Consider the following 56,861-nt stretch of genomic DNA (forward strand, 5'->3'; position numbering starts at 1 on the left):
CCAGCCAACGTTGATCGAACGGCTTTGCCTGCCACTCGATGAGAATAGCCTCCATACCGTTGACCTGGTTCGTCGACAGGTGCGAGTCAAACAGCGAGATGCGCACCGCCGCGAAGAATTTCGCGTGATTCATGGTGATGTTCCTGATTGTCGGGAGAAGAGTTGCCGGTCAGCCGGCGCTTGGTGCAGGAGCAGCCTGCATTTGCTTGATGGTGTTTTCCAGCTGCTGGATCGTGGCGTTAGCTGCGCCGAGCTGATCCCTCGCAGCGTAAAGCTGACCCTTGAGGGCGCTGTCATTTACGATGGCAGCTTGCTGCGCATCCGTCAGCTCCGTGCGAAGTTGCGTCACATCGGCGGTGACGGCCGCGAGATCGGCGTTTGCTTTCGTCAACTCGGCCGTCACGATATCGAGCTGGCCGCTCAGCGTGGCGATCTGTGCCGCCTGCGACGTGACCTTGGCAAGGGCATCACGCGTCGTGTCCGTCATGATGGCACCGGTCGGGAAGCCCGCAAGGTCAACCGGTTGCGGTGGCTGGACATCATCCTTGATGATCTCGCCATCGAGTGTGACACGACGCAAATACTGAACATGAGCGCCTGTCGGTGCGGCGTCAGGGCCAAAGCGGACCAGTAGCTCATAGGGAATGATGACATCCTGAATGTCAGCCATGATAAATATCCTTTCATTGATGGCTAGGAGACAATTGCACCGTCCGGAAAACGCCAACTGGTGCCGTCCGAAATCGCAAATCGCTTGCTGGAAGTGCCGTTCGAAACGTAGACAATGCATTGCGTGTTCGCGGCGGCTGATGGCAGCGTTGAGACCGTGAAGGACGGAAGACGCGGACCGCTACCAAAGGAAACTATGCCGGACGCACGAGTAATGCTGAGCGGGCTGTCCATGAACGCTCCTGCATCACTAAACCGGTTAATCTGGAAATCACCGCCAGCGTTGGAGCCAGTTTCAGGTGACTCGTTTGGAAGTCGAATTTCCCAACGGTTTAGACCGCCGCGCTGACCAATAACCTGGCCGCCGACTCCCCCTGGCACGTCAACCCAAAGCCCTCCCCACGACCCCGGAGATATAATCTGCGTTGTGCCCCATGTGTTGAGCGTGCTCAGCAGCGGAACGTTCGCCCCGCTCGTGCCGACGCTCTTCACTGCAGCCGTGCCAAGTCCCAAACCAGTTCGGGCTGATGCCGGGGTGTTGCCGCCCGTTCCGCCGTATGTCGTAGAGAGTGCGGTGGTTAACGCGAGAGTCGTGATCGCCGTGATGCCGGTGGCACGGTAGATTGCAAATGGCGACCCGAGCCAGTTGCCTGCGTCATCGTAGCGATGCAGCTCGAAATTCGCGCCGGAGTTGGTGTTGTCCTCAGCGACAGGATTACAAAGGTACAAGAGCCATCGCGGTGACCCATTTTTTTGACCCATGAGCGCCGAACCATTCGCCCCCGCTGCTGCATTTAGAACAAGCTGAGCATAGCCACCGGTCGATATTGCCTGCTGCTGTCCCCAGATATTGGCTCCGTCGAGCCTTGCGACTGCCGCGCCGCTTGTGCCGGTATTCATCACCGCCGCGCTTCCAAGCCCCAAGGCAGTACGGCCCGCAGCCTGATCCGCAGCGCCAACCAGTGACCGCCCGAAGCCAGTGAAATCCGCCAGAGCCGCCGTACCCTGGCCGGTGAAATAGGCAATCTTGTTAGCAGCCGTCTGTAACCCGGCAATAGCATAGAGAACGCCATTCGTCAGCGCATCGAGCACGGCGCGCGTCGAGGCAAGAACGCGGGTCGCATCAGGGGTGAACTGAATGCGATAGCTTGCCGTATTGCGAGCCACACCCGGCCAAGGATCGGCAAGCGTGAGCGAGGTGTTGCTGTTCACGGCTGCGATCGGCACGGTCAGGCCGGCCGCCATGAACAGATCCCCGGCCTGAATGCCCGAAGTCGACCAGGTCGTGTTCTGCCCGGTCACCGCTACGTCATTGGCTGCAATCGTGGCCGTGCCGGCGTTAAAGGTGGTGGGAAGCGCCATTATGCGATCTCCTGCGCGTTAGGATCAGCAGGGCTCGCCTTGAGGCTTTGCAGCTCGTTTGTGAGGGCTGCATTCTGCTCCTGAAGATCGAATATTGCCTGCGCCTGAATGAGGCTTCGATTGCGGTAGTATTCGGCGAGCGCCGCCTGTTCCTGCAGGGCAACAAGATCATTGATCGGGACCGTGCTCGGCATGATTTCTCCTATCTTCCGTAGAGGGAAAGAATACGAATGGTGCGATTGTTCGCGGTGACGTTGCTCCCCGACACGACGCGGACATCGAAACGAAAGGTCGTCGATGTGATCCAGCTCGGCGGGGTGAAGTTGAACTCGTGGGCGAAATGGCTGCGCCCCATAAAGTTGTGCTCAATGACCGCCGTGTAGGCGTTATTGATGTTGTCCCAGATCGAGATAACGACCTGAACCGGCTGCTGGACGTTGTTGACGTAGACGCCGTCACCGGCAAGGCTGAAGGCGCTGTGCACGATGCAGGCGCCGACGTTTTCACCGTGGGGAGCGGTCAAGCCGGTAATCGGCGTGTTGGTAGTGCCAATGCCTGCGACACCGAGAGCATTGTAGTCGACGCGCGAAATCGACCCGCTCCGGATGTTGCTGCGCCCGACCTGCAGCGTGCCGATATCTGCGTATTGAATATTGGCGTTGACCAGGTAGGTGACGCCGCCCGAGACCGCGAAAGGCACGGCTCCATTATCGATCAAGCCGAACTGGCTGGCTTGCACATAGAAGCCTGCCGGCGCGTTCGGATCGGCGGGAACCCGCGCATACCAGCCGACTGCCTTATAACCGGAACCGCTATCATAGCGGGCCTGCGCACCGATCTGCGTATAGCCGGCCGGCCCTGCAACCACTTCCATCTTGAACTTTGCATCGGCGGTCGCGCCGTTGGCGGTCGCCGTGACCTGCGTCAAGGCACTGGCCGCCGACTGAATATCGACGCCCTGCTGATTGACCGTCGTCTGCAGGCTCTGCAGGGCCGATGCATCGGCCTTGCCGGTGATCGAGTTCTGCAGGCTGGTAATGGCCTGCCCCTGTGACGAGAGGGTATTCCCCTGCTGCGATACCGTCTGCGACAGGGAATTGAGCGCGCTGGCTTCGGCTTTTCCCGGCAATGCCGCCTGTATCGACGTAATCGCCTGCGATTGCGAGGTGATCGAGTCCTCGGCAGCCGTCACACGGCTGGTAAGCGCGGTTAAGGCGGCCGAAGTCGCTAGCCCCGGCAATGTCGCCTGCACCTGCGTCACGGCCTGAGATAGAATGTCGAGGCTCGTTTGCGTCAGCGTGATCTGCGATGTCAGGGTCTGCGCGACAAGGGAAACGGCCGCCTGCCCATTCATCTTGTCAAGGAAGTTGGCAAAGTCCTGATCGACGCCTTGCATCGACTGCGGAAGCAGGCTGTTGCGGATCGCCGCGACCGACTGGCCGATGCTCGTTATGCCGACGCCACCGCCCAATGCCTCGACATCGTTGGCGAGCTGATTGACGCTCTCGATGCTGGCTTTGCCGTCGACGGTCTGCGACAGGGACGTGAGCGACTGCCCCTGCGCCGACACCGTGTTGCCAAGCGCGGTCACCGTACCGCTCAAGCTGCCGATCGCGGTCGAGTTGGCCTGTACCGTCCCGTTTGTGGTCGCAAGCTGTGCCTGCAGGGAGGTTATTGCCTGCGCATTGGCACTGTCGCCGGAAGCGCGCGCCTGTTGTTCGGCCGCCAGCTCGGCACGCGAAGCGCCTGGCGACGGCGAGCCGATGGCGATCCAGTCGAACTCGAAATAGTCCGTCGCCGTTTGTGCCGACGAGAGATCGATGCGGATCTGGTCGATCGTTCCCGACCAGGCCATGTTGAAGGTGACCAGCGCCACGCCGTCGAGATTGAAATCAGGTGCACTCAGCACCAGCTGGCGCGCGATATCCCATCCCGCATCGGAAGCTGCCTTCCACCAGGCGATACCCTCCCAAACCGGTGCGCCTGTTCGGCGGATGCGGGCGCGGATCTGCCGCGAAGCATTACCCACGACGCCAAGGCCAGTCGGAGATAGCACATAAGGATCAGTCGCATGGTCCGCTGGACGCAGGAAGCCGTTCGCGACCGTGGGATTACCGTTGCCTGTCCAGCCGAGCACGGTCGTGTCGAAGGTCCAGAGCGCATTTGCGGCCGGATCGAACTGATTATCCGTGCCGGCCGATTGCAGCGACATGCGGTCGGACAGAGCCTGATAGTCATCGGCTCGCGCCCGATCAACCTGCGTGATCTGCGCCTGCAGGCTGCCCGTTCCGGCCTCGATCGTCGTGACGCGAAGCGCCAGCGCGGCATTGGCCGAGACCGCGACCGTGATCTGATCGGTGAAGTTGGCGACGACATCGCCGATGCGCGCGGTCAGCGACTGGCGAAGCTGTTCCTTCTGCGTATAGGATGCATTGGCGAGATCGGCGGCATAGTCGCGGATCGATGCGATTTCCCTGACCAGATCCCGATAGCGGCTCGACGCTTCCAAGGCGCCGGCCACCCGCTGCGATTCCTCGGAGGCAATCGCATCAACGCGCGCCTGCACCTCGTCGAGGATCGCCTGCGCGTTTTCGAGGATCTGATCCGGAAGCTCGTCGTTGATCCAGTCCTGCAGCTTGGCAAATGCCGCGATGATGTCTGCCGTCAGTTCCGAGATCGACAGCCGCGTGTCATCCGTAGTGACATCAATCCAATCGGAAAACAGGGTCGGGCGGTTCGTATAGGGTATGAGCTTGCCGCGCACCTGGTAGGCAGTCGACGGCAGGCACCAGTCACCCGACACCAGCCAGCTGAACGGCTCGGCATAGGGATAGGAGGTGCTGTCAAAGACGATGTTGCCGCTTGCCTTCAGCTGGACCGTAACCTGAACCTGCAAAACGTCGTCGAGATCCGGCGTACAGCTAACGCGGATCGCTGGCCGGCGCGGCACGCCGTTCGCGTCCCGTATAATTTCCTTCTGCACTGACCAGCCCTGCATGGGCTGTGGCGGCGCCGATATAGAGCCGGTCCAGCCGATCGTCGTCGGCAGCTCGAAATTCTTGCTCCAATCATGATCTGACGGGTCGACCTCTTTCAGCGTGACAAGCTGATTTGTGTCCGGATGACCGTCGATCTGAACGACGATGAACTTCTTGTTGTTATAGCCCTGGCTTGTCGACGACCACGCGACGACATCGTTTGCCTCCAGCGCATAGGCTTCTGGCGGCAGGTAGAACTGGTGGGTGCGGAAGCGCCGATAGTCCAGAATCATTGCACGCATCAGGCGCTGGACCTGCGTTGCAAAGGGCGTCGACGGAAATTTCAGGCCAACTGGCAAGCGACGGTTGCCGTCTTCAGCTTCAAGATCCGCGTTATAAAGGGCGGGCGCATCCTTCATCGCCCATTTTTCGGCAGGCTCCGGATAGGTTGCCTCGACGGCATTATAGGTTGCGCTCAGCGTCGGGAACGGATCGTAGCTCTGCCCTTTGGTGACAAGGATCTCATTGTCGGTGAAGCTATAGACCGGTGAGCCGACACCGCCGACGAGCATCTTGAAGATGCCGCCATTTTCCGCGAGACGGCCTGAACATCCGCCGCGCAAGGTATCGACGACATCGAGCGGCTGATCATCGCCGGTCACCTCATATCCGGCCCTGAATTGGTTTTCCGTGCCGCCAGCCGCAAGATCAATCTGACGATCGCACTCATTCGCCGCGGCGATCCAGTTCGACGCCGGCAGGCGATGCGGCGCGAGGTTCTGGCCGCCGAACATCCACTCGTCATTATAATAAATGCCGCGAATGATGTTGTAGGCTACCACCGCGTTGTTGGTGGACGGCTCGTAAGTGGAGACATCGCCCCAACGATGCGAGCCGTAGCCGCCATTGGTCGAATCCTTCCTTACGTCGTAAAGCGGCAATGGATGCGGCTCAAATACGCCGGCAGGCACGCCAGAGAAGAAATCGGAATTATAGCGTGCGGTCACGATAACAAGCTGGCAACCGCGACCGATCATCGACGGCAGCCACGGCCGCTCCGGATCTGCGCCGAACTTGGCAAACAGGTAGGGATCGAGGCCCTGTGTGCCGTCGAGGTATTTTATCCAGAGATAATCATTGCCCTTTCGGTCCCGGTACTCGACGACAGGATAGCCGCGACCGTCCGGGTGCGGCTGATCCCACCGGACGCCGCATTTCTGGTCATCAAACCAGACGCTGGTCAGTCCCAACGGACCGGCGAAGCTCGGCATGCAGCCGATCTCCAGCACATCGACCAGGTAGGCATTCGGCGTCTTGCCGTCGTCGCCCCAGGTGTTGATATATTTCCGCTTGCCGGCCGTCGCGTATTTGCCCAACAGGAACGACATGGGCAGATCGTCGCCCATGCGGACCTCGATCTTGACGCCGGTTTCCTGCTCCGGCTTTTTCTGCATCGCCTTTTGCAGCAATGACACGCCGAGCGTCAGGACCGTACTAACCAGCGTCTTGATGAGAAACGCGCCGATGCCACCCTTTGCGATGGCGGTCGCGATCATGGTGATGATCGGATCGGCATGCGCCGGGTCCGCCATCAGCCAGAAGCCGATGACGTTCAGGACGAGAATGAAGAGCTTCATGATTTATCCGACCTTGAAGGCCCGAGCGGCGGTCAGCAGATCGACCGTGCCGAAGCCGGTCTCCGAAAGCACGAAAATGCGCTCGCCATCGACGATGCCGAGCGCATGCCTGAAGCGGGTCGGGACCTCTATGGCCGCGATATCGCCCATGGAGGCACGCGAGATATGCTCATGTTCCGGCAGGAAGCTGCCGACGAGGTCGGCAAGGTCGTCAAAGCCAAGATCCTGCATAAGGCGATAGGCGCTGTCGGCGTCGGTATATTGGCCGGCGTGCTGTGCGAACAGGTCAACGCCGGTCATGGCGGTCACCAGCGGAGCAGCAAGACCTGAGACGCAATCGCAGTCGCGCCAGCCGAAGGAGCGATGCTTGACGATGTCGATCGCCGCAGCCATGCGGGAGCGCCAGTCGGGACGGCGGGATAGAGCTTCGATCATTTCTTTTTGCCCCATGGAATATCCCAGGTGGCGACGGTGCTGGCATATTTGCCGATCTCGTCGCCGCCGCGCCGCTTCTGCCCCTCATAGGATGACTTCAGCGGATTCTTGATTTCGAGCATCGAAATGGCGTCGGACACGCAACGGATATCAATGCCGCCGTCTTCGCCGACAGCTGGCGTATCGATGGGCGAGCCGTCGATCTCGCCCATGAATTCCAGTTCCGGCATGGAAACGGGGCGCCGGCTCTTCGGATGCAGGGCAACCCGGTGAATTTCGACCTTCCCGAGCCTGATATCGTAGCCGCGCACCAGCTGCTGCGTGACATCAGGGATCTGGCTGAGGGTGACCGTGATGGTCTGAATGCTCAGATCGGAAACGCGCGGGATCGGATCGATATCGGTCACCAGCCCATTGCCGTAATAGTTTCTGGTCACCACCAGGCCGGTCACGCCAGAGACAACGGAAATCGAGATATCCTCGTCGCCGGTCCAAAGGCCCAGCTCAACCGGCGTTCCGTCAAACTTCTTGACGGAAAAATAGACGAGGCTGCGCGTCGACAAGCCTTCATCGCGCGCAGCTTGAAGGGCTGCGGTGAAATTCGGAACTAGATTTTTCATGATTACTTCTTCTGAATAACCTTGAAGCCCGCGCCTTCGGTATGCATCTTTGCCGCCGTGCCGGGGTTATGGCTGCCGGGAACGACGACACACCGGCACGCTGGCTTCACCAGCGTAACCTGCAGATTGGCAGCAATGCCGGCAGAGACATGCGGAAAGACGCCAAAGACCGGCGTTGTACCCTGTCCATCCGCAACAACGTTTTCCGACACCTCAAGGAAGGCATAGCGGGTCGGGTTGGCGCTGTAGGCAATCTGCATCTTGTCGCCGACCGTGAGCCGATAGCCTGGCGGCAGGTTCCGCAGGCTCAGGCCGTCGAGATCCGCCGCAACAGCCCCGATCGTCACGACCCGCGTTCCGATGATGCTGCCATCGGGATCGAACTGCGGATACTTCGACAGGGGATCGTAGATAAACATCGCCTCCTGCGCGCCGTGCAGCTTGCGGATCATGGCGGCGATCTGCTTGGCGGCGTCGTTCTCCATCTTGATCAGGCTGACCGTGCCGATCCACAGCGGTGTCGCAAGCTCTGCCTGCCAAACGCGGCCATCTCCCGTTCCCGAAAACTGGTCGTTGCGCTGCACATCCCAGATCACGCTTGAGATCCGGAGGATGTCGGCGAAGTAGGCCAGGGAATATGGATAGGAAACGGTCATCCGATCTTCCTCGGGGAGCGATTGATCTCCTGCAGGCGCAACGGCATCCGGTTGCGGCTAAAGTCTGTAACCGCAGCGGTGCTTGCTGCTTCCGCCTCGCGGCGCGATACGCTCTTCACGTAGGCCTTGAGGTTGCCTTCTTCGTCGACCGACACACCCACGCCGACATCGACAGCGGATGCAGACCGTTCCATCCGTTGCTGGTGACGCTCTGTTGCATCGCCGATCGTCGAGCGCCGCGGCGGTGCGCCGACAATACCGCCATCCGCATAGCCGTAGCGCGGCATGCCGCTATAGGCAGGGCGACCCATGCGCATGCGGTCGACATTCTCGACACCGCCCCAACGCGCAATGTCATCCTGACTCCAGACGATTTCGCCGCGATGGACCGTGCCGGCTTCCTCAAACTTGCCACCGGGGCCGGTGTAGCCGCCACCTGCAAAACCGGCGCCAGCGTAGGCGGCAAAGGGATCGAAGCCGGTAACAGGTGTCGCACCCGAACCGATATCGAAGCCGCCGCTACTGCCGCCAAAGCCGAAGAGCTTGCCGACCCATCCGAACAGTCCGCCGCCACCGCCGCCGCCAGATCCAGAGGAAATACTAGAGGAAAGCTGCTGACCGAACTGATTGAGGCCGCCGCCGAAGTTCGTCAGGCCATCGGCAGCAGAACCGGTCGCCGAGGAAAGGCCGCCGACGCTTCCGGTCGCTGATGTGACGGTGGAATCGAGCCTGCCAAGCGAGGTGTTGAACTTGTCGACATAAGACGAACCTGTCGTGCCAAAGATGTCGCTGGCTCCGGCACCCTGCGCCAAGGGGCGGCCGGTAAACCAGACACTGGCGGCATCCTGCGGGTTGCCGAACTTCGAAAGCGACTGCCCAAAGTATTTATTAAAGACAGCGTCCTGCGCGCTCTGGCTGGCGAGGAACTGCGAAGGCGACAGGGAAGAGCCAAGCGCGCCCTTGGTCCATGACGGGATATTGGCGCCCATGACCTGATAGGCACCATAGGCCCGATCACCGGAAGACAGAACAGGACCAAGGGCCGAATAGTTGCCGCCGCTCTCGATGCCGCGAATGGCAGCACCATAAGCATTCATGTTGCCGGGTAAGTTCTGGTTTGCGGCTGCAGGGATGCCGAGAACCGCGCTCAGCGTCGTGTCAGCTACAACCTTATTGTCATTTGCTGCTGGCTGAGACGAGCCGATGCCAAGCAAGCCGAGAAGGCCGCCGCCACCCGGTTTGCCGCTCCCAAGGATCGCATTGGTCAGATCGGTAAATAGCGAATCCGTGATCTTCGTCGCAACGTTGGTCAAGGCCTTCAGGATCGCATTGCCGAGGGACTGCCCGAGGCTATCGCCCTGCAGCAAGCCATCACGGAAATCGCTGAAGAAGCCCTTCACGCCATCGCGCAGCTCCTGAATTTTCATGTTATCGCGAATGGCGTTCGCTTCGGCAGAGTTCAGGTCGACAGGCAAGCCGGACGAACGGAGGCGCGAGGCAATCTGCTGGTCGCCATCCGAGCGGAAAAGCTGGTCGCGCTCAAAGGACAGATCGTTGCGCAGGCTGGCCTTGGCGTAAAGTTCAGCCAGGCGGCCAAGCTCGCGCGCCTTCTGCTGGATCATCTCGATCTCTTTTTCGTCGACCTGCGTGCCGTTCTTCGCCGCTTCCATGCGCAGCTGTGAAATCAGCTCGTAGGCCGTCCGGAGCGCCGTCGCTTCGCCGATGGTCTTGCCGATCAGCGAGACTTCCTGCTGTTGCGCCGCGACGGACTGATTGAGCGATAGCAGCCGTTCGCGCTGCGCATCGGCAAGCTGGCGCGCTTCCTGTGCGCGAGCGAGGCTTTCAGCCTGATCAGCCTTCTGCCGCTTCTCCGGCTCCGTGTCGTTGTCGCCCGCTTGTGCTTCGGCCGTCTTTCGGGCTGCAGCGATCCGCTCGGCAGAGGTGCGCGCACCGATCGTTGCGATCTGCGCTTCATACGAGGCGCGCTGCCTATCCATCTCCCGCTGTCGCTGCGCCGTATCGAGGTCAGCAATCTGCTTTGCCTGTGGCGAAAGGAAGTCAATCGGCAGGCCCGCAGAGCGCTGCTGTTCGGCGATCGTCCGCTGCTGCGGCGAGCGACCAAGCTGATCTTGCTGGAACTGGACGTTGTCGGATAGCTGAGTGCGGGCGCGGGACTCGGCCAACTTGCCATATTCAATTGATGCCGACCTGATCAGGTCGATTTGCTTGGCAAAGATCCGCTGAAATTCCTGCTCTTCCGTTACGCCATTGCGATTGGCGATTGAACGGAGCTGCGCCATCGACTCGTATTGAGCGCGGACCTGCTCCGCTGCGGCGCCACTCTTGCCGATCAGTGATATCTGCAATTGCTGGTCATCGTTGGCCTTCTGAAGCGAACGCTCGAAATCGTCGAGCGCCTCCTTTTGCTGTGTGTAGGCCGCCATGTAAGCCGATTGACCGGCCATGTTGACGCGCTGGTTCTTGGCCTGCACGCCTTCGCCCGGCACCACTTCCAGACGCGCCTGCGCCATTGCTGCGGTGCGCCGCTCTTGTGGCGAGCGCGCATTGAGACTCAGCGTCTCAGCCAAAAAGCTGCGCTGAGACTGACGCATGGTCTGCTGCTGCTCAGACAGCCATCGGCTATAATTGTCATTGTCGGCGCGACTGGTCGGTCCCTGAGAGGTGATCCGACCACCAGGGCCAACATCGCTAAACAGCCTGTCCTGCTCGATCTTGACCTGCTGCATGACCTGATAGTAGTCGCTCAGGTCTTTGCCCATAACGATGATCTGGTCCGCCACCCTTGTCAGGCCCGTCGCCTTGCCGATGGCCTCGATCTCCTCGGCGAACTTGGCGAAATCTGCGCGGTTGTCGGCAATGCCGATTTTCAGGCGTACAATGGCGTCCTGAAAGGGCTTCACGGATTGAGCTGCTTCCTTGCCGTCAGCCCCAAGCACTTTGATGGTCGAGTCGACAGAAAGGGCGTTCTGCACCAAACTTTCGGCCGCATCGGCGGCGCTCTTCCACTGTTCAGCCGCAACATCAGGCTGCTGCCGCACGGTGGATTGATATATGCTGTCGATCGACTGATGCAGGCCATTTGGATCGGATGATCCACCAGCTCGAATCCTGTTCAAATATTCGTTGACCGGACCCTGATAGACTTTCTGGTAGCCCTGCAGGTTCTGAAGTCCCGAAATAGGCGTACCGGCGCCCGTCAAGGGCGAGAAAAATCCGCCAGTGCCACTCAATTGCGCGATGTACTTGTTGGACTCCTGTCGGGCAACGGCTTGTGCGACCGCATCATTGTAACGCAGGCTGGCGTTAGCTCGGCTATTACCTCCTAGATTAGGGGAAATATTGCTGGCATCAGCAACCTGATGATAGGTTTCCTTCAGGATCTTGAGACTATCGTTCTGCGCCTTCAGAGCGTCTTCGAGTGTCTTGGCGCTGGATGATGCAGTGCTGAAGTAGTGAATGGCAGCTGCGGCCGCGCCGGCAAAGCCGATGGCGGCAAGCGAAGACAGGCTCAAGACTTCGCCGAGAGCGGCGCCAAGAGATTTGACTGCCTGTCCGGCACTCTGCCCTGAAAATGCGGAGGCAAGCTGCGGACCCTGCTGCAGCGCTACTGTCTGCCACGGCATGAATGCGCCCGTGGTCGCGATATCCTGTAGCTGAAAGCCGATGTTTGAAACGTTGGCACGCTGAGCCCCGTCAGAAATCCCCTTGCCAGGTTGATTGGAGTTTGCCGTAACTTTCGCGCGGGCCATGCTTTGCGCTTTCGCCAGCTCTTCGGTGCTTATAAGCCCCTTCGCAGCCAGAGAATTGTAAAGCTCCAACTCGTCGTTCAGTCTGCGCTGTGCGGCCCAAAGGGGGTCCAGCTCGCCACGAAGGTCGATTGCAGCCTTGGCGTAGCGATCAGCCTCCTGCTCAGCCAACTGCATCGCGGCCGCATTGGCGCGCGCCTGCTGGTCCATCTGGTCGAGCTGATCGCTGAAGACTGATGCGGATTGGCGCGCTGTGCCGCTAAATTCCTGCGGATCGCGGACGCTCAGGACACGGTTGAACTGACCCTGCACCTGATCGGCAGCTTGTGCCTGACGTGCGGCTCTGGCGAGAGCGGCGTATTCTTCCGCCTGGCGGCGGATCGCGGCCGAGCCGGCATCGAATTTGTTGATCAGCTGATCGAGCGCCGATTCATACCCGCCAGCAATCTGAACGCCGAGACGTTCGGCTTCCGCCAAATCATTCAGCTCGGTGCTAAGGCGTGCGGCTGCACCGGCAGCAGGGTCGAACTTCTGCTGCAGCTCAGCGATGCGTGTCGCGGCGGCCGCGGCCTGCTGCTGCTCGCGCAGGCTCGCATTGACCGTATCGATCGCGGCAGCAAGGCCAGTGAAGCCGCGTGCGGCGAGATCGGTCGCATTCGCCGTAAGGCCGAAGCGCTGCGATACGCCGGTGTAGATCCGCTGCAGCTGCTCGGCGGATACCGTGCCCGTATCGGACGCCTTGGCAAGCCGCAGCAACTCAGAATTGAACTTCTGCGCAGCACCATAGCCGTCGACATACTGACGGCTCAAACGCTCCAGGGCGCTGACCGTCGACGAAACCTTGATGTTGACGGCATCATTGGAGGTTGAGACGCGCACCGCCGCTGCAGCCGCTTCGTTGCTCGACGCCACCATGCTCTTGTCAGCCGCGACCTTCTGTTGCGCGCCGCGAACATAGGCGGCGGCATCGAAATCGGCAGAGATGCGGAGACTGCGAAGCTCTACGGCCATGGGATGATCCAGATTTCAGGGAGGGCGCTGCGGAAGCGCTCAGCGGCTTGGCTGCCGCTGCTTTTGACGTTCCGCAGCAATGGAGAGGTATTCGGCGTCTATCGCCGACATAAAGGTCACGAAGATCTCGTGATCATTGTCCGCGATATTGTGATCGCGAGCATATTGGCTGACCGCCGAATATGAGATCGGGCTTTCGCCACCAAAGGCACCATAGAAGCGATCGTAGCGAAGGCGATCCCAGGCACGAAAGTAGAGGTCGAACCATAGCTCGTATTCGACCTCATCCGTTGTGTCTTCTAGGGCCGTCTCGGTCCATGCCTCTTCGGGATAAGCTGCGGCAATCTCGGCGATCCAGGTATCTGTTTCGGCCGTCCCTTGGCGCAGCTCTCTGGCGCGAAACGCCTTAATCAGTTTCCCAACGCACCCTCGACGAACTCGATGTCGATTTCCGCGACACGGGCTGCGGCGCTTTCAATATCAGCCAAAACCGTGCGATAGCCTGGGTCAGTCAGCACCGTCAGGCCAATCTCTGGCGTGTAAGCGACATCAAGGCCTTTCCAGTCATGCAGGATATGCAGGTGGAAGAGCTTGCCGAGTTCGACCCTCAAGACTTCCTGCGGAATGGGTTTTCTGCGGTAGACCTTGTTCAGACGCTGATACATGAGATCGCGAGCGTTTGTGAAAGCCGTCTTGTTGAGCGAAGACACGTTGTAGGAAACGCCGGGCAGCGTATCGGATTCGATCCAATCGCCCTTTTCCTCGCGCACCTGGTCTCGCTTCAGCGATGCGAGTGAAACGACCTTGATGGAGCTTTCGAGGTCTGCTGTCTTAGTTGCCATGATGGAAATCCTTTGTCGGAAGGGGTGGCCCGGCACCCGACAATGCCGGGCCGTTCAGTGCACTGAAGATTGACCGCGTCGGGTGCGGATCTTTGTTCGCCGTTAGGCGACGTTGCGCTCGATCTTCATGCTGGCGCCGATGGTCGGGCCGTATTTCGCGGTAAACGGCATTGTCAGCGTCACGGCTCGATTGTTACCGGACACCTGCGGATTGCCGTTCATGCCCTTGATCTTTTCGAGCGTCAGCGTGTAGCGGCTGTTCGCCACGGCGCCGAGCGTCAGCGCCAGCGACAGATCCACGTGATCGATGATCGCCTTGTACTGGTCGATGCTCTCGAACAATGCGGTAACACTGCCAGAGCAATCGAAGCGGCCAAGGCCATGGCTATAGGGCGCATACGAGCCGATGATATCGTTGGCGTAAATGTTGTTATTGATGGTGATGCTGGCCGACTGAAGTTTCGGAGACGCGGCGATCCCGCCGAGAACCAGCGAGCCGATATTCAGGGCCGCGTTGAGAACGGGCGTCGTCGTCGCCGGCAGATAGGCAGCGCCGACAACGATCGCGGCGGCCGGATCGGCCACGTCGAGACCCATCACATTCCAGTTGGCAGTCACCGACTGTTTTGCCTGAAAGCTGAGATCGAGCGAATTCATGCGCACGCCAAGATAACGGTCGTATGCCTTGCTGGCGCCGAGATCGAAGGTCTTTTCAAAGGCAAAGGTTTTTGCCATGCGACCATTGATCAAAACATCATCGTTCCAATCATTGCAGAAAAGACCGGCCAGAAGATCGTCAAACGTGCCGTAGCTCAGCAACGTATTGATGCCACCGGTCACCGAGCGGCCGACATCGACGATGTCAGTCACGTCACGGCCGCCCGTAATCTCGTCGGGAATGTCGGTCTGCTTGTTCAGCGCAAGCGTCTCGCTGACGTAGCGAAGCGTCTGCCACTCCGGTGTAGCGGGGATGATGCCCGGCGAGGTTTCAAGCACATAGGCAAGCCGGGTCTGTGAGCCGTCAGCAACGGTCATGATCTGTCTCCTGATGAAGGCCCTACAGGGCAGTTTTAAGGGTTGAACTGCGAAGTGATGTCGCGTCGGTCGCCCGAGATCGACACCGTCATTGCGTAGTAATTGCCGAAGGTGCGGCCCGGCTCGCCTGCGCCAATCGAGATCGAGCGAAACCACATGGCGCCAAGCGGCTGCTCGCGGAACAATGATGCAAGGCGGCCGCCAATCTGGCGCGCCCGCTGACTGCCGGCTCCGTTCGGCGTCATGACGTGAAGATAGATGCCGAAGCCCTCAAGCCATTCGTTGGCACCAGGATCGCCGAAGGTATCCTGCGAGCTGCCGTCGCTGACGAACTCGACATAGACAAACTCTGTCGGCACGTCCGGAAGCTCGTAATTCTCATTCTCGAAAACGAGATCCGTTTCCGCCCATGAGGCAGTCAGATGGTCGTGAAACTCGTCGAAGGCGGAAGGCATCAAAACACCATGTTCATGACAACGGCGGGATAGGTGATGGGCTGGCCGGCTTCGCGATCCTTGCGGCGGCCATAGGCCTTTGCGCCGGCTCCGAGCCGCTGGCGGCCCTTCAGGATATAAGGAATATCCGGGTGGACACCTCCCGAGATGGAAAGCCACTTCGTTTCGAAGGTGAACGCGGCCTGCGTGTTACGGCCCTCATTGCCGAAACGGCGCGCGAGAGCGCGCTTGGTGCCATCAAACACCTGGTAGCGCTTGCCCTTGGCATTGCCCAAGCCGCCCTCGATCTTGCGGATATAGGGCTGGAAATTCGTAATGATCACTTCAGCGCGCGCCGGGATGCCATCGTAATCCGAGACAATGCGCTGCTGCGCAATGACGATGAACGAACTGCGGAACCGTCCGGATTTTGACGGCGAGCGGCTGCGCAGCTCGTCGAGTGCGAAGGTTACGACTGGTTCCCACAGCGCAAACTCATAGACAATCGGACCAGGCGCCTGCACCTCGGTTTCCGACTGTGCCGGCCGACCGTTGACATAGAGGTCATAGACCGGGCTTGCGCCCGCCGAGATCGCATCGGCCAGCTGCTGGCGCGCGAAGGCGGCAAGGGCGGCGCTGATGTCTTTCGCCTCGAGTCCTGCCGTAGCTAGCCTGATCTCGCGATCGAAGGCGTCGAAACCGGCCATCAGCCGATGACCACCAGATTGATGCGGACCAGCGTCGTCTGCATGTGGATCGGCTTAACCAGCTCGATATTGCGCTCGCGGCCGTCGATCAGGAGCTTGTCGCCCTTTTTGAGCGGCACGAGATCGGCCAGCAACGTCGGGCTAAGGACGATGTTCAAGCCGGTTTGATCGATATTGCCGACCAACTGGTCAGCGCTGACGGCGCGCACGAAGGCGGGTACGTCGGTCACCTGATTTTTCGGCGCATCTTTGCCGACCGCGCCGATGTATCGATAAACGCTGATGCGGGCGCCGTTGGCCTTCAGGCTGGCATCGAGCGAGGCAATGGCTTCGGCCGGCGTCATGCGTAGTGCCTCATCCCGCCCAGCAGCCTTTCCGCCGCATCGTGAATGATCTTCGCCGCCGTTTCCGACACGACATATTGTCTGCGGCCGACGCCATCAACCTCGTCGACCTGCAAAAACAGATCGTCCTTTCCGATCGCCTGTAGATACTGGCAAGTCAGCTTGACGGCCTTGCGGATCTGCGCCGGGATAGGGCCTGTTCCCCCGTCAGCAACCGGACGATTGTCGTAGCCGGCACGATAGCGAATGCGAACCGCCTCCGGATAGCAGCCAAGCGAAGGCATATGCCAGACCGGCTTGAACCATAAATAATCGCCCGTTTTGGCGTAGTTGACGGAATCAACGGTGTGCTCGACGCCCTTCGTGTCGGTGCATGAAACACTGACGATCTCGATTACAGGCGCGCATGGCAGCAGCAAATTACGGCCCTGCCATTCAGCAAAGGACCATTCAAGAGTTTGAGCGCCAATCGCGCGACCCAGCCAGCCGTCAGGCCCGTCGATTTCGCCGACGACAGCATCAATCGTTTCTTGATCCACGTTGTCTATATCGGCTGGCGTCAGAAACGGATGCGGTGGCTCGATCACGCGAATAGTCATGGTTGGCTCACTTCGTCAGCTTTTTCAGGGCGGCCTGCGCCGCCTTGGCGGCTGCCTTTGCTTCGTCGAGCGCCGTTTTGGCGACGGGCTTAGCATCTTCAGCGGCCGCGTCAAAAGTGGCCTGAGCGTCGGTTACCGCTTGGTCAGCGTCCTGCGCTGTCTTCAGCGCCTGCTGAAGTTCAGTATCCTGACGATCATCTTCGTCGTCTTCGGCATCTACGGCCAGCCTGTAAGCGCCCTGTGGAAGGCATCCGGCGATGATCAGGCGCTTCGCCTGCTCAACGCCGGGAATCGGGTCGAAGGTTTCGCCACGCTGAAAGCGTCGGCCGTTTCGCTTGTCGACACACTCGGCAAGCACAATCAGATCTTTGCTCATGGGACTATCCTCGGTTCACCGCCAAGGGCGGTATGCTTTCGGGAGGGAAGTGCGAGCCTGTCACTCGTAACGGGAAGCCGACAGAATCGCGATGGCAGCAATGAAGGCGCTGCCCGTGTTGCCTGCTGGCGTGATCGTCAGGCGAAGGTAACGCTTCGGGCCGACATAGCCGATCTTCCGCGTCTGATCGTCGGCGCTGAAGTTGAAGCCGGCTGCAGCTTCGGTGCCCGTCAGCTGCGTGTCGGGAACGGGCGCAGCATCAGCAAGAGCCGGATCATTGCCGTGGTCGACCTGCACCGTAAAGGTGGCGTCGGTATCGGCCAGCTGGCCGGTCAGGATGGCAAACATGAACTTGTCGTATCCGGAGCGATCAACGATCGCGGAAACGAGCGGGGTATTGTCGGTGATCGCGGCGGCCGGGCTGATGGCGCGCTTGACGGCGAGATGAGTTGCGAGATCGCGCATTGCGGTATCCTCTTTGATGGGGTGATGGGAGGTAGGGAGCTTGGCGCTGAATGCGCCAAGCCTGACGCGAGCGGTTAGCCCGGAACGTCGAGCGCGACGAAGGGAGAGACCTCGTAACCGTTCTCTTCCTTGAACGGCGCATTCATCCAGGGCGCGCCATCGACATTCCAGAAGATCTTGATCACGGTCTTGTTCTGCGTGAACTTGACGTGCTCGGAAGCCGCGACATAGGGGCCGGAACCGTCCTTGATGAGATAGTTCGACCAATCGGCAAGGAGAATATCGCCTTTCAGGCCGAGACCAGGCGCGCGGTTGTTCCAGCGGAGTGGATAGCCGAGCAGTGTGCCAGCGAAGCCGCCGACCGCATTCGCCTGCCAGATGTAACGTCCCTGCGGATCTTTCAGGGTGGCGAACTGCGGGAGAGCCGATTGCGGCGCCGACCAAACCGGCGAGCCACCACGCATCAGCAGAACGGCCACCATGGCAACCAGATCCTCATAAGAGACCTGATTTGCGGCCGCGCGGTGAATGAACTTCGTCACAGGGGCGTTGAGGACGCCGAGCGGCTTGGCGACGCCGTCACCGCGATAAAATGCGAAGTCTTCGGCCGCCGCCACGCCACCACGCATGAGGTTTGTCAGGAACGTGCTGGACGCTGCCCAGTTGCGCAGCAGCTTGTCGGTGACCGTGACGAAGCCGGCGATTTCCTTCGGAACCAGGCTGACGGAGCCAAGGCTTGCATCCGTTTCGGGCTTGTCGCCGCCCTCTTCGATCCAGTCGAAGGTCATGCCGCCGAAGACATTACCAGGTGCCGCACCCGACTGATCGAGTGTCGGCATGGTGATGCCGGCATCCGGAGGAGAACCGGCCGGAATGACGTTTGCGCGCGGACGAACAAGCGCATCCTGCGGCTCGACACTCATGATGGTCTGGCTGAACTGCTGCGGGACCATGAAGCCGCCCTGAGCGTCATTGTCCATACGCTGTTCAGCACGACGATCATCACCCTCGCCAGCCGCGCCGACACCTTCGACGAAGTTCAGGCGCTGGTCGTTCGGATTGAAGCGAACAGCATTCAAGAACTGGCCCATATTCTCAAATTCGCGACTGGCCTCTGCGCCGCCGGCACGTTCGATCGGGCTGCGGCGAGAATGAGCGTCGACACGCTGATTGAGAGCATTTTCGACAGTTTCGACGCCCTCAAGACGGCTGATTCGCTTTTCGAGAGCGGAGCTTTCGGCCTGCATATCGTCGAAGCTCTGCTGCTCTTCGGCAGTCAGGTCGCGATCTTCGGCCTCTGCGGTTTCAATGATGCCGCGCATCTGAGCTACAAGCTTTGCGCGCTTCTCACGAAGTTGTTTCAGCATGGGAACCTCTCTTTGCTGAGTACCGGGACATGACTAGAGATCGCCCAGGCCCGGCTTGCCCCTGGAGCGCGATGGAAACCGACAATGTCGGGATGATCAGAGCATCAGGGCGCGCTTTTCGCGCTCAGACGCGAAGGCGCGTCGTCTGCCTTGGGGCACCGCTCCATATTGCGAAGCGCCGAAGCGCTGCAGCGTGTCTTCCAATGTGCCGATCCGGTCGGCCATGCCTTCGGCAACCGCGGGCTCCGCGTCGACCATATCGCCACGGCCAAAGCCCTCGCGAACAGCCGCAAGCGAGACGTTGCGGTTGCGGGCGACGGCACGAACGAATTGATCGTAACTGGCATCAACCTTCGCCTGTTTGCGGGCGCGGGCATCGTCGGAAAGCGGTTCGAAGGGGTTGCCTTCGGTCTTGAACTCGCCAGCCTTGATGATGGTCTTTTTGACGCCAGCCTTTTCAAGAGCGACGCTCAGATCATCATGAACGCCGACAACACCGATCGAACCGACCGCGCCGCTCGGCGTCACGACGATTTCGTCAGCTGCGCTTGCGATCCAGTAAGCTGCGCTGGCTGCGTTGGAGTTGACATGAGCGATGATCGGCTTTGTGCCGCGCGCCTGGTAGATCATGGATGACAGTTCCGGCGTGCCGCTGACAACGCCGCCCGGCGAATCGACATCGAGAATGATGGCTTTCACGCCGTCGTCACGCACCGCGCCTTGAAAGTTGCGGCCGAAGCCTTCCGAACTGGTGCCGCCCGAGATATCGCCAAACATCGACATGCGATTGGCAATGACGCCGCGCAAAGGAAGAATGGCGACGTTACCTTCCTGACGGGCGACGGCCTGTTCCTGCCCTTTGCCAATCTTGGCCTCGATCTCTTCAGCGCTGTATTTCAAGCCCGACGACTGATCGGCCATGAAATCGAGAATGGCCTGCAGCTTGTCCGGATGGATGGCCCAACGTTCTTCTGCCAGCGCCATGATGATATGAGCGTACCTCATTCCTCTTCCTCGCCAAATGCGGTCGCATTGTTCGGACCTGTGGGAGATTGCGCCGTGCCAGGCGCATAGTCTGGATCTGTCGCACGCTCCAACGTGACATAATTGGAGGGCACGAAATAATGGTCACCAGCGGGGCCGATATCGTCCATATCCTCAAGGGCGAGAATATTGTTCGGCGACAGGCCAGCGACCCCGAAGAGCTTCTGATAGAAGTCAGCCCGAGCCGCCATGTCCCCGCGCAAAAGCGCGTTCATGTTGAACTTGACGTAATAACCGTTGGCACGCTCTGAGTCGGTGAAGAGCTTGTAATTCAGCTCCTCCTCCCATGCATTGATCCATGGATCGATGGTCTGACGAACGAAACCGATCATCAGCTGCTCGATCCCGGCGCCGAAGCTGGTTTGCTTCTCCTGGCTCTGCAACAGGATCAGGGGCACATCGTAGATGCGGGCAATTTCCGCGATCTGAAACTCGCGAGTACCGAGGAATTGCGCGTCCTCCGGAGGAATGGTCGTCTGAATGAACTTCATGCCCTCTTCGAGCACCTTGACGCGGTGCGCATTGTCGAGGCCGCCCTGATCTTCCAAGCTCTTCGCAGGACTGGCAGCGTTCGCGTTGCCGTCGCCCCTGCTCTTGATGTTTTGCCGGGCGTTGGCGCTCAACTTGCCGGGGTGCATCAGGAAACCGCCCGATTTCATGTCGTTAGCGAAGAATTTTCCGCCGAACTCCTCCAGTGCCAGCCCCATGCCCACTGCATTGCGGGCCATATGGATCTGCGACAGGCCGACATATCCATCCTGGCTTTGATCCATGATGTGAATCACATCGTCGCTCGCAAGCTCGATCGACTGACCGTTGATTGAACTGCGGAAGAAGTGGTTACCATTCTCGCGAACTGGCGCCGTAACCTCTGGACGAAGCGGAAAGAGGCCGACCGATTGGCCCCGTCGGTTACGCTCGATCTCCAGATAGCCGTTGCCCCACAAAAGCGCATGGCCCTGACCGGTCTTGCGCAGCGTGCGTGAACTCATGAACTCGTTTGGCCGCAGCCCGATCGCCGTTGCAAAAGGGTGATCCTTGTCGGTCACAACTCGCTTCTTCCGGTCATCGATTGTCTGATACATGCGCAACGGAAAGCGCGCGATCGGATTGCTGATACGGTTGACGCACGCATAAACTACCGGCAGGTGGCGAGCAGTATACTCGCTCACATAGACGCCGGATTTTGACTTCGGCGCGATGTGACGCATGAGCCAGCCACTCGGCGACGACAAAGGGCCACCGTCTTGATAGCCGCCCGCAGCCGCAGTCGGAGTCAGATATCCAGCAATTGCGCTGCCCATTCCGCGAAGTCGTGCTGCGATGCTCATAGGTAATCAACCTCAACTTCAAGGATGCCGCGATCCTCATATACGGAGACGCCGGCCGCTTCGGGATTGAGCGCCATCAGCATGAAGGCGTTAAAGAACGCCATCAGCGGATCAATTTTCGACGAGGGTGATTTCTTGTCGATCATCACCAGCGTCGGCCGCTGTTCCAATTTGGCGTTCCCCACGCACCAATTCATCAAGCGGGAGCGGGAATGCTTCAAGGTTCCGTCCTTGAGCTTTCGCTCCGCTCCGAAAATTGCCGGGGTCAGTTTTCCGCCCTGCGGGACCGCGCGAACCTGTGGCTCGACAATGTCGTGCAGGGACAATTCTTCGACGAGAGCCGCAACGCCCCACGCATCGACACCGACGCCGTCTTCTTCCGGCAACAGGCCACTGTCGCGTATCTGGGCAATCAAGGCGGCAGCCTCTTCCGCATCCTGTGTCGGATGCGTACAGATGACCAGGTCTCCATCGTTGGCAAAGTCCCTGAGCTTCTCGGCAATCTCGGGGCGGGCACGAAAGGCATCTTCGTGGCACCATGCCTTGATCCACGCCATCCATTGCCGCGTAACCCTGTGCCTGCCGATCGCCGCGATGCCCCAGAGATCGTCGAGACCGCCAACATCACCGCCGACTGTGATCGCATCCGAGTTTTCCAGCAGATATTCGAGCGTGATCCGCTCATCTTCTGCCGCTTCCCAATAGTCGGCGCCGGTCCAGCGATCGGCGTGCAGGGCAAGCCCTATCTCGACATTCAGATGCTGGGACGCCCATCGGCGGCGCTCTTCCTCACCTTTCTGCGATGCCTCTGTCCACTCTTCGACCAGACGATCGATGGTTATTGAGAGTCCGAGATTGGGAAGGACCATCGGCCAATTGCGAGGGTTCTGCCAAAACTCCTTGTTGAGCTGCATTGCTTCCGAGAACTCATAGAGGATCGGAAGCGTGCGCGCGCCGGTTATGGTTCCATCCCTGACTCCGCGCGCATACTGCAGTTCCGTCTTGAAAGGACCTGACGGCGGTTCATCGCTCTGCGTGGTGATAATGATCAGGAACGATTCCGGGTTCGGAATGAGACCGCCACTGATCTGACCCATGACGCGAGATGCGTAAGAATAGGCAGACATGACGTGCAGCTCATCCAACAGGACGCCAACCGGCTTAACGCCGGTCATCACCTTCATGTCGAAGGTCTTAATCTTCAGCTTCGCCTTGTTGAGGCGATCCTTGATGGTCTTCTGGTGCTCAATGCACTGAAAGCGCTTATCCAGATACTCATCAGCTTGGATCATGCCCATCGCCTGCTGAAAGGCTGTATCGGCAATATCCTGTGTTGGACCGATCAACAGGAATTCGGCGCGTGGGCGCCGGTTCATCAGCAGAGCCGTGACCATAATTCCGGCGCCGCCTGTCGTCTTCGAATTCTTCTTTGGCACAAGGCCAAAGACCTTGCGAACGTGCCGCTCTCCATTCTCATCAAGGGAGCCGAAGACAGCACGGACAATATCGCGGAACCAATCCCCAGCGCCGACTTCCATTGTCGGCTGGTTCGGCACGTCGGGCAGACGCAGCTTGTTGAAAATCTTTACCGCCCGCTCGCCCTCGTCAGCATCAATCGGGAGGTCCGGAACAAGAGAGCGGCCGGATTTCAGGCGTTCGATCCAGTCAGGACAGGAGAACTGCCACTCTGCCTTTATTGAAGAAGCGTACCCCATTCAGTCCCTTCATGAGCGGTTTGCGCTTCGCGGTTGGCCGTTTCCTTTTTGCCGAGACGTTCTTCCTTCTCCGGCTTTGGCTGAAGTGGAACCGCTGGCTTGCCCTGCTTTTCGATCACATCAAAGATGCGAGAGATCGCAACCGAATTGCCGAGCTTCATTTTCTTGAAAGTGACTTCCAGAGCCATGCCCTCGATCATGTCGAGACCGTGTTCAAGCTCTCGGGAAAAATTCTTGCGTAATGTCTTCTCATCGCATCCGATGTACTTCGCAATTCGCGCCTGCGTCCAACCGGCCGCGCGCAACAGAGATACAAGCTCTTGATTTTCCTTCGACTTTGCGAACGAAGGACGGCCGCGTCGATCCTTGATCGGCAATACCGGGTCGCCAAACAGGTCGACTTGCTGCGTCAGGGGTAAAATTTCGTCAGGCACGGGAAAAAAATCTCCGAATGTGACCCATGCGGTCTACGGCCCTAGGGGTTCCGAACTTTTGAGCCCCCCCCTACCGGCAACGCTACCAGGCGCGGAAGCCGCTGCGCTCTTCGCGCTGTTTCAGGCTGTCGTGGCAGTGCTTGCACAAGGTCTGAAGGTTGCCTTCATCCCAAAACAGTTCGTGATCACCTTGGTGCCGGATCTTGTGGTCAGCAACGAGCTGCGATGTATCGACAACGAAGCGCCCGCAGCTTTCCATCCGGCACGTGAACATGTCACGCACGAGAACGGAAAGGCGAAGCTCCTGCCATGCTGCGGTCTTGTACCACTTGCGCCAAGGCTGCTCTTCATCCCGACGTGCGGATGGCGCTAAGGCGGCAGCCTTAGCGCCGATGCGCGGTGTCATCGGTCTAACTTTTGGTTTGATCGATGACAGCTTGCCCATAACCATTATACGAAAAAAGGCGACCAATCGGCCGCCTGTCTGTAAGTCATAGCTTGCGCACTGGCCTTGAATCGATGTCTCCGCTGAGACGTTCAAGGCGGGGTCTGCCCGGTTACCAACCTGAGAGTTTCCTCTCTTTGCCTCGCGTCCTGCCGAGGCATTCAGGGCCGAAGCCCAAGGGTACACTGAGATCGCAGATCATCCCGTTGAGGCGATTTGTACTCACAGTTTCTGGAGATTCGCAAGTGGCGTGTTGAGCTGCCCTGTTTGGCCCATCAGCCTGTATTCGACCTTGCAGCGCTTCTCGCGACCCTTCAGCTTCTTGAGCACTTTCGCCTCAATTCCAGAGAACGGGCCAAGGGTAATCCTGACTTTGTCGCCCGGCGCTATCGTCGCATTCTTGAACTCCTGCGCCAACCGTTGGCGCACTCGCTCTTCCTCTTTCTCCTGCATGACCGCATTGAATTGGCTGATCGATTCATCCGACACTCGGTATGGTCGCGCCCATCCGCCGACGATCTCGGTCACATGCTGAATGCCAAGCAGGCCGCGAAAAGCCTCGTTGGAAGGGACGCAGCGAACCAACGCGAAACCGGGTAGCCAGAGCCTACCGGGAAACCTCCACAGACGGCCTCGCCGCATGACGGTCTGCTCCGGCTCTCGCAACAGAAGGCATTCCACCTTGTCATCAGTCAGCGCCTTTTCCACAGATGTTTCCCTGCCGGTCAAGACATGGAGGCAGTACCAGCCAGCCAAATCCGGATTCTCGTCAGCCACGCGCTTGCTCGCTGCCACGATCTCACGGATGCGGATACGATGGAGGCTGATCGCGGTATCCTGCTTGTCGGATGCAAACTGGCGGATATCGAGAGGTGCCCCGGAAATGCTATCCCGCTTATGCTGCATCGTCATTGCCCGCCTCGCTGATCGTTGAGATGAAGGTTGCCAGGGCATTTTCGACGGCCTCGTGCAGATCTTCGGCCCGGTCGTCGACTGCGGGAAACCAGACGTAGTCGTGGGGATGCTCGATGAACGGCCACCCATGGCGCTCGTGTAGATCAGCCCACGCAGCAAACAATGCGCTGTCGCTCTTCACCTGACGAAATTCTGCCACCGATGGGAGCAGCGCCAGCGACGTGATGAACGGCTCCTTGCGCCGCGCCAGATCGCGCATGGCGGTCACCAGCGGCCAGCCGTGCTCAAGGCGCTTACTGTGCGTCAGCGCCTCCCTGCTGGCTCTCCCTGCGGCGATCTCGCGTTCATCAAAGGCCGTGAAGATGACGCGGCCCGATGGCTCCTTCGACAGCGCTGCCAAGCGCGTTCCCATCCACAGCTTGCCGCAGACCTTGGCAATGCCTCGTGTCGGCGCAGCCGTCAGCTCGTCCGGCATGTCGCGCCATCCCCTGTTTTTCAGGAAGACGGATGCAGCCGGGATCTCGTCGGCCTTAGCCCATCGCAGATAGAGCGGGGTTCGCTCGATGCATTCGGCGCGCTCCTCGTCGCTCATGGCGAACCAGGCGTTTCGGGCGTAACCGACTTCACCTTTTTTCCAGGTGGCGTACCAGAGCGTGAAATCTCGCTCGATCTTCTTTCGATCAGACCGCTTCAAACCCTCTTCCGCGCCAGCGCTCGCTTGGTAGGAGTCAGTATTTGGTAGATCTAAGTTATTACTAGGTGCCGATTTTACCGGCGACGGCGAAACCGGCGACGGTTCTGCCGTCGCCGGTAAATCCGTCTGCGGTAGAAATGCAACACTCTCCGGCTGCGCTGACTGATCAGATGGAATGCCGGCGCTTGGCTCATCAAAGATCACAAGAACGGACGATCCGAATTTGCCATCCTCGCGCACCTGCTCGCGCTCCGCATAGCCGAACTCGACCAGCTCGGCGATCATCTTGCGGGCCTTGTCGCGTCCGCAACCGCCCTTCTTGATGATGTCGCCGATCACGACGATCCAGTTATCCGGCTTGGACAGCAGATAGCCAAGCAGCCACCGAGCTTCCATGGAAAGGCGGCTGTCCTCGAATATGCGATTGGGCACCGCAACATAGTTGGCGTTGCGCGCGCCGCGCCTGATTGTCGCTTCGCTGCTCATGCCGCCAACCTCTCGACGCGGCAATGATCTGCGTTGGCAGCAGCCAGCGCAGCAGCGACGACGGGCGAAACCGAGTTGCCGACGCAGCTGACCTGCACGGACTTCGGAAACGCGCGCCAGACCGCTTCACCGCCCGTTTCGGGCGCGATCCAGACGCCGTCAATGATGTACTGTTGCGGAAATCCCTGAGCGTTATACAGCTCGCGCGGCGTCAGCATTCGCATGCCGATATCGACGATGACGAAGGTTTCGCCGTCTATGACGATCGTCACGAACTCGCGTTCGTCCCAAAAGCCATACGACCGAAGGAAGTCGGCAACCTGACGTGCTCGAGTCGCCTGCGCTTCCGTGAAGGGTGGCGCACTGATCGACGCCTCGACGTGGCCGTGACGGTCCTTGGTGGTGATCGTGCGGCAAGGACGATCTTCCTCGCCGCCGTCGCCGGTTCCATAGTAGGCCTGCAGGTATGGCGCAACGAGCAACGATTTGCCGCCGCCATCTGCTGTCGTCGTCGCCAACGGCTTTTCTGCATCGTGTCCGGTCGACGTTCCGAACTGACGCGAGATGAAGGCGGTCATCACACCTTGTTGCGCACCGGTTGACGTTACTGTCGAGAGCGGCGCTTCTGCTGGACGCCCCGGATTTCCTAAGCCGCTATGGCCGTCAATATTATGCTGGGCCAGGAAGGCCGTAGCAACGCAGTTCTGATCTTTCTTGCTGGCCGTGATGGTATGATGAGGCTGCTCGACGCTCCGAACGGAGCCGCCTTGCTGAGCGGCAGTCAAGACGGGTGCAACAAGCGTCAGACCGGCGCCGCCTGCCGTGATGGTATGCGTCGGCTCGTCAGCGCCATTGAATGGCTTGCCGGAATTGCGCATCGTCATCAGATGCGGCGCGACGATCGCGTGCCCAATACCTCCGGACGTCACGACGCCGAAGGGATCTGAAAGAGGATATTCTCGCCTACCGCCGCTATCGCCGTGTGCGATCGAGATGAGCGACGGCGACACGACAGCCTTTTCGCCGCGATGTGCCCCGGTGATGGTATTGAACGGCTGCGCCAGATCCTCGCAGCGCGCGCCGTGCGTCAGGTTGACGATAAAGGGCCTCTCTGCGTCGAGAACATAGCGCTTCATTCCCCGCGCCACGCGAGCCATGGTGTTATCCGCGAGGGGTCGAACCGCCTTCACGCCATGGCTGACCTTGATTTCTTCGACCGTTGCGAAGATCGAAGGGCACGGCAATGACCAGTCGATGATCTCAGCAGCAGTGCGCCATGGCAGCTTGCGCCCCGCGATCACCTCTGGGTCATCAGGCGCGGCATGGGTTGGCTTCGGCCAGACGACGGGGTGACCATCGAAACGGATAATGACGAACAGGCGCTTACGGATCGTCGGCGCACCATAGTCGCAGGCGCGCAACTCGCGATGCTCGATCTTGCCGCCAAGCTTGCGGATCGACTTGCACCACTTCCTGAAGGTTTCGCCTTTCCGCTCCGGATCGGGCATGAGGCCGCGATCCGTCTGCACGAGCGGGCCGTAGTCCTTGAACTCCTCGACATTCTCCATGATGATCACGTCGACCTTGCCGCCGCTCTTCTGGATGCGCTCCACCCACGCCGGAATGATCCAGCAGAGATCGCGAATGTTGCGCTCGACGGGCTTGCCGCCCTTCGCCTTGCTGAAGTGCTTGCAATCGGGGCTGAACCACGCAAGCCCGATATGGCGCCCGCTGAGATAGTCCAGCGGATCGACCTTGTAGACGTTCTCCGACAGGTGGAGCGTGTCGGGATGGTTCGCAGCATGCAGCGCCAGCGCATCCGCATTGTGGTTGATGGCAATATCAGGCGACCGCCCTAAAGCCATTTCGATGCCGGTTGATGCGCCGCCGCCGCCAGCAAAGCTATCTATGATCATCGGCGGCAATCGCCCGCCGTCACCCTGCATGGTGGCGAATATCTGAGATGTCGTCGCTTCCCCGAAAAGTGTCCCCGCGTACATTCATGCCCCCAGGTTGCGCGGCGGCAGGCCGCTTGCGATTCTGTCCATGCGACCGCGCGCACTCTCGATCCCGATCAGGTCGATGGGACCGCCGTCGTCGCGGCGCGAATTGCGAAGAAAGGAAAGTTCGGCGTCGAGGTAGGTGACGCCTGCTTGGAAGTGAGCGAGCCGCAGGCAACGGCGGATCTCGATTTCATCGCGCAGCAGCTGCGCGAGCGGCGTGCGGATCAGCCAGCGAGCACGCTGCTGATCAGCCTCGGCGTCTTCAAGGCTTTCGACATCAGGAAGGAAGTCCGTCATGCGGCCTCGCCTTCCGGCGTTCCCGCCTGATTACCCCAAAACTCCCATTTGCCGTTGAGCCGGATATCGCCCGGTTGCAGGCTCTCCTTGCGCTGGAAAAGCTCCAGCTTGCGCATGTCGGGATAAAGCCGCTCGATCTCTTCCGCGAACCAGACCGGCTTGCGGCTATGCTCGGTCTTGACCTCGCTGTAGAGGCTTTCCGGTTTGGCCGTGTAGAGGTCGATGCCGGGGAAGTTGCCGCGCTTGCAGATGATCAGGTGCTCGGTGCGGTCGCGCACCCATCGGCCCATGCCGATATTCACCTTGTCCCATGTGATCATGCTGACGTAGGTGAAGCCCCATGCGCCGATGATCCGCAGCGCATCGGCAAGCCGGTTCGTTGTGGTCCAGAAGTACAGGATCGCGTCCTGCGTGAACGGGCTGCGCTCGCCAGCGCAGAGCGCCATCAACTCGTCGACCGTCATCGCAGGATAAGGCAACCCCTTGTCCTGTCCGGTTTCGTCGCTCCATGCCTCCTGCTGCCACGGCACGTCGCAGTATCCAACGGCATAGGCGGCGCGTGGCATCTCGCCCGCTACCCGCTCACCTTTTTCGGCGATGTGATTGATAAGGGCCGTACGGATCATGCGGGAATGCTGCTGCCGCTCGGTGCGGATGGCTTTCGCCTTGGCGATCACCTCCTTTTTTTCGGCCCGCAAAACCTCTTCCTGCGCCTGTCGCTCAAGGTAGCTCAGCGATTCACCGGCATTCACCGATATCCTGCCGGTCTCGATGGCTGCGAGCAGCGCGGGGGCGCCCTGCTCCCGCACGCGCTTCGCGGCGATTACGGCCCGCTCCGAAATCGACAGTCGGCGCGCCGCCTCTCGGGTCGGCAAATTTGCTGACCCGGCCGTCGACTGGTTCATGCCGCGTTCCCAATCGACGATCTTCGCCGCCACCATGGCGCGCTGACTTTCGCTCAGATGGCGACGGCGCAGGTTGAGCGACAGGACGAAACCGAGCGGATCGTCACCCTCGTAATCCTTGGTCCATGGATCGATCCCGATCCGGTGGCAGGCCTCGTCGCGGTTTCGTCCGTCAATGATCTTGCCATCGAGAATCCAGACCGGCTGCTCCTGTCCGCGTGCGCGTATGTCTTCCGCCAGTTCATCGAGTTCCGCCTCCGAGAACATCGGGAAAAGACCGGCCAAGGCATGATGTGGAATGCGGTCTGGATAGCGAGGGAGATCATACCTGCTTCCGTAGCTCTCGACGGTCCGCAATGGTGCCGGTTTCCTCGCCTCATGCGGTTCCAGCTGCGCGGCAATGTGCTCGTGCGCCTTGTCGGTCGGATACCATCTGCTGCCATCCTTTTTATCGCGAGACAGCAGGCGGCGGCCATTGAGCTGCGTCGCCGATTTCCGGTCGCGTTCGTCAATTGCAACAAAGACGCCCTCTGCCACCGCGATTTGCAGGATGCGACTTGCCCGCTCGCCCGGTTTCATCTTGTCGGTCATCGCGCGGCCCTCCGCTCGAAACGGAGAATTCCGCGCAGAATCGTTTCCACGTTGCGGCCCTGCGCAATGCGGGCTGCTGCGGTCTCCTTGGGGTCATAGACAAATGCCGCCCCGGCGATGGCTTGCCGGAGCGGCTTTGGCAGAGAATCGAATGCCCGCATGGCTTCGATCAGTGACGACCTGGTGCGCTTCATCATTCGCACCTCATCAAACGATCGAGAAATTCTCGTCCCTTGCCGAGCATCCAGATGCATTCCGGATCACGGACATCGCGGCGCACATAACCGCAGACCAGCGCGCGGCCGACCGCCTCACGGTCTGCGTTCAGCTCCATCCGGTATGGCTTTCGCGCGTGAGCAACCCGGCGTAGAAAGGCGATGCCGCGCGGCCCCATGGCTGCGCCATTAGCTACCGTCTGGTAGTTCGGCTCGGGCATCTTGCCGGCGTAGGGAATGCGACGGGCGCTCATAACGGCGCTCCCTTCAATCCCTTGATGAGATCCTGCAGCTGCACGAGCAACGCCTCGGCAACAGGCAGGATCTCCCGCCGCTCGCGATGGTCGTAGCCATCGGGCGCGTATCGGATCAGCATGGAAAGCAGCTTGCCCTGCGTATCGGAGAAGGCGCCGACATCTTCCATGTCCGGCTCATCTGCCGTCGCCGCATCGGTCGTCAGGCGGAAGCCCTGCAACTGAGCCAAGTGCTCAGTAATGATCGGATAGCCAAGAACACGCTCAAGATCAGCGACGACATCAATCGGCATGAACTGCTTTTCATGGGCTGGATTGCCATACTCAGAAAGCTTGCTTTCGACGACGCGCGTATCGTTGGCGAAGTTGGAGCCGCCGACATTGCGGATCGCCCGCTGCGTCAGCATCTTCAGGTCCCGCCGCTCCTCGGGAGTGGTCGGACGGATATTTTCAGGTTTTTGAGCGCGCAAAGACACCTCCCCGGTCAAGGGAATTTTTTCCAAAAAGATTCCGGTGAAAGACGCGGGAGAGTTCTCTAGCGTCGTAGAGTCCAAGCGATCACGGAGGGCCGCATGCCCAAGGCACACAGAAATCAAAGGAGCTGCCAGAGCGAAGGGAAACGCTCTGGCAGCAGCGCGCACCGAGACACAGGAAACGGCGCCGAGGGAACTGACCGCGCCAGCCAGGCGAAACCGGCGCGGTTGATCGGCGACCAGAGATGCGGCCAAGGTCGCCAGATAGGAGGAGGCTCATCATTCGGCAGCCTCGCGCACCGAGTGCTCAATCTCAGCCTGAATACGATTGTATGTATCGATGCTGATCGATTTGCCGCTGCGTAGCCTCGAAAGAAGCTTGCCGTCGTTCACGACTTTCTTGCCAAACGTACTCTCTGCCATGCCCGTCTGATGGCAGTAGCGCTCAATACCTTCGATGATGGATTGGGTCGTGATCATTGCGCAAAAATGATGGGCAATAACCCATTTGTCAATGGGCAATAACCCAAGTGACTTTTTCAATAGATTGGGCAATCTCCCACCATGTCGGACATCTGGAAAGAGCGCCTCAAGAAGGCGTTGGAAGATAAAGGTTTGAACATGAAGACCGCCTCCCTGGCAGCAGGGAAAGGCGAGACGTTCATTCGCGACCTCTTTGATCGTGATCGCACGCCATCGATAGACAACTTCCTAGCGATTGCGCGCGTGGTTGGGCGCCCCGCGTCTTACCTCCTAGGGGAGGATTCGGCGGCGCCTTCAGGCTTGCGCGGCGTGGAAGTCGGCGCGCCGATACAAGCCGGAGCGTGGTCTGAGACTTGGGAATGGGATTATGACGAGCGATATACAGTAATGGTGCCAGACTATCCGGAGTATTCGTCGTTTCGCCTCTACGCCGCTGAGGCTCGCGGCACCTCGATGAACAGGCGATATCAGGAAGGCACCGTACTGGTCTTCGTCGATGTAAACGAGACAGGCGAATCACCGCTGCCCGGCAAACGCTACATCGTCGAGAGAAAACGAGCATCTGGCGAAGCTGAGCACACGGTAAAACTGCTGCACGCTGACCAGGACGGGAAGTTGTGGCTTATGCCAGAGTCGGATGACCCTCGCTTTCAGGCCGCAATTGCCATTGACGACGGCACGGAAGATGGAGATGTGGTAGCGATAATCGGTCGGGTGGTAGCTGCGGTGACAAAAGAATAGACGCCGCAGGACCTACTGATCTAAGCAAGCTTTACAGCCGTTCCGCTCGCTGCAACAAAGAGAATGCCTCCGGTAACGCCTGAGCTGGTGGTTGCTTCATTGTAGTCGATATCTATCGCAATTACCGCGTCTGCTCCCAACTCAAACGCTTCCTTTTTCAGCTGCGCTAGGCAACTCTGCCGCGCCTCTTTGAGCGTGTTTTGAACATTTCCGCTTCTGCCGCCAACAATGTCGCGAAAGCTGTTGGCAAAGTCCTTCAGGACGCTTTGCGCAATCGCCACCTCAGTCGCGACAATTCCGACCACCTCGATGATTTCTCTTCTTGGGATATCAATGGAGGTGGTCAAAACAATCGACTTGAGCCGCTGGCTTTCCTCTTTCGCGCGACACTCGTCACACACACCGTCTGGGGGCAGAAGAAAGTAACTGCCGTTGCAGCGCGTGCAGCGCAGCCCCTGTTTGGCCGGCTCGCCCCCCTTGGGTGCGGTCAGCCCGTTGCTCTTCTTCAGTTCGCATCCAAGGCAGATGCCATCCGTAAGAAGGGAAGAATGTAGGTTCTGCTGGCATATCGAGCAGGCAGGCATAGTTGCAATCTCCCCAGGCGCCCGGCGACGTAACCATCCTTGCTCGCAACAGTAAAGCATTATCAAACTGCAACTGCGTCTCTCACCAGTGTTGCTGAGAGTAGGGCAACCGATAATGGGTTATTGCCCATTGACAGAATGGGAAATTGCCCATTATGTTTTGATCCGTCCGGTGATCTCCTCCTCCCATCCCGGATACCAAAGGCCGCCGTCGCTTATCCTCCTCCCGAGCGACGGCGGCATGGTTCCCGGAGGCTTCTTGAGAGGAAACAGACCATGCAGACAGCAGCATACAACCCCGTACGTGCCCGCAATATTGCGCGGGAAATGGCCGAAGCCGCCCGCGAGCGCGGCGAGAGCCTGACCAAAGGCGAATTTCTCCGCCTCGGCTTCACCGAAGAGCAGATCACCCGCCACGCACATGATGCGTCGGTGCTCTACGCGCAGTCGCTCAATCGCGCAGCCTGATCCGATCCGGTTGGGCAGCCGCCACGTCTCACCCCTGGCGTCGGCGGTTTCCCAATCGGATGCGAGAGGCAACCCATGAATTACTTCACCCCGGCAATCGGCAGACTGCAGCAGGCAAAGCGCAACGGCTTCGCCGCCATCTTCCTGATCATTCTCATCAACGACCTGCTGGCTGCTGCGGCTGTCCTGCTTTTTCGCTTTGGAGGTTGATTATGCGCGACGTATCGAGAACAGACATTGAAAACCTCTATCGTGCCGTCGCTGATGGCGAGCCGCGCCGAGAGGTCTTGCAGATGATGCACGATCTCTTCGGCCGGCACTATGAGCTGCGCCCCCCCGTCGACGAAATGCGCCTTGCGGATCGCTGCCAGCCGGGAAATCATACCCATGGCTAAGGCGCAACCTCTCTTCCGCGTCCATCGCACGCAGCTCCTGCCGGCGCTCGATGCCACATTCGAAGCGGTCGACAAGAAGGCCAAGAATCCGAACCTCGGGAACATCTTCCTGCTTCCCGATGCTGACATGCTCACGGTGCGGGCGACAGATCTCGACATCGAGATTGAGACCACCTGCGAGCTTCTTGATTGCGGCGACGAGGCGCAGGCCTTTACCGTCAAGGGTGCGGATCTGCGCGACATCGTCCGCAATCTGCCGGAGTCGGCGGAAATCGAATTCTTGCCGGGAGCCTATAACGGCCAGATCCGCATTCGATCCGGCAAATCCAGCTTCTCGATTTTCAGCCTGCCAGCGAGCGACTTCCCGTCGATGGCAACCGAGCTTCGCGGAAGCACATTCGAGATTGCCATGCCTGATGTGACCGCCGCGTTTTCCAAGGTCGCGCATGCCGTGCAAACGAAGGATATCGGCCGTCCCTTCATGATGGGCATCCACATGCACCCCATGCAGGATGAACGACTCGGCTTCGCTGCGCTCGATGGCATTGGTCTCGCTGCAGTCCAGATCCGCACGGAACGCCTTCTGGACTTTCCCGGCATCATTATTCCGCTGAAAACGGCGCAGGTCATCCGCAGGTTGTTCGACGAGGTGAAGGAGCCGGCAACCATAGAGGTAGCCGACAACCTGATCCGCATCAGGTGCAACGGCGTTTCGCTGCTGTCGAAGCTGATTGAGGGAAAGTTTCCCGAACACTATCTCACCGCCGCACCATCGGACTACGAGCGGGAGATCTTCGTTACCGTCGCTTCACTGAAAGCCGCAGTCGCTCGAGTCTGCCTTGTGGCGTCCGAGACCGATAAGGACGGTATCAAGCTTACCCTTGAGCGCGATACGATGCGCGTGGAGCTGACCAGCAAGGAAGGCGAGTCGGCCATCGACTATGTGCCTATCCAGTACGAAGGCGAGACCGGCTTTTCCATCGGCCTTAACAACGAGGCCCTGCGCGGCATCCTGAACACCGTCGATACGCAGGATGTCATTGTCCGCTTCGGCGGCTCCCTGCCGAACGCAGTCTTCCTGCCCTCCGTTGGCGCTGCCGAGCTGTATGTGATTTCGCCCATGATGGCGCGAGGTGCCGAGGGATGATGAATCTCGATCAAGCGCGCGCCCTATACCCTGACGCCAAGCAGCTTGCAGGCCTCGCCAGCGAAGAGTTTGTCGAGTCGTATGATACCAAGACCGGCAAAGCCGAAATCTGCGTCGTCGACCGCCTAACAGGCTTAGTCGAGCCGATCGCACATCTGACGATCGATTGCTCATATGACGATCGCCAGCTTCTCCTGAAGGCGCCGCAGCTCGTGCGCGCACTGCTGGTGCTTGCGGAGACGGCATTTGCCAAGATCCGCAGCCTTGAGCCTCCGCAGGATCGGTGGCAGAGCCAGCAGCCTCGCGACGAGAAGCCGAAAGACTATGCCGCCGAATGCGCGATGAAATGCAGCGATCGCATGTTCCGGCAGTTCCTCGTCGAGCGGCACAACGTTCCCGACGTGGCCGATACCGAGCGCATCGCCGTATCCGTCCGCAACATCCTCCGCATCAAGTCGCGAGGCGACCTGAACAAAGATCCTGCCGCCGCTTCGCGCTGGATCGAGTTCCGAGGCTCATTCGAGGCTTGGAAGCGCCATGGATGATCCTGACCCTTGGCAACTCGTCATCCTCCTATCCTTCAATTGGGCTGCGCTCGCGATCCTCTTCGCGCTGCTGCTGCTCGTCTTCCGCAAAAGGAGAAATCGGAAATGAGCATCACTCTTGCGGATCTGCGCGCCGCCAATATCACGAGGCAGGAGGAATGGTGCCCTGACCAAAAGCCGGACCTATCGTTTCGCGGAAACGAGCTTGCCGGCGAAAGCGGCGAGGCCTGCAACCAAATCAAGAAGCTTGAACGTGATCGCCACGGTTGGCGCGGCTCGAAAGGATCGGTCGCACAGCTCGCGGAGGAGCTTGCCGATACGGTCATATGCGCGGATCTCGTCGCCATCACAGCCGGTATTGATCTGGAGGCCTCCGTTGTCGCCAAGTTTAATGCCACAAGCGACGCCAACAATCTAAGGACTAGGCTGCCAGCCCAATTGGGTAGCTCAACTCAACCGTTGATAGAGAGTAGTATTGCTTATGTTGACTCGGATGCCACCCCCGAGCCAATCAGTGCAGCGTCCGACGATAGCCCCCAAAATCAGTCGTCGGACGCACGCGCGCTTAAGGCCTTCATCGACTATTTCATCAGGAACTATCCCGGCCCCGATACGGTAATCTTCGATCCGAAGTGGCATGCGCCGAAAATCTTCCGTGCTGCACTGCAAGCGATCAGAGATGCGCAGTCTATCAACGGCAATCTCCTTTCCAATGCGCTTGAGATGACCGGCTGTGAGAACGAAGAAGATCTGATCGACATGGCGAATGTCGGCCGCTCGCTGATGGACAAGATCGGCCTCTACACCAAAGCACCTAGCCTGCTAGAAGATTGGTCGCCTGCCGATGATCCGGCTGAGATCGTCGGTGACCTCTACAATCGTCTTGAGGAATCGCTTGCTTGCCATCGTCAGGCGCTGGACGAAGCCAAGACCGCGAATGCGATCATCGGGCAAATCGAGACGATCTTTCCGAACTGGCGAGCCTATCGGGACCTCGTCGACTGTGTCGACAGCAGCCTGCCGCTAGTCTCCCCGCATGGATTTCGTTGGCTGGACCGGCCGATCACGGTCACCGGAGGCGACTACCGCTATGATGGTCAGCTTCTTTGCTCATTCCCGAAGGCGCCAGGCGGCGCGGTGCGTTACATCGTCCGCGATGGGAACGGCCGGCTTTTCATCCACAATGCCGCGCAGTGCGGGCTGGAGGTATCCAATGCGAATTAAGCCCATCTTCGCTTGGTATGACCTTTGGATTGGGGTCTTCTATGATCGATTAAAACGCCGAGTCTACGTCTTCCCGGTGCCAATGTTCGGTTTCTATGTCGACCTGACGAAGGGAAGCGCATGAGCCGTCGCGACAATATCCGCGAGCGTATCATGGCACGCGTCCGCGTTGACGAAGTAACGGGCTGCTGGATCTGGACCGGCCCGACATCCGGATCAAACGGACGCGGCAAGGATTACCCTCGCATGTCGCTCAACGGCCGTATGGTCGCAACGCATCGCGTCATGTGGACCAACGAGCACGGCTATATCCCCGGCAACCGCGAGCTTGACCACGCCTGCCGCAATCGTCTCTGCGTGCGTCCCGACGACGGGCACTTGGAGCTGGTGAGCCACAGCAAGAACATCAAGCGCCAGTGGCAGGCGCGCAAGGCCGCTAGCATGATCGGCCATAATGGCGGGCCGGCGCTCGTTTGCGAGGAGGTTTGATATGAAGGCTGCGAATACGCAAGCGGTTGAGGTCTTCGAAAATCGCGCCGGAGACTTGCTCATGGGGGCCGATGCAATCGCCGGCTATCTCGGCGTAACCCGCCGTCAGGTTTACCGCCTCGTGTATGACGATATCATTCCGTCCTTCAAGCTCGGCGGAACCGTAGCCGCCAGGCGTTCCAGCCTGACAAAATGGATGGAACAGCTTGAAGAAGGGCAGAATGGCAGTTAGCGTCGTGCGCCATAGGATCTAGGGGTCGCGTATGGCAACGATTACCAAGCGGAATTGGACGAACAAGAGCGGCACTCACCAAGCGTGGGTGCTTAACTTTATGGACGCCAACGGCGTGCGTCACCGCGAGCAATTCGACAAAAAGCGGGATGCGGAGGCACGCAGAACGGAAGTCGAGGGCCAGATCGGCAAGGGAACCTATCGACCAGACGCGACAACCACGACCGTCAAGGCGGCCTGCGAGAGCTACGAAAAGGAACTCTCAGGACGAAAGAAGCGCGGCGAGAAGGTCACGCAAGAGTATTTCGACAACGTCACTGGCCACATGTGGAACTACATTGCGCCAGCAGTCACCGACGCCCCCAAGGCGAAAAACGGCCAAAAGGGGCGCCGGATCACCTTTGATAATGGAATCGGCGACAAGAAGCTTGCCCAGCTCACTGCGCGTAATGTCACCGAGTTTCGTGACCATATCCGCGATGCCGGCGTGGGCATCGTAACGACGCGTCAGATCCTTGGCACGCTCTCGCGCGTACTGCAGCATGCAATCTCGAAAGACCTGGTCGCCACCAATGTCGCCAAGGGCATTCGCGTCATCGGGAAGCGTAACGAAGACGCCAAGAAGATCGTGCCACCATCAAAAGATGTGATCTCGGCGGTGATCAAGGCAGCCGATGCGGACTTCAAGATCAAGCTGATCTTCGCCGCGGCGTCTGGTTTGCGGGCATCCGAGTTTCACGCGCTGCGCTGGAGCCACCTGGATCTGAAAGAAGGTAGCGTTACGGTGGAAACGCGCGTCGACTCGAAGCGCAACGAGGATACGACGAAAAGCACGGCCGGCCTGCGAACGATACCCCTCGGTGCGCATGTGGTTAAAGCGCTGAAGGAATGGCGGCTGAAGACCAGCTTCAAGAAAGACGACGACCTGGTGTTTCCGAATAGTCTCGGCAACTTTGAGAACCACAAGAACATGCGAAGCAGGGTTCTGGCGCCGACACTCGCGAAGGCTGAGAGCGCTATGAAAGAGGCCGGGAAGCCGTTCAAAGCGTTCGGCTGGCATGCTCTGCGTCACTTCGCGATATCGACTTGGATCGAGGCCAACCTCACGCCGAAGACGGTTCAGACCTTCGCCGGCCACTCATCGTTGTCTGTCACTATGGACAGATATGGGCACCTCTTCCCAAGCGACGATCACCGTCACGCCATGGATGCTATCGCATCGTCAATTTTTGCGAATGGCGCATAAATGGCGCACGATACGCCAGAATCCCTGCAAATGCTGGCCATAGCAACACATTCCTAATCTGGGGGTCACGCGTTCGAATCGCGTCGAGATCACCACTCAGCAAGCGGATTTCAAAAGATTTGCGAAACGCCCTTTCTGGCGAAGTACCGTGGACTCGCGGGAATTCCCCGGAAATCCAGCGCATCTTCAACAATGTCCATCCGCCTGAGTTCGCGCTGATAGCGGATTTCGCTCTTGAGTGAGCTTCAGACGAAAGAAGAGCTACCAGCAACGCCAGCAATGATTGTAATAACTGCCACAATACCCTCCGTAATAGTGATAGTACGGATGATAATAATAGGGATGGTAGTAAGGCTGGTAATAGTAAGGGCCCGTGGCAACGCAGCCTGCAAGCATTGTTGCAAGGATGATCGCCGAACCCAGCATGAAGACAAATCGCAGCATGGTGACCTCTCAAACCCACCCCGATAAAGCTTCAACGGCGTAAACAGCGCATTCCGTCGCCTGGAGAGGCATTATATATATTTTGGAACGGCAACCGCCTTCATAGAGGTCGAAACTAGCTATTCAGGCAGGCGAGGACATCGAGGATGCCATATCCAAAAGGGATAACTTCATCGACGTCCGGGAGATCGAGGAGCGAGTTGCAATCGACCGGCTACTTATAATCAAACGCCCCCGGATGGTTCTCCAGACTGCCCGTCAACGCCGCATATAAAATCGTCCTGCCATCGATCGTCTCATTGCCGCCGCCGAGGTTCATCCAGACAAGCTTTTCCGCCCTGGTCTCGGGGTTGGCGACCAGCAGCACCCCATACATGACCTTCTTGCCGGGATCGTACATCACAGCGATCTGCTCCGAGCCGCAATCATGCTGCTTGCAGGCGCTCATGACATAGACCTTGTCGCCGCCGAAGGTGATCTCGTGGCCGGGAGACTCGACGGTCTTCCCGTGAATCCAGTCCGGCAGTCGATGCCCTTCCGCCATTGCCTTGAAGGCAGCGCTCGCGGCCGGATCGGCGGCAATTTCACGGAATGTTGTGGGATGGTCTTGCGCGGATGCGCTTGTTGCGACCGACAGGATGCTGGCGAAAGCTGCGGCCATCATGAGCTTTTTCATGCGTCTCCCTCGAAATGGAATGCAGGTCAGATCCCTAGCGGACGCAGGATGAACGGGGACTGAAGCCCGCACTCACCCCACCGCGATCCTGTTTCTCACCAGCCGCACGCCAGGAATGGATTCCGCAACGGCGGTTGCCCGCTTCACCTCCTGATAGGTGGCGACCGAGCCATCCAGGCGGATTTCCTGACCCGCCGCCGTCACCGTGACATCGGAGGCATCGATTCCGCCGGCGACGGCAAGCGCATTGGCAACGGCGGATTCGAGCGCCGAGCGTCGAACCTGTTCGCTTTCCAGATATAGTTCCGCGCCGTGAAACGTTGCCGCCTTGAAAACCATCCGTGACCCCTCTTCATTCGAGTGGTCGGAAAACGCAGCACATCGCATTTGGTTCAAAAAAGGCCGAAAAATATCGCCAAATCAGTGATTTCGCCTCTCGCGAGCATTTGTCGCCGAGCCGCAGGTTGTATAGCAGCGGACTTGCCGCTCCCGCCAATCCCCTGTAGAGCCTTGGAGAATAGCAGCAAATGCGGATACCTGAATGAACACCGGCAGCACGGCGCGTCGTCGCCTGACGATATTGGGTTCGACCGGCTCCATCGGCCAGAATACGCTCGACGTCATTGCCCAGCTTGGCGGACGTGACGCCTTCGATATCGCCGCCATCACCGGGCATGACAATATCGAGTTGCTGGCAGCGCAGGCCAGAGCCTGCGGCGCCGCCTTCGCTGTCACCGCCAGGCAAGAGCGCTATCAGGATCTGAAGGACGCGCTCGCCGGGACTGACATTGCCGTCGGCGCGGGCAAAAATGCCCTGATCGAAGCCGCCTCCATGCCTTCGGACTGGGCAATGGCGGCGATCGTCGGCACCGCCGGCCTTGCCCCGACGCTGGCGGCCGCCCGCCGTGGCGCCGATATCGCGCTTGCCAACAAGGAATGCCTCGTCTCCGCCGGCGATTTGTTCGTGCGCGCCGTGACGGAAGGCGGCGGTCGGCTGATACCTGTCGACAGCGAACACAGCGCCATTTTCCAGGCGCTGGAAGACGACCAGCAGCACGCGGTCGAGCGCATCATCATCACCGCGTCGGGCGGCCCGTTCCGCACCTGGACGCGCGAGCAGATGGCCAATGTCACGCCCGCGACAGCCCGCGCTCATCCCAACTGGTCGATGGGCTTCAAGATCTCCATCGGCAGCGCCTCGATGTTCAACAAGGCGCTTGAAATGATCGAGGCCAAGCATCTTTTCAATGTGCGCCCGGATCAGATCGAAGTCGTCGTCCACCCGCAATCCGTCATTCATTCCATGGTCGGCTACACGGATGGCTCGGTGCTGGCGCAGCTCGGCTGTCCCGACATGCGCACCGCCATCGGCTATGCGCTCACCTACCCCGTCCGCACGAAACTCAGCGTCGACCGGCTGGACTTCGCCAAGCTCGCGCGGCTCGATTTCGAGGCGCCGGACGAGGGCCGCTTCCCGGCACTGCGCCTTGCCCGCACGGCACTGGAGCGTGGCGGCCTGCAGGGGGCGATCATGAACGCCGCCGAGGAAATCGCCTTCCATGCCTTCGTGGATGGCCGCATCGGCTTTCTCGAAATGGCCGACATCGCCGAAGCCGTCATGGACGAGATGATCGCAACCGGCAGCGCCGAAACCATGGATGCCGTCTTCGCCGCCGACGAGGAAGCACGCAGCCGCGCGGCCGTGCTCGTCGCCCAGCGGGAAAAGGCAGCCTAGACTTCATCGCCGATAAGGCCTCTCGGATAGATCATTCATGCCGCTTCATCTCGAAACGCCGCTCCTCGAATCCCGTCCGCTCAGCCAGGCATCGGGGCGCTCCATCTGGTTGAAAATGGATGCGCTGCAGCCGCCAGGCTCCTTCAAGATCCGCGGCATCGGCGCTGCTTGCGAACATCATGCCAGAAACGGAAAGCGGCGCTTCGTCTCCTCGTCCGGCGGCAATGCCGGCATCGCAGTCGCCTATGCCGGCCGTCGCCTTTCGATCCCGGTATCGGTCTTCGTCCCCGAGACGACCACGGATCGGGCAAAGGCGCTTATCCGCCAGGAGGGCGCCGAGGTTTTCGCGCATGGCGCATCCTGGCAGGAGGCGAACGAACGCGCACTTCAAGCAATCGACGCGGAAGCGGCCTTCATCCATCCCTTCGACGATCCGCTTCTGTGGACGGGCCATGCGACTATGATCGACGAGGTCGTCAAGGCGGGCGTGCCGTTCGATGCCGTCGTTCTTTCCGTCGGCGGCGGCGGCCTGCTGGCTGGCGTCTCCGAAGGGCTGGACCGCAACGGCCTGCAACATATTCCGATCATTGCCGCCGAGACGGACGGAGCCGCCTCGCTCGCCGCCGCAGTGAAAGCCGGAGAACCGGTGGAATTGCCTGCTATCACCAGCATCGCGACATCGCTCGGCGCCCGAAAAGTCTCAACGCGCGCCTTCGAGATCACCCGGACCAGACCGGTCGATAGTGTCGTCGTCGATGATCGCGCTGCCGTCGACGCCTGCCTGCGCTTCCTCGATGATCACCGCGTCCTGGTGGAACCCGCTTGCGGCGCCGCATTGGCCGTCGCCTACACCCATGCCGATCGCTTGGCACGCTTCGAGCGCGTGCTGATGATCGCCTGCGGCGGCGCGACCGCGACGCTTGCCCAGCTCCAGGCCTGGCAGGTATCCTGATCATTGCGCTCATGCCGCGACGGTGTTTTTCAATGACGCCGTCGCTGACCTTCCAGGTCTTTTGGTTAGTATATACTTACCGATAGACTTCAGTGTTGCCATTCCCGAGAATGATGCTAGAGAGGAATTCCGGCCTCACTTTCAAGGGAATCACGATGCCGGACTTTTCCACACTCATTCTATTTGCCGCCGCAGCGCTGGTGCTCACAGCCACGCCCGGCCCCGACATGCTCCTCATTGCCTCGCGCAGCGTCAGCCAGGGCCGATCCGCAGGCTTCCTCACCTATGCTGGCATTGCGCTCGGCACCTATTGTCACGCCATGGCGGCAGCGCTCGGCCTATCGCGGCTCTTCCTGACCGTTCCTGTTGCCTACGAAATCGTCCGTTGGGCGGGCTGCGCCTATCTGCTCTATCTGGCTTACAAAACGCTCCGCTCGCAGGGCTCGGCCTTCGCGCCCACGGCGGGGCTAAAACGGCTTTCGGGCCGGCGGATCTTCTTCGAGGGTCTCGCGACCAATATTCTCAACCCGAAGATGGCCCTGTTCGTGCTGGCGCTGTTTCCGCAATTCGTCGATCCGCATGGCGGCTCGATGATCGTGCAGATGGCGCTGCTCGCCACCATCCTCAACGGCATCGGTTTCCTGGTGAACGGTTCCGTCATCATGCTCGGCAGCCATATCCGAGGCCGGCTCTCGGCGGTCAAGCGCCTCCCGAAGCTGCCGCAATATCTGTTGGCGACAGTCTTTGCCGGCCTCGCCTGCCGTTTGGCTTTGGGAAGCCGCGGCTAACTTAGCGTTACAAAAAATCATTGCGGAAGCGGGTTTCACACCAACGCTTCCGCAATGATCATATTTCAATTCTAGCAGAAGCCGCACCAGTCACACGAGCACGGCCGAAAAAGGACGCTGCCCTTACGCGACAGCCCTTGCCAGCGCACAGCGCGACCAGAGCGCATGCAGCGCACCGACCAGCTGCTCGATATCGCCATCCGAATGCAGCGGCGTCGGCGTGATGCGCAGGCGCTCGGTCTTCTTCGGAACAGTCGGATAGTTGATCGGCTGGACGTAGACGCCGGCGTCGAGCAGCAGATCGGAAATCCACTTGCACTTCGCGGCATCGCCAACCATGACAGGCACGACATGGCTCGGGTTCGGCATATGCGGAATGCCCGCTGCATCGAGCTGAACGCGCAGCTTGCGCACCCGATCTTGATGGCGCATACGTTCGAACTGACTGACCTTCAGGTGCTGGATCGAGGCGACAGCGCCCGCAGCCAGCGCCGGCGGCAGCGACGTCGTGAAGATGAAGCCAGACGCAAACGAGCGGATGAAATCACAGAGCGCGGTCGAAGCGGCGATGTAGCCGCCCATGACGCCGAAAGCCTTGCCGAGCGTGCCTTCGATGACAGTAAGACGATCCATCAGGCCCTCGCGCTCGGCAATGCCGCCGCCGCGTGGGCCGTACATGCCGACGGCATGCACTTCGTCGAGATAGGTCATCGCGCCATATTTGTCGGCGAGATCGCAGATTTCCTTGATGGGGGCGATATCGCCATCCATCGAATAAACGGATTCAAACGCGATCAGCTTAGGCGCCTTGGGATCGGCAGCCTTCAGCTTGGCTTCGAGATCGTGCAGGTCGTTATGCTTCCAGATGACCTTGTCGCACTTCGCGTACCGAATGCCTTCGATCATCGACGCATGGTTGAGCGCATCCGAGAAGATGATGAGGCCAGGGATGCGTGCGCCGAGCGTGCCGAGCGTCGCCCAGTTCGAAATATAACCCGAGGTGAAGATCAGCGCGGATTCCTTGCCATGGAGATCGGCGAGTTCCTGCTCAAGCAGAACATGGTAGTGGTTGGTGCCAGAAATATTCCGGGTGCCTCCCGCACCCGCGCCACAGTGATCAATGGCTTGCTTCATCGCCTCAATCACTTTCGGATGCTGGCCCATGCCGAGATAATCGTTGGAGCACCAGACAGTCACTTCCTGCGGACCATTGGGTGTATAGCGGGTAGCGCGGGGGAAATTACCACGGCGGCGTTCGAGATCTGCGAAAACCCGATAACGGCCTTCGTTGTGAAGACCTTCCAGCTCGCCCTTAAAAAATGCTTCGAAATCCATCATCTGCTCCAGTACCGTGCAACCGTTTTCGAGAATGCCGGTTCGCACGTCAACCCCTCCGCATTGCTTTCGCGCCACGCTGCGGCAAATGGCCCCTAATTTTGAACAATTCCAGACAAGAATAGCCAGTCACATCAAATTGACAATCGAAACCATGCTGGAAACACTCTCTCCGAAACGGCGGGTAAACCCCGCCGCTCCGGCATTTCCTGTGGTCTGATCTACGCTGCGGCCACAGCGCGCTTGGCCATGACTTTGATCAGATTGGCGCGATATTCGGCCGTCGCGTGCAGATCGGACAGCAGCGCGCCAGGATCGACCGTCACGCCAGCAACCGCCTCCGGCAGAAAGTTCGCCGCAAGCGCCTGCTCCATTTCAGTCTGACGGAATACGCCATCCGCGCCTGCGCCGGTAACGGCAACACGAACGCCGCCTGCCCCCTTAGCGACGAAGACCCCTGTCATCGCATAGCGTGAGGCGGGGTTGGGGAACTTGGCATAGCCAGCCCTTTCCGGCGCGTCGAAGGCGATGGAGGTGATGATCTCCGCCCCCTCCAGGGCCGTTTCGAACAAGCCTCGGAAGAAGTCGTCGGCCGCGATCTGGCGCCGGTCGGTGACGATGGTGGCATTGAGCGCCAGCATCGCCGATGGATAATCCGCCGCAGGATCGTTGTTGGCGACGGAGCCGCCGATCGTGCCCATATGCCGGACATGCGGATCGCCGATCATGCCGGCGAGATCGCACAGCGCCGGACAGACCGCGCGGATCGCGGCCGAGGAAGCGACATCCGCATGGATGGTCGCCGCCCCGATCGTGACCCTGCGGCCATCGACCCGAATCCCCTTGATCGAGGGGATATGCCTGAGATCGACGAGATCGCTCGGCGAGGCCAGACGCTGCTTCATGGTGGCGATCAGCGTCATACCGCCAGAGACATATTTGCCTTCGTCTGCGTTCGAAAGAAGCCTCACGGCTTCGTCGACCGAGGAGGCGCGATGATAGTTGGTTGCGTACATTGTCTTTTCCTCCTCTCGTCTCAGGCCGTGGCCCGCGCCGCTTCCCACACCTTGAGCGGTGTGGCAGGCATCGTCAGTGCATTGTTGCCGATGGCATCGGTGATGGCGTTCATCAGTGCCGGCGGCGAACCGATGGCGCCCGCCTCGCCGCATCCCTTGATGCCCAGTGGGTTATTCGGACACGGCGTGTTCTGGTGCGAAAGCTGGAAGGACGGCAGGTCGTCGGCGCGCGGCATGGTGTAATCCATGAAGCTCGCCGTCAGAAGCTGGCCGCTCTCGTCGTAATGCACGCCCTCCAGCAGCGCCTGGCCGATACCCTGCGCGATGCCGCCGTGCACCTGCCCTTCGACGATCATCGGGTTGATGATGTTGCCGAAGTCGTCGGCCGCGACGAACTGCACGATCTCGGTCTTGCCCGTTTCCGGATCGACCTCGACCTCGCAGATGTAGCAGCCGGCCGGGAAGGTGAAGTTGGCCGGATCGTAGAAAGCGGTCTCCTTCAGGCCCGGTTCCATGCCGGCGGGCAAGTTGTGAGCGGTGTAAGAGGCGAGCGCCACCTGGAACCAGGGCAGCGCCTTGTCCGTGCCGGCCACCTTCAGCTCGCCGTTCTCGATGACGATGTCGCTTTCGTCGGCCTCCATCAGATGCGCGGCGATCTTCTTCGCCTTCGCCTCCACCTTGTCGAGCGCCTTGACGACCGCAGACATGCCGACCGCACCCGAACGGGAACCATAAGTGCCCATGCCCATCTGCACCTTGTCGGTATCGCCATGGACGATGGAGACGCTGTCGATCGGCACGCCGAGCCGGCCGGCAACCAGCTGCGCGAAGGTCGTCTCGTGCCCCTGCCCGTGGCTGTGCGAGCCGGTGAGCACTTCGATCGTTCCCACAGCGTTCACCCGCACCTCGGCCGATTCCCATAGGCCGACGCCGGCCCCGAGCGACCCCACGGCCTGCGACGGCGCGATGCCGCATGCCTCGATGTAGCAGCTCATGCCGATGCCGCGCTTCATACCTCGCCCGGCAGCCTCCGCCTTGCGGGCCGGGAAGCCGGCCCAATCCGCCTGCTGCATGGCGGCGTTGAGCGAAGCCTCGTAGTCGCCGGCATCATAGTTCATGATAACCGGCGTCTGATGCGGGAAGGAACGGATGAAATTGATCCGTCTCAGCTCCGCCGGCGAAACGCCGAGGTCGCGCGCAGCCGTTTCCACGGTGCGCTCGAGGAGGTAGGTCGCCTCCGGCCGCCCCGCCCCGCGATAGGCATCGACAGGCACGGTGTTGGTATAGACCGTGCGGACATTGGCGTGGATCGCCGGAATGTCATATTGGCCCGAAAGCAGCGTCGCATAGAGATAGGTCGGCACCGCCGAGGAGAAGAGCGACATGTAGGCGCCGAGATTGGCGATCGTGTCAACCTTCAGCGCCGTCATGCGGTTTTGCGCATCGAAAGCCATCTTCACCTTCGAAAGATGATCGCGGCCATGCGCATCGGTGAGGAAGGCTTCCGTGCGGTCGGCGGTCCATTTGACCGGCACGCCGGTCTTCTTCGATGCCCAGAGACAGACGATTTCTTCCGGATAGATATAAATCTTCGAGCCGAAGCCGCCGCCGACATCCGGTGCGATGACCCGCAGCTTGTTTTCCGGCGCGACATTATAGAAGGCGCTCATGACGAGCCGCGCCACATGCGGGTTCTGGCTGGTCGTGTAGCAGGTATAGTGATCTTCGGCCGCATCGTAGATGCCGAGCGTAGCGCGCGGCTCCATGGCATTCGGCGAAAGCCGGTTGTTATGGATCTCGATTTCGGTGACATGCGCGGCCTCGGCAATCGCCTTGTCGGTCGCTGCCGCATCGCCGAGTTCCCAGTCGAAGATCAGATTGTTCGCCGCCTCCGGATGGATCTGCGGCGCACCAGCTTTCAGCGCATCCACGGCCTCGACGACGGCAGGCAGCTCCTCATAGTCGACCTCTACGGCTTCGGCCGCATCGCGCGCCTCGCCAAGACTATCGGCCACGACGATCGCGACGGCATCGCCGACATAGCGGACGATGTCGACCGCCAGGGGTCGCCAGGCGCCCATATTCATCGGCGACCCATCCCTGGAATGGATCATCCAGCCGCAGATCAGATTGCCGATGCCATCGGCGAGCAGCTGCTTGCCTTCCAGTACGCCGATCACGCCGGGCATGGAAAGAGCCGCCGACGCATCGATGTTCTTGATCTTTGCATGTGCATGCGGGCTGCGGACGAAATAGGCGTATTTCATTCCCGGCGTCACCATGTCGTCGGTGTAGCGCCCCTTGCCCGTCAGAAATCGCTTGTCTTCCTTGCGCGCCACACGCGCACCAATGCCTTCAACGCCCATCACATCCTCCATTGGGGTTCCGGGCCCGGCAATTTCGCCAAGATCACGGTCCAGGCGGTTCGCCAGACGGTCTCGGTGAAACTTTATTCCGCCGCTTGATTAGCGGCATGCATTTCAGCATTGGCTGATAGCACCGCCTGGACGATATTGTGATAGCCGGTGCATCGACAGATATTGCCTTCGAGCTCGCTGCGCACCGTCTTCTCGTCCAGCTTGCCGCCGTGGCGGTTGATCATGTCGACCGACGTCATCACCATGCCCGGCGTGCAGAAGCCGCATTGCAGGCCGTGATGCTCCTTGAAGGCCGCCTGGACCGGATGCAGCTCGCCATTGGCGGCCAGACCCTCGATGGTTGTGATCTTGGAGCCGGAAGCCTGAACGGCCAGGATGGAACAGCTCTTCACCGACTTGCCATCCATATGGATGACGCAGGCGCCGCACTGGCTGGTGTCGCAGCCGACATGCGTTCCGGTCAGCCCGAGTTTTTCCCTGATGAAATGGACAAGCAGCGTGCGATCCTCGCACTCGCCACTGACCGAACGGCCGTTCACCGTCAAAGTCACTTTTGCCATATTTTCCTCCTCGCCTCTCCTCCAGAGGCAAGGAACATCATTTGACTTTTTCGCAGTCCAATCAACCTCTACTTTAGAAAGGAGGCGGATTTTGTGCCCGCTTGGACTGTTTTATTCTCCGGACGGGAACTTGCCCTTGTTCAGCAATAAAAAAACTGACGTCCACCAATAGACAATCATATTTTGCACGATATTTTCTATCATTGCAGGACTGAAAGACAGCCCATCGTGGTGGAGCTGAAGAATTGGGACGACGTTGGCCGGGGTTCGGCTTAACTAACGTTGGAGAGAGTAAATGAAAAAAGTTCTTATGCTCGCACTGGTCGGCTTGTCTATCGCAAGCTGCACGCCGACTGAACAAGGCGCCGGCATCGGCGCGGCGGGTGGCGCCATCATCGGCGGCGCAGTGACCGGCAACGTCCGCGGCGCTGCCGTCGGCGCCGCGATCGGTGGTCTTTCAGGCGCCGTCATCGGCAGCGTCCAGGAACAGCCGGGCCAGTGCTACTACCGCGACCGTTACGGCCGTCGCTACATCGACGATTGCCCGCGTGGCGGCTATCGCGGTTACTGATCGATCCTCGATCGAGATTTCGAAAGTCCCGGATCGCAAGATCCGGGACTTTTTGATTCCTATACGTGACGCACCCCACGGCCAGCCGCATCAGTCCTGGCACTCTCCGGACAACTCAAACGGGTCGGCTTTCGGGCTGCCTGAACACGCGGAAACGCGCCGCAAGCGCCGGCATTTCGACCTTTATCGGGCACATTTTCAAGGTTTTTGACTCCAAAACGGTACACCTGAGAGACTTTTGCCTCTATGGTGGCCGCGCGTTAACTCCCGGGAAACGTCAAACTGAGTAAGTTCTCATGTAACCGTAAAGCGGCGTATGCATAAAAGAACTGAACCGAGAAAGAGTATTGCGTATCGGCAGGCAGGAACCGTGGCAGCGGTTGCGGCAGCCCTTGCGCTCGGTCCGGTGTGCGCTGGAAACGCCTTTGCATTCAAGCTCTTCGGCATAAAGCTCTGGGGTGAGGACGAAACAACGGATCAGGTTTCCGATCCCGTCCACTACACGGTCGATTTCAAGTCAGGCAATCTCGACAAGGATCTCAAGGACGCGTTGAGCGATACCTCGATGCTGATCTCCGACGAGAAGAAGCCCGTATCCGGTGACCTCGGCGTCGTCGTAAAGGCGCGTGACGATCGCGACCGGCTGATCGCAGCGCTTTATGAGAAGGCGCGTTACGGCGGCGTCGTCACCATTACCATCAATGGTACGCCTCTCGACGCCTTGCCGCCGACGCCGACCTTTAGCCGCGCCAAGCCCGTTGCCGTCACCATCAGCGTCAATCCCGGCCCTGTTTTCAAGCTCGGCAAGATCAACCTGCTCGGCGATGCCGCAAGGCTGGACCCGGTCAAATACGGCCTCGTGCCGGGCGGCAATGCCGGCTCCCTCACCATTCTGAAGGCAGGCGACAAAATGGTCGCCGACTTCAAGAACGAGGGCCATCCGCTCGCCAAACTCGACAAGCGCGAGGTTGTCGCCGACCACGCAAGCAACACGGTCGACGTTTCGCTGCAAATCTATAGCGGCCCCGTCGCCCCCTTCGGCAATGTCGGCGTCACTGGCCAGAAATCGGTCGATCCTGACTTTATCAAGCGCTACGCCCGCATCAACGAAGGCAGGCCCTATTCGCCGGAGGAATTGAAGAAGGCCTCGGATCGCCTGCGGAAACTCGGCGTCTTCTCCAGCGTCACCATCCGCGAGGCCGACAAGTTGGCACCGGACGGCAGCATTCCCACAACCATCGAGGTATCGGAAGGCAAGCAGCGCTTCTTCGGCGTCGGCGCGCAATATTCCACCATCGACGGTTTCGGCCTGCAAGGCTATTGGGGGCATCGCAACCTGACGGGCCGCGCCGACTCGCTGCGCATCGAGGGATCTGTCTCTCGTCTCGGCGAAACCACGGATGTCAGTCAGCTCGACTACAGTGCGGGCATCACCTATGTCCGGCCCGCGACCTTCTATCCATCGGCGACCTTTACCGCCGCCTTTAAGATGCAGACCCTGCATCCCGACGCCTATGACGCCAATCTCGTGACGGCAAGCGGCGCTCTGGCCTATGAGATCAACGATCAGGATACAGTCTCGGCCGGCGGCGAAGTATCCTATGAATCCGACACCACCGCCGCCTTCGGCAAGCAGAACTATCTGACGATCGCGATCCCACTCGAATATGTCCGCGACACGCGCGACAACAAGCTGGACCCGACGGAGGGCTACCGCGCTTCGATCAGCGCCAAGCCGAGCTACGATGCCATAGGCGGCTCGGTCTTCAGCTCCTTCGAGGGCTCGATCACCGGCTACAAGGGCATCGGCGCCAACGACAACGTCATTTTTGCCGGCAAGCTCGCCGCGGGCTCGCTGATAGGCGCAAACAGCATCGCGGACATTCCCGCCACCCGGCGCTTCTATGCCGGCGGCGGCGGCTCGGTACGCGGCTACAGCTATCAGGAGATTTCGCCCTACAACTCCAACGGTGACGAAACCGGCGGGCGCTCCTATGTGACCGCCTCCTTCGAAGCTCGCGTCAAGATAACCGATACGATCGGTGTCGTGCCCTTCGTCGACATGGGCAGCGTCACCGACACCGTCTTCCCGGAGTTTACCGATGTGCGCATTGGCGCGGGCGTCGGCCTGCGCTACGCTACGCCCTTCGGCCCGATCAGGCTTGATGTCGCCGTGCCGTTGAAGAAATATGACGATGGCACATCTTATGGCATCTACGCCGGCATCGGTCAGGCCTTCTGACAAACCGTCTAGTTGTCGCGTACGGTTCAGCACACGGTTACAAAATTGAGGTTACTGTCGCTTTCATGAGCATATTGATTCGAATCCTCGGCAGATTGGTGCGCTGGATCGCATACGCGGTCGTGGCCATCCTTGTGCTCGTGATCGCGGCTGTGCTCGTCGTCGGCTTGGTGCCCTCTGCAACCGGCTATGCCGTCGACCAGGTGGCAAAGCTCGCCTCGACGCCGGATCGCACCATTGCCATTGCCGCACCCTCCGGATTGCTGAACGGCAGCCTGAGGGTCGGTTCGATCACCGTAGCGGATACGAAGGGCACCTATGCCAAGGTGCAGAACCTTGCCGTCGACTGGTCTCCGCTGTCCTTGCTGACCGGCACCTTCCACGCCGATCGCGTCGCGGCTGATGTCGTCGATTTCGAGCGGCTGCCCGTATCGACGGCCACACCCGCGCCGGAAACCTCGTCGACGGGCGGCAGCGGCTTCTCGTTACCCATCGCCATCGATATCGGCACCATCGCGCTGCCCGATCTCCGCGTCGGGCAGGCTGTCGCCGGACAGGACTTCGTTCTGGCGGCCAACGGCAGCGTCAAGGCAAACAGCAGCAGCATGGGCCTGACGCTGAATGCCAGCCGTCAAGATGTGCCCGATGCCAAACTCTCCGCCGACATCGCCTTCGCGCCGGCCGAAAACCAGCTGAAGCTGAAGACGCAGATCTCCGAGCCGCGCGACGGCATGCTAGCCGGGCTCTTGCATCTGCCTGGCGGTCCGGCCGTCAATATCGATCTTTCCGGCGACGGCCCCCTCTCGAATTGGGCCGGTAAGCTGCAGGCAGCGCTCGACGGCAAACCGACCGTCGCCATCACCGGCCACCACAGCCTCTCCACCGACGGGTTGCACCATATCGACGTCAAGGGCGGCGGCGACGTCGATTCTCTCCTGCCGCCGACCATGCGGCCGCTCTTTGCCGGGCAGACGACCATCGATGTCTCGGCAACCTTCGACGGCAAGGGCAAGATCGATATCCAGACCGGCAACCTTGCCACCGGCAGCGCCGTGCTTGCCGCGTCCGGCACGCTCGATCCCGCCGGCAACAACAGCCTCAATGCCAATCTGATCGGCACTTCCGGCCCCGTCGACTTCCGCTGGCCGATGGAAGACGGCGAGGTCCGTGCCTTGATTTCGCGCGTCGACATCGCGCTGACGGGTGCTGCCCAATCGGTGAAGATTGATGCCAAGGCGGCGCTCGACAGCGCCAGCACGCCACAGGGCAATATCGGGCAAATCAATCTCAGCGCCCGCAGCGACGCCTTCAATCTTGCCGGCATGTCCGGTCCGCTGCAGCTTCGCCTCGTCGTCGGCCAGACGGCTTTCGTCAGCGCCGATCTCAACCGCCTCGTCCGGGCGCCGATCTCGCTGACCGCCCCCTTGCAGCTCTCGCCCGACACGATCGGCTTCAACAATACGACGCTCGAAAGCGCCAGCATCGGCGGCACCGTCAACGGCAAGTACACGCTGTCCTCGAAGGCACTGACGGGCAACTTCAAGCTCTTCGCGCTCCCCGGCGTCCTGCCTGACGGCGTCTCCAACAAGTTCGAAGGCACGATTTCGCTGGAAGGCCAGGTCGCGGGCACCGTGCCGGCCAAGATGACGCTGTCCAATCTGGCGGTGAAATCCAATGTCGCCGAGATCAACGGCAATGTCGCCCTCAACGGCCAGTCATTGACGTCGGATCTGTCGGGCAAGGTGCTCGATCTCTCAAAGCTCGTCCCGAATGCACAGGGGCAGGCCGATATCGGCCTCAAGGCCAAAGGCCCGCTTTCAGCACTCGGCATCGATGCGACGGTCAAGGCTGTCAATGTCAAGCTGGCCGGACGGCTGCTGGATACGCTCGACATCGGCGTGACGGGAACCGCAGACCCCAAGGCGCCACAGGCAAATATGCAGGCAAACGGCTCGATCGACGGCAAGCCGATCCGCATCACCGCCGACGCGGTTTCCAAGGACGGCCGTACCAGCATTCCGTCGCTGGCCGCCGAAATCGGCACCAACAAGCTGCAAGGCAAGATGGAGCTGTCGCCGAGTTTCGAGCCGACAGGCGCACTGACCTTTGATCTGCCCGACCTCAGCCTGCTTGCGGCGCTGGCCGGACAGAAGGCCGAGGGTGACCTCAAGGGCTCGCTCGATATCGCCAGTGCCAACGGCAAGATCGGCCTGAAGGTGAACGCCAACGGTAACGGCATCCGTCGCGACGATCTCGTCATCAGCAAGCCGGCCGTCGCGCTGACCGTCGACGACCTGAAGGCCTTCTCGGCGAATGGCAGCATCCGCGCCGACGCCATTGCATCGGGCGCCAATCGCATCGCCAATCTCGGCCTGACCTTCACCCAGCAAGGCAGCCGCACGGATTTCGATCTGAAATCGACCTATGACAACGCTCCGCTGACGACACGCGGCAGCGTCGAGACTGCGGACGGCCAGACGGTCGTAAACCTCGACGCCTTCGCCGGCGCACCACGGACAGTACCGGTAAAGCTCGCGGCACCGACGAAGATCGTCATCAAGAATGGCGTCGCCTCATTGAACGGCTTGACCCTCCAGACGGGCGGCGGCTCGGTCACCGTCGACGGAACCGCCGGCCAAAGCCTGAACATCAATGCCAAGATCGCCAATCTGCCGGCGAGCCTTGCCAATGTCTTCGCCCCGACACTGGCAGCCGAAGGCGCCATCTCCGGCACGGTGGCGGTGAGCGGCAAGGCCACTTCGCCAACCGTCGTGTTTCAGACCAATTGGACGGGCGCCGCGACAAGCCAGACGAAGTCCGCCGGCCTCGCACCGCTTGGGATCAAGGCCGACGGCAAGTTCGCCGACAATGTCGTGACCATCAACACCAACCTGACCGGCCAGAGCGGTCTCGCATTGAACGGCGGCGGCACCGTCGCCATTGCCGGCAACAAGGCGATGGCGCTTAAATTTTCGGGCAATCTGCCCTTCGATGCGCTTGCCGGCCAGCTTGCGGCTCAGGCGCTGGTCGTGACGGGCGCAGCCAAGATCGACATGCAGATCGGCGGCACCACCGCAGCACCCGCCATATCAGGCACGATCACCACCGACGGCGCCAAGCTCGTCGATGTCCGCCGCAATCTGACCCTGAACGGCCTTGCCGCCACGGTCACGCTCGACGGCAAGCAGGCGGTCATCTCGCGGCTCAGCGGCAATCTCGCCAGCGGCGGCAGCATATCGGGCAGCGGCACGGTCGGCATTACGCCGGACAGCGGCTTCCCGGCCGACATCCAGGTGAAGTTCAACAATGCCACCTATGTTGATGGGACGCTGGTGGCTGCGACCGTCAACGGCACGCTCGGCGTCAAGGGTCCGCTGATGACCGCGCCGATGCTCACAGGTAATCTCAGGATCAACAAGGCGTCGATCACCGTGCCTGAAAAGCTTCCGGCCTCGCTGTCGGAAATCAACATCAAGCACAAGAATGCGCCAGCTGCCGTCACGGCTCAGTTCAAGGACCAGCAGCCTGAAGGGCCGCGCAGCAAGTCGACCACTCTCGGCATCGACCTGCAGCTCGACGCGCCCTCGCAGATCTTCGTGCGCGGTCGCGGTATCGACGCCGAACTCGGCGGCAGCATCACGGTGCGCGGAACAGCCGCGCAACCCATCGTATCCGGTGGTTTCACCATGCGGCGCGGGCGCCTGACGATTCTCAGCCGCCGGCTCGACTTCACCGATACGAGCAAAATCACCTTCGGCGGCGATCTGACGCCGGCCCTCAACATGGAAGCAACGTCGACGGCAGGCTCCACGACCATCACGGTCGACGTGACCGGCCTTGCGACCGATCCGCAGATCGGCTTCTCCTCCTCGCCGACCTTGCCGCAGGACGAAGTGCTGGCGCAGCTGATCTTCGGCCAGTCCATGTCGAAACTATCCGCCATGCAGATCGCCCAGCTCGCCGATGCGGCAAGCCAGCTCGCGGGCGGACGCTCCACCTCGTTGTTCGAGGGTCTTCGCAGCCATCTCGGTGTTGATGATCTCGACATTTCCACGGATGCGAACGGCCAGGCGCAGGTCGGCGCCGGCAAATACCTTAACAAGCGCACCTATATCGAAGTGCAGCAGGGCGCCGACAACAACACCAAGGCGATCATCAATCTCGATGTCGGGCGCGGCGTGAAGCTGCGCGGCGCGGCAGGCTCGGATGGCGCCGGCGAAGCCGGCATCGTCTACGAGCATGAGTATTGAGGGACAAATCTCCGCGCCCCTCGTAGACTGCCTCATTCGGACGCTGTTTCCCGGCAAGCCGAAGAGGATGCTGCCCGGCCGCCAATATGCTTGTCATTTTTGCCAAATCGAATTGATCAATTCGCCAAAAGCCAGCCAATTTTGGACAATTTTCCATCTTTTTGCTGTCATGCGGAAAATCGATAATGTGGGCAACAGCCTCTAACCCTCGGAGCAATGCCGATGAATACCCAATCCACTCCCGTTACCCTGATCGGCGTTCCCCTGGAGGAAGGCTCCGGCCGCCGCGGCGCCGGCATGGGCCCGACGGCGCTCCGCATCGCCGGCATCGAAACCACGCTGATCGAACTCGGCCATCGCGTCACGGACAGCGGCGACCTGCATCCGGCGCCGGCGGCAGACCTGCCGGAGCATCCGCAGGCGCATAATCTGAAGATCGTCGGCGCCTTCACGCGCGCGCTGGAAGCAAAGGTTTTCGATGTCGTATCGTCAGGCGGTTTCCCGCTGATCCTTGGCGGCGACCATAGCCTGTCCATGGGCAGCGTTTCCGGCATGGCCCGCCATGCAGCCGAAGTCGGCCGTCCGCTGTTCGTGCTCTGGCTCGACGCCCATTCCGATTTCAATTCGCCGGCCACCTCGCCGTCAGGCAATATTCATGGCATGCCTGTCGCCTATTATTGCGGCGAGGCCGAGATCGAGGGCGTGCTGCCGGCCGGCCGGCCGCTGGTCGACCCGACGAAGGTGTTCCAGGTCGGCATCCGCTCCGTCGACGCGCGCGAGCGTGAGGAAATCCGCGAGCACGGCGTGAACGTCTTCGACATGCGCTCGCTCGACGAGCAGGGTGTCGCGGCTATCATGCGCAAGGTGCTCGATACCGTCAGCGCCGCCAACGGCCTGCTGCATGTCAGCTTCGACGTTGATTTTCTCGATCCGGACATAGCACCGGGCGTCGGAACCACGGTGCCGGGCGGCGCCACCTATCGAGAGGCGCATCTGATCATGGAGATGCTGTCCGACAGCAACCTCGTCTCGTCGCTCGATCTCGTCGAACTCAACCCCTTCCTCGACGATCGTGGCAAGAGCGCCCGCGTTCTCGTGGAGATGGCTGCAAGCCTCTTCGGCCGCCGCATCTTCGATCGCCCGACCCGGGCCGCCTGAGGCTGTCCATTCTTCCCTCGAGACCATCCTCGCCCTTCGACAAGCTCAGGGTGAGGATGGAGCGAAGCCGGCCCTCGATACGGCGCATGATTTTTC

Annotated in this window: 56 protein-coding genes (1 of these 56 cut by a window edge); 17 read left to right on the forward strand and 39 right to left on the reverse strand. The window is 60.1% G+C overall.

Annotated elements, in window-relative coordinates; translation table 11 throughout:
• The 32 genes from BJ928_RS21805 to BJ928_RS21965 form a co-directional block, all read right to left on the reverse strand.
• Positions 1-133, reverse strand: the start of a protein-coding gene (locus BJ928_RS21805; protein WP_047630727.1) for a hypothetical protein. Its footprint begins 500 nt before the window's first position; only the first 133 of its 633 coding nucleotides appear in the window; it begins with the start codon at positions 131-133; its stop codon lies beyond the left edge, outside the window.
• 36 nt (positions 134-169) lie between these two features.
• Complete coding sequence (locus BJ928_RS21810) at positions 170-670, reverse strand: hypothetical protein (RefSeq protein ID WP_047630726.1); 501 nt, start codon at positions 668-670, stop codon at positions 170-172.
• A 23-nt stretch (positions 671-693) separates the two neighbouring features.
• Positions 694-2,031, reverse strand: a complete 1,338-nt coding sequence (locus tag BJ928_RS21815; RefSeq protein ID WP_052227608.1) for a hypothetical protein — start codon at positions 2,029-2,031, stop codon at positions 694-696.
• The gene (locus BJ928_RS21820) at positions 2,031-2,225 is read right to left on the reverse strand and encodes a hypothetical protein (RefSeq protein WP_047630725.1); all 195 of its coding nucleotides are present in this window, start codon (positions 2,223-2,225) and stop codon (positions 2,031-2,033) included. The genes BJ928_RS21815 and BJ928_RS21820 overlap by 1 nt, the downstream gene beginning before the upstream one ends.
• A gap of 8 nt (positions 2,226-2,233) precedes the next feature.
• Positions 2,234-6,646 (reverse strand): hypothetical protein, encoded by a 4,413-nt coding sequence (locus tag BJ928_RS21825; protein WP_052227607.1) that lies wholly within the window; start codon positions 6,644-6,646, stop codon positions 2,234-2,236.
• Positions 6,647-6,649: 3 nt separating this feature from the next.
• Complete coding sequence (locus tag BJ928_RS21830) at positions 6,650-7,096, reverse strand: hypothetical protein (RefSeq protein WP_245432457.1); 447 nt, start codon at positions 7,094-7,096, stop codon at positions 6,650-6,652.
• Positions 7,078-7,701 carry a hypothetical protein gene (locus tag BJ928_RS21835; protein ID WP_047630723.1) on the reverse strand — a complete coding sequence of 208 codons (624 nt, stop codon included), beginning with the start codon at positions 7,699-7,701 and terminating at the stop codon, positions 7,078-7,080. Before BJ928_RS21835 ends, BJ928_RS21830 begins: the two co-directional genes overlap by 19 nt.
• 2 nt (positions 7,702-7,703) lie before the next feature.
• Positions 7,704-8,357: a hypothetical protein gene (locus BJ928_RS21840; protein WP_047630722.1), complete on the reverse strand. Its 654-nt coding sequence runs from the start codon at positions 8,355-8,357 to the stop codon at positions 7,704-7,706.
• Positions 8,354-13,135: a hypothetical protein gene (locus tag BJ928_RS21845; protein WP_047630721.1), complete on the reverse strand. Its 4,782-nt coding sequence runs from the start codon at positions 13,133-13,135 to the stop codon at positions 8,354-8,356. The genes BJ928_RS21840 and BJ928_RS21845 overlap by 4 nt, the downstream gene beginning before the upstream one ends.
• Before the next feature lie 410 nt (positions 13,136-13,545).
• Positions 13,546-13,977 carry a hypothetical protein gene (locus tag BJ928_RS21855; protein ID WP_052227606.1) on the reverse strand — a complete coding sequence of 144 codons (432 nt, stop codon included), beginning with the start codon at positions 13,975-13,977 and terminating at the stop codon, positions 13,546-13,548.
• Between the two features lie 102 nt (positions 13,978-14,079).
• Complete coding sequence (locus BJ928_RS21860) at positions 14,080-15,012, reverse strand: phage tail tube protein (protein WP_047630719.1); 933 nt, start codon at positions 15,010-15,012, stop codon at positions 14,080-14,082.
• A 35-nt stretch (positions 15,013-15,047) separates the two neighbouring features.
• Positions 15,048-15,467, reverse strand: a complete 420-nt coding sequence (locus tag BJ928_RS21865) for a hypothetical protein (protein ID WP_047630718.1) — start codon at positions 15,465-15,467, stop codon at positions 15,048-15,050.
• On the reverse strand, positions 15,467-16,153 hold the full coding sequence (locus BJ928_RS21870; protein ID WP_047630717.1) for a hypothetical protein: 687 nt from the start codon (positions 16,151-16,153) through the stop codon (positions 15,467-15,469). The genes BJ928_RS21865 and BJ928_RS21870 overlap by 1 nt, the downstream gene beginning before the upstream one ends.
• A complete protein-coding gene (locus BJ928_RS21875; protein ID WP_047630716.1) occupies positions 16,153-16,497 on the reverse strand; it encodes a hypothetical protein in 345 nt (114 codons plus the stop codon). The genes BJ928_RS21870 and BJ928_RS21875 overlap by 1 nt, the downstream gene beginning before the upstream one ends.
• Entirely contained in the window at positions 16,494-17,084 is a 591-nt protein-coding gene (locus tag BJ928_RS21880; RefSeq protein ID WP_147413929.1) for a hypothetical protein, read from the reverse strand. Before BJ928_RS21880 ends, BJ928_RS21875 begins: the two co-directional genes overlap by 4 nt.
• Before the next feature lie 19 nt (positions 17,085-17,103).
• Positions 17,104-17,472, reverse strand: coding sequence for a hypothetical protein (locus tag BJ928_RS21885; protein ID WP_047630714.1), 369 nt, complete (start codon positions 17,470-17,472; stop codon positions 17,104-17,106).
• A 60-nt stretch (positions 17,473-17,532) separates the two neighbouring features.
• The gene (locus BJ928_RS21890; RefSeq protein WP_047630713.1) at positions 17,533-17,937 is read right to left on the reverse strand and encodes a hypothetical protein; all 405 of its coding nucleotides are present in this window, start codon (positions 17,935-17,937) and stop codon (positions 17,533-17,535) included.
• A 74-nt stretch (positions 17,938-18,011) separates the two neighbouring features.
• A complete protein-coding gene (locus BJ928_RS21895; protein WP_047630712.1) occupies positions 18,012-19,304 on the reverse strand; it encodes a phage major capsid protein in 1,293 nt (430 codons plus the stop codon).
• A gap of 96 nt (positions 19,305-19,400) precedes the next feature.
• Complete coding sequence (locus tag BJ928_RS21900) at positions 19,401-20,309, reverse strand: S49 family peptidase (RefSeq protein WP_047630711.1); 909 nt, start codon at positions 20,307-20,309, stop codon at positions 19,401-19,403.
• Entirely contained in the window at positions 20,306-21,679 is a 1,374-nt protein-coding gene (locus BJ928_RS21905; RefSeq protein WP_052227605.1) for a phage portal protein, read from the reverse strand. Before BJ928_RS21905 ends, BJ928_RS21900 begins: the two co-directional genes overlap by 4 nt.
• The gene (locus BJ928_RS21910; RefSeq protein WP_052227604.1) at positions 21,676-23,394 is read right to left on the reverse strand and encodes a terminase TerL endonuclease subunit; all 1,719 of its coding nucleotides are present in this window, start codon (positions 23,392-23,394) and stop codon (positions 21,676-21,678) included. Before BJ928_RS21910 ends, BJ928_RS21905 begins: the two co-directional genes overlap by 4 nt.
• Positions 23,373-23,828: a helix-turn-helix domain-containing protein gene (locus tag BJ928_RS21915; protein ID WP_052227603.1), complete on the reverse strand. Its 456-nt coding sequence runs from the start codon at positions 23,826-23,828 to the stop codon at positions 23,373-23,375. Before BJ928_RS21915 ends, BJ928_RS21910 begins: the two co-directional genes overlap by 22 nt.
• 82 nt (positions 23,829-23,910) lie before the next feature.
• Positions 23,911-24,234, reverse strand: coding sequence for an HNH endonuclease signature motif containing protein (locus BJ928_RS21920; RefSeq protein ID WP_245432459.1), 324 nt, complete (start codon positions 24,232-24,234; stop codon positions 23,911-23,913).
• Positions 24,235-24,495: 261 nt separating this feature from the next.
• A complete protein-coding gene (locus BJ928_RS21925) occupies positions 24,496-25,185 on the reverse strand; it encodes a transcription termination/antitermination NusG family protein (RefSeq protein ID WP_047630710.1) in 690 nt (229 codons plus the stop codon).
• On the reverse strand, positions 25,169-26,221 hold the full coding sequence (locus BJ928_RS21930) for a helix-turn-helix domain-containing protein (protein ID WP_245432461.1): 1,053 nt from the start codon (positions 26,219-26,221) through the stop codon (positions 25,169-25,171). The genes BJ928_RS21925 and BJ928_RS21930 overlap by 17 nt, the downstream gene beginning before the upstream one ends.
• A gap of 143 nt (positions 26,222-26,364) precedes the next feature.
• Entirely contained in the window at positions 26,365-28,368 is a 2,004-nt protein-coding gene (locus tag BJ928_RS21935; RefSeq protein ID WP_047630708.1) for a DNA cytosine methyltransferase, read from the reverse strand.
• Entirely contained in the window at positions 28,369-28,668 is a 300-nt protein-coding gene (locus tag BJ928_RS21940) for a hypothetical protein (protein ID WP_047630707.1), read from the reverse strand.
• Complete coding sequence (locus tag BJ928_RS21945) at positions 28,665-30,164, reverse strand: MT-A70 family methyltransferase (protein ID WP_047630706.1); 1,500 nt, start codon at positions 30,162-30,164, stop codon at positions 28,665-28,667. Before BJ928_RS21945 ends, BJ928_RS21940 begins: the two co-directional genes overlap by 4 nt.
• Positions 30,161-30,361, reverse strand: a complete 201-nt coding sequence (locus BJ928_RS21950) for a DUF6525 family protein (protein WP_047630705.1) — start codon at positions 30,359-30,361, stop codon at positions 30,161-30,163. Before BJ928_RS21950 ends, BJ928_RS21945 begins: the two co-directional genes overlap by 4 nt.
• Positions 30,358-30,633 carry a hypothetical protein gene (locus BJ928_RS21955; RefSeq protein ID WP_052227602.1) on the reverse strand — a complete coding sequence of 92 codons (276 nt, stop codon included), beginning with the start codon at positions 30,631-30,633 and terminating at the stop codon, positions 30,358-30,360. The genes BJ928_RS21950 and BJ928_RS21955 overlap by 4 nt, the downstream gene beginning before the upstream one ends.
• Entirely contained in the window at positions 30,630-31,361 is a 732-nt protein-coding gene (locus tag BJ928_RS38570; protein WP_147413930.1) for a hypothetical protein, read from the reverse strand. The genes BJ928_RS21955 and BJ928_RS38570 overlap by 4 nt, the downstream gene beginning before the upstream one ends.
• Positions 31,362-31,385: 24 nt before the next feature.
• On the reverse strand, positions 31,386-31,649 hold the full coding sequence (locus tag BJ928_RS21965; protein WP_147413931.1) for a hypothetical protein: 264 nt from the start codon (positions 31,647-31,649) through the stop codon (positions 31,386-31,388).
• A 21-nt stretch (positions 31,650-31,670) separates the two neighbouring features.
• Between BJ928_RS21965 and BJ928_RS21970 the strand changes: the two genes are divergently transcribed.
• Positions 31,671-32,330: a S24 family peptidase gene (locus tag BJ928_RS21970; protein ID WP_052227601.1), complete on the forward strand. Its 660-nt coding sequence runs from the start codon at positions 31,671-31,673 to the stop codon at positions 32,328-32,330.
• A 20-nt stretch (positions 32,331-32,350) separates the two neighbouring features.
• On the opposite strand, the gene BJ928_RS21975 is transcribed toward BJ928_RS21970, so the two are convergent.
• The gene (locus BJ928_RS21975) at positions 32,351-32,914 is read right to left on the reverse strand and encodes a YbjQ family protein (RefSeq protein WP_082011823.1); all 564 of its coding nucleotides are present in this window, start codon (positions 32,912-32,914) and stop codon (positions 32,351-32,353) included.
• 276 nt (positions 32,915-33,190) lie between these two features.
• Here BJ928_RS21975 and BJ928_RS21980 point away from each other — a divergent pair, with 276 nt between their 5' ends.
• From BJ928_RS21980 to BJ928_RS22010, 9 genes are all read left to right on the forward strand, one after another.
• Positions 33,191-33,382, forward strand: coding sequence for a hypothetical protein (locus BJ928_RS21980; protein WP_047630702.1), 192 nt, complete (start codon positions 33,191-33,193; stop codon positions 33,380-33,382).
• A gap of 75 nt (positions 33,383-33,457) precedes the next feature.
• Positions 33,458-33,592: a hypothetical protein gene (locus BJ928_RS39735; RefSeq protein ID WP_281024147.1), complete on the forward strand. Its 135-nt coding sequence runs from the start codon at positions 33,458-33,460 to the stop codon at positions 33,590-33,592.
• Positions 33,593-33,594: 2 nt separating this feature from the next.
• Positions 33,595-33,777 (forward strand): hypothetical protein, encoded by a 183-nt coding sequence (locus BJ928_RS38865; RefSeq protein ID WP_047630701.1) that lies wholly within the window; start codon positions 33,595-33,597, stop codon positions 33,775-33,777.
• Entirely contained in the window at positions 33,770-34,924 is a 1,155-nt protein-coding gene (dnaN, locus tag BJ928_RS21985) for a DNA polymerase III subunit beta (protein ID WP_047630700.1), read from the forward strand. The genes BJ928_RS38865 and dnaN overlap by 8 nt, the downstream gene beginning before the upstream one ends.
• A complete protein-coding gene (locus BJ928_RS21990; protein WP_052227600.1) occupies positions 34,921-35,469 on the forward strand; it encodes a hypothetical protein in 549 nt (182 codons plus the stop codon). Before dnaN ends, BJ928_RS21990 begins: the two co-directional genes overlap by 4 nt.
• A gap of 105 nt (positions 35,470-35,574) precedes the next feature.
• A complete protein-coding gene (locus BJ928_RS21995) occupies positions 35,575-36,693 on the forward strand; it encodes a MazG-like family protein (RefSeq protein WP_052227599.1) in 1,119 nt (372 codons plus the stop codon).
• 120 nt (positions 36,694-36,813) lie between these two features.
• Entirely contained in the window at positions 36,814-37,182 is a 369-nt protein-coding gene (locus BJ928_RS22000) for an HNH endonuclease signature motif containing protein (protein ID WP_047630699.1), read from the forward strand.
• Position 37,183: 1 nt separating this feature from the next.
• A complete protein-coding gene (locus tag BJ928_RS22005; protein WP_047630698.1) occupies positions 37,184-37,414 on the forward strand; it encodes a helix-turn-helix domain-containing protein in 231 nt (76 codons plus the stop codon).
• Between the two features lie 31 nt (positions 37,415-37,445).
• Positions 37,446-38,660: a site-specific integrase gene (locus BJ928_RS22010; RefSeq protein WP_047630697.1), complete on the forward strand. Its 1,215-nt coding sequence runs from the start codon at positions 37,446-37,448 to the stop codon at positions 38,658-38,660.
• A 658-nt stretch (positions 38,661-39,318) separates the two neighbouring features.
• Here the strand turns inward: BJ928_RS22010 and BJ928_RS22020 are convergent.
• On the reverse strand, positions 39,319-39,780 hold the full coding sequence (locus BJ928_RS22020; RefSeq protein WP_047630696.1) for an Ivy family c-type lysozyme inhibitor: 462 nt from the start codon (positions 39,778-39,780) through the stop codon (positions 39,319-39,321).
• Between the two features lie 72 nt (positions 39,781-39,852).
• Entirely contained in the window at positions 39,853-40,119 is a 267-nt protein-coding gene (locus BJ928_RS22025; RefSeq protein WP_047630695.1) for a BON domain-containing protein, read from the reverse strand.
• Positions 40,120-40,321: 202 nt separating this feature from the next.
• Between BJ928_RS22025 and dxr the strand changes: the two genes are divergently transcribed.
• The 3 genes from dxr to BJ928_RS22040 all read left to right on the forward strand — a co-directional run bounded on the left by dxr (position 40,322) and on the right by BJ928_RS22040 (position 43,255).
• Positions 40,322-41,515: a 1-deoxy-D-xylulose-5-phosphate reductoisomerase gene (gene dxr, locus BJ928_RS22030; protein ID WP_047630694.1), complete on the forward strand. Its 1,194-nt coding sequence runs from the start codon at positions 40,322-40,324 to the stop codon at positions 41,513-41,515.
• A 37-nt stretch (positions 41,516-41,552) separates the two neighbouring features.
• A complete protein-coding gene (locus BJ928_RS22035) occupies positions 41,553-42,467 on the forward strand; it encodes a pyridoxal-phosphate dependent enzyme (RefSeq protein ID WP_047630693.1) in 915 nt (304 codons plus the stop codon).
• Between the two features lie 155 nt (positions 42,468-42,622).
• On the forward strand, positions 42,623-43,255 hold the full coding sequence (locus tag BJ928_RS22040) for a LysE family translocator (protein WP_047631027.1): 633 nt from the start codon (positions 42,623-42,625) through the stop codon (positions 43,253-43,255).
• A 123-nt stretch (positions 43,256-43,378) separates the two neighbouring features.
• On the opposite strand, the gene hemA is transcribed toward BJ928_RS22040, so the two are convergent.
• The 4 genes from hemA to BJ928_RS22060 all read right to left on the reverse strand — a co-directional run bounded on the left by hemA (position 43,379) and on the right by BJ928_RS22060 (position 48,544).
• Complete coding sequence (hemA, locus tag BJ928_RS22045) at positions 43,379-44,590, reverse strand: 5-aminolevulinate synthase (RefSeq protein WP_047631025.1); 1,212 nt, start codon at positions 44,588-44,590, stop codon at positions 43,379-43,381.
• 221 nt (positions 44,591-44,811) lie between these two features.
• Entirely contained in the window at positions 44,812-45,606 is a 795-nt protein-coding gene (locus BJ928_RS22050) for a xanthine dehydrogenase family protein subunit M (protein ID WP_047630692.1), read from the reverse strand.
• A gap of 20 nt (positions 45,607-45,626) precedes the next feature.
• Positions 45,627-47,972 (reverse strand): xanthine dehydrogenase family protein molybdopterin-binding subunit, encoded by a 2,346-nt coding sequence (locus tag BJ928_RS22055; protein ID WP_047630691.1) that lies wholly within the window; start codon positions 47,970-47,972, stop codon positions 45,627-45,629.
• Positions 47,973-48,055: 83 nt separating this feature from the next.
• Entirely contained in the window at positions 48,056-48,544 is a 489-nt protein-coding gene (locus BJ928_RS22060; protein WP_047630690.1) for a (2Fe-2S)-binding protein, read from the reverse strand.
• A gap of 295 nt (positions 48,545-48,839) precedes the next feature.
• Here BJ928_RS22060 and BJ928_RS22065 point away from each other — a divergent pair, with 295 nt between their 5' ends.
• The 4 genes from BJ928_RS22065 (at position 48,840) to rocF (ending at position 56,765) form a co-directional block, all read left to right on the forward strand.
• Positions 48,840-49,115 carry a glycine zipper domain-containing protein gene (locus BJ928_RS22065; RefSeq protein ID WP_047630689.1) on the forward strand — a complete coding sequence of 92 codons (276 nt, stop codon included), beginning with the start codon at positions 48,840-48,842 and terminating at the stop codon, positions 49,113-49,115.
• A gap of 316 nt (positions 49,116-49,431) precedes the next feature.
• Entirely contained in the window at positions 49,432-51,357 is a 1,926-nt protein-coding gene (locus tag BJ928_RS22070; RefSeq protein WP_047630688.1) for an autotransporter assembly complex family protein, read from the forward strand.
• 65 nt (positions 51,358-51,422) lie between these two features.
• Positions 51,423-55,607, forward strand: coding sequence for a translocation/assembly module TamB domain-containing protein (locus BJ928_RS22075; RefSeq protein WP_047630687.1), 4,185 nt, complete (start codon positions 51,423-51,425; stop codon positions 55,605-55,607).
• A 222-nt stretch (positions 55,608-55,829) separates the two neighbouring features.
• A complete protein-coding gene (gene rocF, locus BJ928_RS22080) occupies positions 55,830-56,765 on the forward strand; it encodes an arginase (RefSeq protein WP_047630686.1) in 936 nt (311 codons plus the stop codon).
• Positions 56,766-56,861: the final 96 nt, after the last annotated feature.

The sequence above is a fragment of the Rhizobium sp. WW_1 genome, assembly GCF_003610155.1.
Lineage (GTDB): Bacteria > Pseudomonadota > Alphaproteobacteria > Rhizobiales > Rhizobiaceae > Rhizobium > Rhizobium tropici_A.

What these genes read in the sequence shown, in the direction of transcription:
- BJ928_RS21980 (WP_047630702.1), top strand. Translation starts at nt 33,191, where the DNA reads ATGCAGACAGCAGCATACAACCCCGTACGTGCCCGCAATATTGCGCGG.
- dnaN (WP_047630700.1), top strand. Translation starts at nt 33,770, where the DNA reads ATGGCTAAGGCGCAACCTCTCTTCCGCGTCCATCGCACGCAGCTCCTG.
- BJ928_RS38865 (WP_047630701.1), top strand. Translation starts at nt 33,595, where the DNA reads ATGCGCGACGTATCGAGAACAGACATTGAAAACCTCTATCGTGCCGTC.
- BJ928_RS22025 (WP_047630695.1), bottom strand. Translation starts at nt 40,119, where the DNA reads ATGGTTTTCAAGGCGGCAACGTTTCACGGCGCGGAACTATATCTGGAA.
- BJ928_RS21890 (WP_047630713.1), bottom strand. Translation starts at nt 17,937, where the DNA reads ATGCGCGATCTCGCAACTCATCTCGCCGTCAAGCGCGCCATCAGCCCG.
- BJ928_RS21925 (WP_047630710.1), bottom strand. Translation starts at nt 25,185, where the DNA reads ATGACGATGCAGCATAAGCGGGATAGCATTTCCGGGGCACCTCTCGAT.
- rocF (WP_047630686.1), top strand. Translation starts at nt 55,830, where the DNA reads ATGAATACCCAATCCACTCCCGTTACCCTGATCGGCGTTCCCCTGGAG.
- BJ928_RS21820 (WP_047630725.1), bottom strand. Translation starts at nt 2,225, where the DNA reads ATGCCGAGCACGGTCCCGATCAATGATCTTGTTGCCCTGCAGGAACAG.
- BJ928_RS21910 (WP_052227604.1), bottom strand. Translation starts at nt 23,394, where the DNA reads ATGGGGTACGCTTCTTCAATAAAGGCAGAGTGGCAGTTCTCCTGTCCT.
- dxr (WP_047630694.1), top strand. Translation starts at nt 40,322, where the DNA reads ATGAACACCGGCAGCACGGCGCGTCGTCGCCTGACGATATTGGGTTCG.
- BJ928_RS21810 (WP_047630726.1), bottom strand. Translation starts at nt 670, where the DNA reads ATGGCTGACATTCAGGATGTCATCATTCCCTATGAGCTACTGGTCCGC.
- BJ928_RS21990 (WP_052227600.1), top strand. Translation starts at nt 34,921, where the DNA reads ATGATGAATCTCGATCAAGCGCGCGCCCTATACCCTGACGCCAAGCAG.
- BJ928_RS21855 (WP_052227606.1), bottom strand. Translation starts at nt 13,977, where the DNA reads ATGGCAACTAAGACAGCAGACCTCGAAAGCTCCATCAAGGTCGTTTCA.
- BJ928_RS21970 (WP_052227601.1), top strand. Translation starts at nt 31,671, where the DNA reads ATGTCGGACATCTGGAAAGAGCGCCTCAAGAAGGCGTTGGAAGATAAA.
- BJ928_RS21935 (WP_047630708.1), bottom strand. Translation starts at nt 28,368, where the DNA reads ATGTACGCGGGGACACTTTTCGGGGAAGCGACGACATCTCAGATATTC.
- BJ928_RS21955 (WP_052227602.1), bottom strand. Translation starts at nt 30,633, where the DNA reads ATGAGCGCCCGTCGCATTCCCTACGCCGGCAAGATGCCCGAGCCGAAC.
- BJ928_RS21950 (WP_047630705.1), bottom strand. Translation starts at nt 30,361, where the DNA reads ATGATGAAGCGCACCAGGTCGTCACTGATCGAAGCCATGCGGGCATTC.
- BJ928_RS21825 (WP_052227607.1), bottom strand. Translation starts at nt 6,646, where the DNA reads ATGAAGCTCTTCATTCTCGTCCTGAACGTCATCGGCTTCTGGCTGATG.
- BJ928_RS22055 (WP_047630691.1), bottom strand. Translation starts at nt 47,972, where the DNA reads ATGGGCGTTGAAGGCATTGGTGCGCGTGTGGCGCGCAAGGAAGACAAG.
- BJ928_RS39735 (WP_281024147.1), top strand. Translation starts at nt 33,458, where the DNA reads ATGAATTACTTCACCCCGGCAATCGGCAGACTGCAGCAGGCAAAGCGC.
- BJ928_RS22040 (WP_047631027.1), top strand. Translation starts at nt 42,623, where the DNA reads ATGCCGGACTTTTCCACACTCATTCTATTTGCCGCCGCAGCGCTGGTG.
- BJ928_RS22070 (WP_047630688.1), top strand. Translation starts at nt 49,432, where the DNA reads ATGCATAAAAGAACTGAACCGAGAAAGAGTATTGCGTATCGGCAGGCA.
- BJ928_RS22060 (WP_047630690.1), bottom strand. Translation starts at nt 48,544, where the DNA reads ATGGCAAAAGTGACTTTGACGGTGAACGGCCGTTCGGTCAGTGGCGAG.
- BJ928_RS21885 (WP_047630714.1), bottom strand. Translation starts at nt 17,472, where the DNA reads ATGAGCAAAGATCTGATTGTGCTTGCCGAGTGTGTCGACAAGCGAAAC.
- hemA (WP_047631025.1), bottom strand. Translation starts at nt 44,590, where the DNA reads ATGGATTTCGAAGCATTTTTTAAGGGCGAGCTGGAAGGTCTTCACAAC.
- BJ928_RS21875 (WP_047630716.1), bottom strand. Translation starts at nt 16,497, where the DNA reads ATGACGCCGGCCGAAGCCATTGCCTCGCTCGATGCCAGCCTGAAGGCC.
- BJ928_RS21905 (WP_052227605.1), bottom strand. Translation starts at nt 21,679, where the DNA reads ATGAGCATCGCAGCACGACTTCGCGGAATGGGCAGCGCAATTGCTGGA.
- BJ928_RS22020 (WP_047630696.1), bottom strand. Translation starts at nt 39,780, where the DNA reads ATGAAAAAGCTCATGATGGCCGCAGCTTTCGCCAGCATCCTGTCGGTC.
- BJ928_RS21945 (WP_047630706.1), bottom strand. Translation starts at nt 30,164, where the DNA reads ATGACCGACAAGATGAAACCGGGCGAGCGGGCAAGTCGCATCCTGCAA.
- BJ928_RS21940 (WP_047630707.1), bottom strand. Translation starts at nt 28,668, where the DNA reads ATGACGGACTTCCTTCCTGATGTCGAAAGCCTTGAAGACGCCGAGGCT.
- BJ928_RS22065 (WP_047630689.1), top strand. Translation starts at nt 48,840, where the DNA reads ATGAAAAAAGTTCTTATGCTCGCACTGGTCGGCTTGTCTATCGCAAGC.
- BJ928_RS22005 (WP_047630698.1), top strand. Translation starts at nt 37,184, where the DNA reads ATGAAGGCTGCGAATACGCAAGCGGTTGAGGTCTTCGAAAATCGCGCC.
- BJ928_RS21920 (WP_245432459.1), bottom strand. Translation starts at nt 24,234, where the DNA reads ATGACACCGCGCATCGGCGCTAAGGCTGCCGCCTTAGCGCCATCCGCA.
- BJ928_RS22000 (WP_047630699.1), top strand. Translation starts at nt 36,814, where the DNA reads ATGAGCCGTCGCGACAATATCCGCGAGCGTATCATGGCACGCGTCCGC.
- BJ928_RS21830 (WP_245432457.1), bottom strand. Translation starts at nt 7,096, where the DNA reads ATGGGGCAAAAAGAAATGATCGAAGCTCTATCCCGCCGTCCCGACTGG.
- BJ928_RS22010 (WP_047630697.1), top strand. Translation starts at nt 37,446, where the DNA reads ATGGCAACGATTACCAAGCGGAATTGGACGAACAAGAGCGGCACTCAC.
- BJ928_RS22035 (WP_047630693.1), top strand. Translation starts at nt 41,553, where the DNA reads ATGCCGCTTCATCTCGAAACGCCGCTCCTCGAATCCCGTCCGCTCAGC.
- BJ928_RS21975 (WP_082011823.1), bottom strand. Translation starts at nt 32,914, where the DNA reads ATGCCTGCCTGCTCGATATGCCAGCAGAACCTACATTCTTCCCTTCTT.
- BJ928_RS21815 (WP_052227608.1), bottom strand. Translation starts at nt 2,031, where the DNA reads ATGGCGCTTCCCACCACCTTTAACGCCGGCACGGCCACGATTGCAGCC.
- BJ928_RS22050 (WP_047630692.1), bottom strand. Translation starts at nt 45,606, where the DNA reads ATGTACGCAACCAACTATCATCGCGCCTCCTCGGTCGACGAAGCCGTG.
- BJ928_RS21895 (WP_047630712.1), bottom strand. Translation starts at nt 19,304, where the DNA reads ATGCTGAAACAACTTCGTGAGAAGCGCGCAAAGCTTGTAGCTCAGATG.
- BJ928_RS21995 (WP_052227599.1), top strand. Translation starts at nt 35,575, where the DNA reads ATGAGCATCACTCTTGCGGATCTGCGCGCCGCCAATATCACGAGGCAG.
- BJ928_RS21845 (WP_047630721.1), bottom strand. Translation starts at nt 13,135, where the DNA reads ATGGCCGTAGAGCTTCGCAGTCTCCGCATCTCTGCCGATTTCGATGCC.
- BJ928_RS21840 (WP_047630722.1), bottom strand. Translation starts at nt 8,357, where the DNA reads ATGACCGTTTCCTATCCATATTCCCTGGCCTACTTCGCCGACATCCTC.
- BJ928_RS21860 (WP_047630719.1), bottom strand. Translation starts at nt 15,012, where the DNA reads ATGACCGTTGCTGACGGCTCACAGACCCGGCTTGCCTATGTGCTTGAA.
- BJ928_RS21835 (WP_047630723.1), bottom strand. Translation starts at nt 7,701, where the DNA reads ATGAAAAATCTAGTTCCGAATTTCACCGCAGCCCTTCAAGCTGCGCGC.
- BJ928_RS21900 (WP_047630711.1), bottom strand. Translation starts at nt 20,309, where the DNA reads ATGAGGTACGCTCATATCATCATGGCGCTGGCAGAAGAACGTTGGGCC.
- BJ928_RS21865 (WP_047630718.1), bottom strand. Translation starts at nt 15,467, where the DNA reads ATGCCTTCCGCCTTCGACGAGTTTCACGACCATCTGACTGCCTCATGG.
- BJ928_RS21870 (WP_047630717.1), bottom strand. Translation starts at nt 16,153, where the DNA reads ATGGCCGGTTTCGACGCCTTCGATCGCGAGATCAGGCTAGCTACGGCA.
- BJ928_RS22075 (WP_047630687.1), top strand. Translation starts at nt 51,423, where the DNA reads ATGAGCATATTGATTCGAATCCTCGGCAGATTGGTGCGCTGGATCGCA.